The sequence below is a fragment of the Streptomyces sp. NPDC059989 genome (assembly GCF_042736975.1).
Classification (GTDB): domain Bacteria; phylum Actinomycetota; class Actinomycetes; order Streptomycetales; family Streptomycetaceae; genus Streptomyces.
On sequence record NZ_JBHWUO010000004.1, the window covers coordinates 55072 to 110822 of the forward strand.

The 55751-nt window shown below is 74.4% G+C and carries 47 protein-coding genes and 1 pseudogene (2 of these 48 only partly in view); 24 read left to right on the forward strand and 24 right to left on the reverse strand.

Going from position 1 to position 55751, the window contains the following annotated elements; translation table 11 throughout:
• The 5 genes from ACFWBN_RS05020 to ACFWBN_RS05040 form a co-directional block, all read left to right on the forward strand.
• Positions 1–470, forward strand: the 3' portion of a protein-coding gene (locus ACFWBN_RS05020; protein ID WP_385170697.1) for a DUF4132 domain-containing protein. The gene continues 397 nt to the left of window position 1, outside the view; 470 of the gene's 867 nt are visible here — the last part of the coding sequence; its start codon lies beyond the left edge, outside the window; the stop codon is at positions 468–470.
• A complete protein-coding gene (locus ACFWBN_RS05025) occupies positions 467–5419 on the forward strand; it encodes a DNA-binding protein (protein ID WP_385170700.1) in 4953 nt (1650 codons plus the stop codon). The genes ACFWBN_RS05020 and ACFWBN_RS05025 overlap by 4 nt, the downstream gene beginning before the upstream one ends.
• Positions 5420–5509: 90 nt before the next feature.
• Positions 5510–6796: an AAA family ATPase gene (locus tag ACFWBN_RS05030; protein WP_385170703.1), complete on the forward strand. Its 1287-nt coding sequence runs from the start codon at positions 5510–5512 to the stop codon at positions 6794–6796.
• Entirely contained in the window at positions 6793–10998 is a 4206-nt protein-coding gene (locus ACFWBN_RS05035; protein WP_385170705.1) for a DUF5682 family protein, read from the forward strand. The genes ACFWBN_RS05030 and ACFWBN_RS05035 overlap by 4 nt, the downstream gene beginning before the upstream one ends.
• The gene (locus ACFWBN_RS05040) at positions 10995–12806 is read left to right on the forward strand and encodes a hypothetical protein (protein ID WP_385170708.1); all 1812 of its coding nucleotides are present in this window, start codon (positions 10995–10997) and stop codon (positions 12804–12806) included. Before ACFWBN_RS05035 ends, ACFWBN_RS05040 begins: the two co-directional genes overlap by 4 nt.
• Here the strand turns inward: ACFWBN_RS05040 and ACFWBN_RS05045 are convergent.
• Complete coding sequence (locus ACFWBN_RS05045; protein ID WP_385170710.1) at positions 12725–13276, reverse strand: HAD domain-containing protein; 552 nt, start codon at positions 13274–13276, stop codon at positions 12725–12727. The genes ACFWBN_RS05040 and ACFWBN_RS05045 overlap by 82 nt on opposite strands.
• Positions 13277–13348: 72 nt before the next feature.
• Here ACFWBN_RS05045 and ACFWBN_RS05050 point away from each other — a divergent pair, with 72 nt between their 5' ends.
• Positions 13349–14113 (forward strand): hypothetical protein, encoded by a 765-nt coding sequence (locus tag ACFWBN_RS05050; protein ID WP_385170713.1) that lies wholly within the window; start codon positions 13349–13351, stop codon positions 14111–14113.
• Here the strand turns inward: ACFWBN_RS05050 and ACFWBN_RS05055 are convergent.
• A complete protein-coding gene (locus tag ACFWBN_RS05055) occupies positions 14097–15698 on the reverse strand; it encodes a carboxylesterase/lipase family protein (protein ID WP_385171229.1) in 1602 nt (533 codons plus the stop codon). The genes ACFWBN_RS05050 and ACFWBN_RS05055 overlap by 17 nt on opposite strands.
• Positions 15699–15873: 175 nt before the next feature.
• Between ACFWBN_RS05055 and ACFWBN_RS05060 the strand changes: the two genes are divergently transcribed.
• Positions 15874–16815 (forward strand): hypothetical protein, encoded by a 942-nt coding sequence (locus ACFWBN_RS05060; RefSeq protein WP_385170716.1) that lies wholly within the window; start codon positions 15874–15876, stop codon positions 16813–16815.
• Between the two features lie 80 nt (positions 16816–16895).
• Here the strand turns inward: ACFWBN_RS05060 and ACFWBN_RS05065 are convergent, their stop codons facing one another.
• The 3 genes from ACFWBN_RS05065 to ACFWBN_RS05075 all read right to left on the reverse strand — a co-directional run bounded on the left by ACFWBN_RS05065 (position 16896) and on the right by ACFWBN_RS05075 (position 19624).
• Complete coding sequence (locus tag ACFWBN_RS05065) at positions 16896–17927, reverse strand: NAD(P)/FAD-dependent oxidoreductase (protein WP_385170719.1); 1032 nt, start codon at positions 17925–17927, stop codon at positions 16896–16898.
• Entirely contained in the window at positions 17924–18478 is a 555-nt protein-coding gene (locus tag ACFWBN_RS05070; RefSeq protein ID WP_385171232.1) for an isoprenylcysteine carboxyl methyltransferase family protein, read from the reverse strand. Before ACFWBN_RS05070 ends, ACFWBN_RS05065 begins: the two co-directional genes overlap by 4 nt.
• Positions 18479–18562: 84 nt before the next feature.
• Positions 18563–19624 carry a type III polyketide synthase gene (locus ACFWBN_RS05075; RefSeq protein WP_385170722.1) on the reverse strand — a complete coding sequence of 354 codons (1062 nt, stop codon included), beginning with the start codon at positions 19622–19624 and terminating at the stop codon, positions 18563–18565.
• A 217-nt stretch (positions 19625–19841) separates the two neighbouring features.
• Between ACFWBN_RS05075 and ACFWBN_RS05080 the strand changes: the two genes are divergently transcribed.
• Entirely contained in the window at positions 19842–20597 is a 756-nt protein-coding gene (locus ACFWBN_RS05080) for a UbiA family prenyltransferase (RefSeq protein ID WP_385170725.1), read from the forward strand.
• A gap of 60 nt (positions 20598–20657) precedes the next feature.
• Here the strand turns inward: ACFWBN_RS05080 and ACFWBN_RS05085 are convergent, their stop codons facing one another.
• Positions 20658–21692: a PHP domain-containing protein gene (locus tag ACFWBN_RS05085; RefSeq protein WP_385170728.1), complete on the reverse strand. Its 1035-nt coding sequence runs from the start codon at positions 21690–21692 to the stop codon at positions 20658–20660.
• A gap of 66 nt (positions 21693–21758) precedes the next feature.
• Positions 21759–22238, reverse strand: coding sequence for a MarR family winged helix-turn-helix transcriptional regulator (locus ACFWBN_RS05090; RefSeq protein WP_385170730.1), 480 nt, complete (start codon positions 22236–22238; stop codon positions 21759–21761).
• Between the two features lie 128 nt (positions 22239–22366).
• Between ACFWBN_RS05090 and ACFWBN_RS05095 the strand changes: the two genes are divergently transcribed.
• The gene (locus ACFWBN_RS05095) at positions 22367–22777 is read left to right on the forward strand and encodes an organic hydroperoxide resistance protein (RefSeq protein ID WP_385170733.1); all 411 of its coding nucleotides are present in this window, start codon (positions 22367–22369) and stop codon (positions 22775–22777) included.
• Between the two features lie 97 nt (positions 22778–22874).
• A complete protein-coding gene (locus ACFWBN_RS05100; protein WP_385170738.1) occupies positions 22875–24533 on the forward strand; it encodes an FAD-dependent monooxygenase in 1659 nt (552 codons plus the stop codon).
• Here ACFWBN_RS05100 and ACFWBN_RS05105 read toward each other — a convergent pair.
• Positions 24524–25054, reverse strand: coding sequence for a GNAT family N-acetyltransferase (locus tag ACFWBN_RS05105; protein WP_385170741.1), 531 nt, complete (start codon positions 25052–25054; stop codon positions 24524–24526). The two genes, ACFWBN_RS05100 and ACFWBN_RS05105, sit on opposite strands and share 10 nt — an antisense overlap.
• Positions 25051–25194 carry a DUF6204 family protein gene (locus ACFWBN_RS05110; protein ID WP_385170744.1) on the reverse strand — a complete coding sequence of 48 codons (144 nt, stop codon included), beginning with the start codon at positions 25192–25194 and terminating at the stop codon, positions 25051–25053. The genes ACFWBN_RS05105 and ACFWBN_RS05110 overlap by 4 nt, the downstream gene beginning before the upstream one ends.
• A gap of 151 nt (positions 25195–25345) precedes the next feature.
• Here ACFWBN_RS05110 and ACFWBN_RS05115 point away from each other — a divergent pair, with 151 nt between their 5' ends.
• The 3 genes from ACFWBN_RS05115 (at position 25346) to ACFWBN_RS05125 (ending at position 28928) form a co-directional block, all read left to right on the forward strand.
• The gene (locus ACFWBN_RS05115; protein ID WP_385170746.1) at positions 25346–26629 is read left to right on the forward strand and encodes a VWA domain-containing protein; all 1284 of its coding nucleotides are present in this window, start codon (positions 25346–25348) and stop codon (positions 26627–26629) included.
• Entirely contained in the window at positions 26629–27429 is an 801-nt protein-coding gene (locus ACFWBN_RS05120) for a hypothetical protein (protein ID WP_385170749.1), read from the forward strand. The genes ACFWBN_RS05115 and ACFWBN_RS05120 overlap by 1 nt, the downstream gene beginning before the upstream one ends.
• Positions 27430–27743: 314 nt before the next feature.
• On the forward strand, positions 27744–28928 hold the full coding sequence (locus tag ACFWBN_RS05125; protein ID WP_385170752.1) for a S8 family serine peptidase: 1185 nt from the start codon (positions 27744–27746) through the stop codon (positions 28926–28928).
• 56 nt (positions 28929–28984) lie between these two features.
• Here the strand turns inward: ACFWBN_RS05125 and ACFWBN_RS05130 are convergent, their stop codons facing one another.
• Positions 28985–31732, reverse strand: a complete 2748-nt coding sequence (locus tag ACFWBN_RS05130; RefSeq protein ID WP_385170755.1) for a serine hydrolase — start codon at positions 31730–31732, stop codon at positions 28985–28987.
• Between the two features lie 276 nt (positions 31733–32008).
• On the opposite strand from ACFWBN_RS05130, the gene ACFWBN_RS05135 reads away from it, so the two are divergent.
• A complete protein-coding gene (locus ACFWBN_RS05135; RefSeq protein WP_385170758.1) occupies positions 32009–32314 on the forward strand; it encodes a cupin domain-containing protein in 306 nt (101 codons plus the stop codon).
• A gap of 114 nt (positions 32315–32428) precedes the next feature.
• Positions 32429–33148 (forward strand): lysophospholipid acyltransferase family protein, encoded by a 720-nt coding sequence (locus ACFWBN_RS05140; protein ID WP_385170761.1) that lies wholly within the window; start codon positions 32429–32431, stop codon positions 33146–33148.
• Here ACFWBN_RS05140 and ACFWBN_RS05145 read toward each other — a convergent pair.
• The 6 genes from ACFWBN_RS05145 to ACFWBN_RS05170 all read right to left on the reverse strand — a co-directional run bounded on the left by ACFWBN_RS05145 (position 33085) and on the right by ACFWBN_RS05170 (position 38998).
• Positions 33085–34656 carry an oleate hydratase gene (locus ACFWBN_RS05145; protein WP_385170764.1) on the reverse strand — a complete coding sequence of 524 codons (1572 nt, stop codon included), beginning with the start codon at positions 34654–34656 and terminating at the stop codon, positions 33085–33087. The two genes, ACFWBN_RS05140 and ACFWBN_RS05145, sit on opposite strands and share 64 nt — an antisense overlap.
• 145 nt (positions 34657–34801) lie before the next feature.
• The gene (locus ACFWBN_RS05150) at positions 34802–35527 is read right to left on the reverse strand and encodes a hypothetical protein (protein ID WP_385170766.1); all 726 of its coding nucleotides are present in this window, start codon (positions 35525–35527) and stop codon (positions 34802–34804) included.
• Positions 35528–35700: 173 nt separating this feature from the next.
• Positions 35701–36531, reverse strand: a complete 831-nt coding sequence (locus ACFWBN_RS05155; protein ID WP_385170769.1) for a PhzF family phenazine biosynthesis protein — start codon at positions 36529–36531, stop codon at positions 35701–35703.
• Between the two features lie 102 nt (positions 36532–36633).
• Complete coding sequence (locus tag ACFWBN_RS05160) at positions 36634–37065, reverse strand: GNAT family N-acetyltransferase (RefSeq protein ID WP_385170771.1); 432 nt, start codon at positions 37063–37065, stop codon at positions 36634–36636.
• Positions 37062–38339, reverse strand: coding sequence for a sensor histidine kinase (locus tag ACFWBN_RS05165; RefSeq protein WP_385170774.1), 1278 nt, complete (start codon positions 38337–38339; stop codon positions 37062–37064). Before ACFWBN_RS05165 ends, ACFWBN_RS05160 begins: the two co-directional genes overlap by 4 nt.
• Positions 38336–38998, reverse strand: coding sequence for a response regulator transcription factor (locus tag ACFWBN_RS05170; RefSeq protein WP_385170777.1), 663 nt, complete (start codon positions 38996–38998; stop codon positions 38336–38338). Before ACFWBN_RS05170 ends, ACFWBN_RS05165 begins: the two co-directional genes overlap by 4 nt.
• 198 nt (positions 38999–39196) lie before the next feature.
• Here ACFWBN_RS05170 and ACFWBN_RS05175 point away from each other — a divergent pair, with 198 nt between their 5' ends.
• The 6 genes from ACFWBN_RS05175 (at position 39197) to ACFWBN_RS05200 (ending at position 44190) form a co-directional block, all read left to right on the forward strand.
• The gene (locus tag ACFWBN_RS05175) at positions 39197–40645 is read left to right on the forward strand and encodes an ABC transporter permease (RefSeq protein WP_385170779.1); all 1449 of its coding nucleotides are present in this window, start codon (positions 39197–39199) and stop codon (positions 40643–40645) included.
• Positions 40646–40647: 2 nt separating this feature from the next.
• Positions 40648–41319 carry an ABC transporter ATP-binding protein gene (locus ACFWBN_RS05180; protein WP_385170782.1) on the forward strand — a complete coding sequence of 224 codons (672 nt, stop codon included), beginning with the start codon at positions 40648–40650 and terminating at the stop codon, positions 41317–41319.
• Between the two features lie 77 nt (positions 41320–41396).
• Positions 41397–41585: a hypothetical protein gene (locus tag ACFWBN_RS05185; protein WP_385170784.1), complete on the forward strand. Its 189-nt coding sequence runs from the start codon at positions 41397–41399 to the stop codon at positions 41583–41585.
• Positions 41586–41742: 157 nt separating this feature from the next.
• On the forward strand, positions 41743–42897 hold the full coding sequence (locus tag ACFWBN_RS05190; RefSeq protein ID WP_385170786.1) for a serine hydrolase domain-containing protein: 1155 nt from the start codon (positions 41743–41745) through the stop codon (positions 42895–42897).
• Positions 42898–42952: 55 nt separating this feature from the next.
• Positions 42953–43687 (forward strand): class I SAM-dependent methyltransferase, encoded by a 735-nt coding sequence (locus ACFWBN_RS05195; RefSeq protein WP_385170789.1) that lies wholly within the window; start codon positions 42953–42955, stop codon positions 43685–43687.
• 92 nt (positions 43688–43779) lie between these two features.
• A complete protein-coding gene (locus ACFWBN_RS05200; RefSeq protein ID WP_385171234.1) occupies positions 43780–44190 on the forward strand; it encodes a rodlin in 411 nt (136 codons plus the stop codon).
• A gap of 204 nt (positions 44191–44394) precedes the next feature.
• On the opposite strand, the gene cynS is transcribed toward ACFWBN_RS05200, so the two are convergent.
• Together cynS and ACFWBN_RS05210 are read right to left on the reverse strand one after the other, a co-directional pair.
• Positions 44395–44865 (reverse strand): cyanase, encoded by a 471-nt coding sequence (gene cynS, locus ACFWBN_RS05205; RefSeq protein ID WP_385170791.1) that lies wholly within the window; start codon positions 44863–44865, stop codon positions 44395–44397.
• Between the two features lie 55 nt (positions 44866–44920).
• Positions 44921–45514: a carbonic anhydrase gene (locus ACFWBN_RS05210; protein WP_385170794.1), complete on the reverse strand. Its 594-nt coding sequence runs from the start codon at positions 45512–45514 to the stop codon at positions 44921–44923.
• Positions 45515–45638: 124 nt separating this feature from the next.
• Between ACFWBN_RS05210 and cynR the strand changes: the two genes are divergently transcribed.
• Together cynR and ACFWBN_RS05220 are read left to right on the forward strand one after the other, a co-directional pair.
• Positions 45639–46580 (forward strand): transcriptional regulator CynR, encoded by a 942-nt coding sequence (gene cynR / locus ACFWBN_RS05215; protein WP_385170797.1) that lies wholly within the window; start codon positions 45639–45641, stop codon positions 46578–46580.
• Positions 46581–46653: 73 nt separating this feature from the next.
• Positions 46654–46941, forward strand: a complete 288-nt coding sequence (locus ACFWBN_RS05220; protein WP_385170799.1) for a hypothetical protein — start codon at positions 46654–46656, stop codon at positions 46939–46941.
• 70 nt (positions 46942–47011) lie between these two features.
• Here the strand turns inward: ACFWBN_RS05220 and fdhD are convergent, their stop codons facing one another.
• The 5 genes and pseudogenes from fdhD to ACFWBN_RS05245 form a co-directional block, all read right to left on the reverse strand.
• Positions 47012–47860, reverse strand: a complete 849-nt coding sequence (gene fdhD, locus ACFWBN_RS05225; protein ID WP_385170802.1) for a formate dehydrogenase accessory sulfurtransferase FdhD — start codon at positions 47858–47860, stop codon at positions 47012–47014.
• A 3-nt stretch (positions 47861–47863) separates the two neighbouring features.
• Complete coding sequence (locus ACFWBN_RS05230) at positions 47864–48730, reverse strand: 2Fe-2S iron-sulfur cluster-binding protein (RefSeq protein WP_385170805.1); 867 nt, start codon at positions 48728–48730, stop codon at positions 47864–47866.
• Positions 48727–50662: pseudogene (locus ACFWBN_RS05235) on the reverse strand (NADH-ubiquinone oxidoreductase-F iron-sulfur binding region domain-containing protein). The gene ACFWBN_RS05230 and the pseudogene ACFWBN_RS05235 overlap by 4 nt, the downstream one beginning before the upstream one ends.
• Positions 50662–52593 carry a molybdopterin oxidoreductase family protein gene (locus ACFWBN_RS05240; RefSeq protein ID WP_385170808.1) on the reverse strand — a complete coding sequence of 644 codons (1932 nt, stop codon included), beginning with the start codon at positions 52591–52593 and terminating at the stop codon, positions 50662–50664. The pseudogene ACFWBN_RS05235 and the gene ACFWBN_RS05240 overlap by 1 nt, the downstream one beginning before the upstream one ends.
• Complete coding sequence (locus ACFWBN_RS05245; RefSeq protein ID WP_385170811.1) at positions 52590–53573, reverse strand: 2-dehydropantoate 2-reductase; 984 nt, start codon at positions 53571–53573, stop codon at positions 52590–52592. Before ACFWBN_RS05245 ends, ACFWBN_RS05240 begins: the two co-directional genes overlap by 4 nt.
• A 118-nt stretch (positions 53574–53691) precedes the next feature.
• Here ACFWBN_RS05245 and ACFWBN_RS05250 point away from each other — a divergent pair, with 118 nt between their 5' ends.
• Positions 53692–54369 (forward strand): GntR family transcriptional regulator, encoded by a 678-nt coding sequence (locus ACFWBN_RS05250; protein WP_385170814.1) that lies wholly within the window; start codon positions 53692–53694, stop codon positions 54367–54369.
• A gap of 59 nt (positions 54370–54428) precedes the next feature.
• Here ACFWBN_RS05250 and ACFWBN_RS05255 read toward each other — a convergent pair whose 3' ends face one another.
• Positions 54429–55751: the 3' portion of an OFA family MFS transporter gene (locus tag ACFWBN_RS05255; protein ID WP_385170817.1), read on the reverse strand. Its footprint extends 60 nt past the window's final position; 1323 of the gene's 1383 nt are visible here — the last part of the coding sequence; its start codon lies off the right edge, out of view — the gene reads right to left on this strand; it ends in the stop codon at positions 54429–54431.

Here is a 55751-nt window from a genome sequence, read left to right on the forward strand (position 1 = left end):
CCCCGCGCACGGTGACCCTGCCCCACCCGGTGCTGCTGCCCGACCTGGACGACGTACGGGACTTCGCGGCCGAACTGGGCATCGTGCAGCGCGTCGAGCAGATCCACCGCGCCACCTGGCACAAGCCCGAAGGGCTCGCCGCCACCGCCACCGAGGTACGCGACTACGCGGGCGGGGTCTTCCCCACCCGCTTCAGCCTCGCGGCCCGGGCGACGGGCCTCGGCTACCGGGTCTCCGGCGGCTACGCCACCTGCAAGGTCCGCGACGGCGGCCGCGGCACCGAGGCGGCGGTGTGGATCGGCGAGCCCTACTACGAGGACGAGACGACCACCGGCGCCCTGAACTGGCACGACGAGGAGGGCCGGGCGGTGCGCCTGGCCGAGGTCGGACCGGTGGCCTGGTCCGAGGGCATGCGGATGGCCGCGGCGCTGTACGCCGGACGCAAGATCGAGGAGGGCAAGGACGCGTGAACACCACCACCACCACTACCACCGGCACGACCACCCCTACCGGAAAGAACGGTGCGCGCGTGAGCGAGGCCGAACTGCTGCTCAAGGCCGGCGCCGTGCTGCCCCACGGCACCGCGGACGCCGGACCCTCCGCCGTCCCGCTCACCGCCCGCTCCTACCGCCACCCCGCCCTCGGTGAGGACCGCGTCGTCGTCCGGCTCGCCGCCGCCGAACTGGGCCCGGCCGAGGACCTCGCCGCCGGCTTCCTCGGACTCGTCCTCGACGAGGGGGAGCCGCCCGTGGTCGGCCTCGGCCAGCGCCAGGCCCTCGGCTTCCCCGAATGGGTCCTCGTGCACCACCCCGAGGACGGCCACCACGCCCTCGCCGTCGTCCCCGAACTCGACCGGATCGCTCGCCAGGCCAAGACCAAGCCCAAGGCCGCACTCGACGCCTGCCTCGAACTGGCCGGCCGGCTCGCCGCCTCCGTCCCGCACTTCCTGCCCGTCTTCCACGAGCAGGCCGCCCGCACCTTCCTCGCCGTCGAGAACACCACCTACGCCGCCCAGCTCTTCGGCCGGGCCCGCACCGCCGAGGCCCAGCACGGACTGGCCGTCGACGAGGACCGCCTCGACGCCGTATTCCTCGAATTCGCCCTGGCCGGCGCCCTGCCGGTGAAGGTGCTCACCGGATACGGGAAGCAGCTGGCCCTGCGCGTCACCCCCGCCGAGGCCTACGCGCGCTTCCGCCGCCTGTGCGTGCGCCGCACCGCCGGCGGGCTGCCGCCCTCCGCGCAGGCCGCCACCGAACTGCGCCGCCTCGCCCGCGCCGCGGGCCTCACGGGCACCGAGCCCGAGCAGGACTACCTCGCCGAACTGCTGCCCCTGCCCGCCACCCTGCGCGCCGCGACCGGCTGGTGGAAGGCCCACCGCGGCGCACTCGTCGCGCTCGCCCGGCGGGTGCCCGACGTACGCGGCACGCTCCTCACGCTGACCCCGCCCGGCGGCGGCGACAGCGTCGAACTCACCAGCCTGTGGCTGGAGCTCCTGGAGGAATCCGGCGCCACCGCCGGACTGGTCTCCGAGGGCCTGCCCGCCGAACAGCGGTGCGCCGACGGCGCCGCCGGCTGGCTCGAACGCTTCCACGCCGCCCGCCACGCCGGCTGGAGCCTGCGCCCCACACCCCCCGGCCTGCTCGACCTCGTCACCCGCTGCGCGCCCCGGCTGCGTGCCGAACTCGCACGTCCCGGCCGCGAAGCGGGCCTGCGCGTGGGCGTCGAGGACGCCGACCTCCTCGACCTGCTGCTCACCCTGGACCTCCCCGTCGCCGACCCCGATCCGGCGGACCGGCGCCACCGGCACGACCAGCTGAACCTGCGCGACTGGGCCCGCGCCGACCAGCGCCGCGACCTGCTCGCGCTCGCCGCCGACGAGCGGTTCCACCCCGCCTTCCACCGCGCGCTGAACGCCCTCGGGGACGCCACCAGCGGCACCGACATCGTCCAGGCGGTCGCCGCCTCGGCCGGCGGCCGGCCGCTGCTGACCGAGTGGATGCGCGGTGTCGCCCGCGCCTCCCGCGCCGCCGGGCTGCCGGGGATCCCCGACGCCATCCGGCGCCTGACCTGGCTGCCCGCCGAAGCCCTCGCCCTGGCCCCCGAGGACGTGGCCGCCGCCACCGCCCTCGACCTCGCCGAAACCCTCGCCCGCACCCTGCGCGGCGGCCTCTTCGAGGAACTGGCCTGGCCCGCCTGGGAGAGCGCCTTCGCCGAACTCAGCCCCGGCCAGGGCCGCCAGGGCCTGACCGTGGTGGAGTCCTGGCCGTACCTGATCGTCGCCAACCAGGTCCAGGTCCGGGTCATCGACGCCGACTCCACCGTCCTCACCCACGACCTGCGCGTGCCGACCGGCTCCGGGCAGCGCCTCGGATTCCACTACGTCGACGGCGAACTGCTCGTCTTCTGGTCCTCCTGGAACACCGGCGAAACCCAGGGCTACTGGCACACCGACCCGGGCACCGTGCTCACCCTGGACACCGACCGCAACCACTGGTCGCTGCGCTCCGAGCACGCCACCCTGCCCCTGCCGGACGGCGGCCGCACCACCGGCGCCGGCGTCCTGCACCGCGGCGACACGAAGCTGCCGGCCGAGCGGGCCATGCTGTCCGACGGCACCTCGTACTGGGTGTGGCAGCAGCGGGACGGGGACGACGAGCGCGGCTGGCGCGAGTACGACCCCGCGAGCTCCACCTACGGCCGGCTCTCCCAGCCCGCCTTCCTCGCCGACGCCCTGCACGGCCACCCGGACAGCGCCGTGCTCCCCGCCCACAGCGCCTGGCTGCGGCCCACGCCCGCCGTGCCGGGCTCGGTGCTCGGATCGCCCGTCGACGGCGTGCTCGGCTGGCGTGCCGTACGCCTGCGCGACCACGGCTGGCACGGGTCCGACACCGCGGGCCGCACGGTCACCGTGCCCGAGGGCGGCGAGATGCCGGTCGCGGCACTCGCCTTCCCCGGCGACGACCGGCCGCGCGCCCTGTCCCATCAGTGGCGCGAGCTGAGCATCAGCGACCCGGACGGCGTGGTCACCGCCCGGTCGCGCAACGAGCACCACCGACAGTCCGCCTTCGCCACCGGCAGCATCGACCTGCCGCCGCTCTCCCACTGGTACGCCCTGCGCCCGCGCGACCCCGAGGGCTCGGGCGCGCTGCGCACCGCCGACCGCGAGACCGTCGCCACCCTGCTCAAGGCGGCCGCCGCCACCGAGAAGGCCGCGGACCTGCCCGGTGTGGTGAGTGCGGCCCTGCCGCAGGTCACCGCACCGAAGCTGATCGGCGGCATCATCGAGGTCCTCCGCTTCACCCTCACCCAGCGGAAGGCCCTGGACGCCGTCGCCGCCCGGCTCAGCCCGGACTCCGGCCCCGCCGAGGAGACCGAACAGGGCCCCACCGACCGGCTCCTCGGCGAAGCCCTCAGCGGCATCCTCGACTCCGGCTACTACCGCTGGGGCATCGACACCGACGCCGCCCACGGCACCCTCCGCGACCTCGCCGCGGCCCGCGCCGACACCGACGCCGTCCACACGCCCGGACGCCTCCACTTCGACGTCCCCGTCCGGCGCGCCACCACCTTCCCGTGGTCACCGCTGCTCGACCAGCCCGCCGCCGTCGCCTACCGCGCCGCCGGCCCGGTTCCCGACGACGAACAGCGGGCGGCCCTGCTCGCCCTCCTGGCCGCCGTGGACGGGCTCGGCCTGGACTCCGCCCAGGGGTCCGCCGCCCACTGGCGCCGGGTCCTGCTCCACCTCGACCGGGCCCACCTGGTCACCCCCGACGGGCGCGAGCGGAGGCTCCCGCACCCGTCCGTGTTCCCTCTCGGCGGCGGAGCCGTGCTCGCCCTCACCGAGCACTCCCGGACCCTGACCGACGGGCACGAGTTCGGTGCCCTCCTCCACGATCCCGCCGGCCGCTTCGCCGTCCCCGCCCCCTACACCGTGCACGGCGACGCCCCGCTCGGCGACCCCGAGCGTCCCGCCGGCTGGCTGGCCGCCTTCCTGGGCGCGGCCGCCGAGCACGGACCGGCACCCTTCCGCCCCGAAGCCGCCGAGGAGTTCGCCCGCCTCACCGGGGTCCCCGACGCCCTCGCCCGGCTCGTCGTCGCCGGATTCCCCCACATCGACGCCTGGGAGCGCAACTTCCTGCCCAAGGACCTGCGCACCGCCCTCGGACTCAAGGCCGCCGACGCGGCCACCGCACGCGACGAGCTCAAGAACCTCGACGCGTCGGTTCGGCGGGCCGTCCTCGCCGCCCTGCTTCCCGCCGACCCGGCGCGGCTGTGGACCGAGGGCCCCGACGCGGCCGCCGCCGCCGAGGTGTGGAACCGGAAGGTGGGCCGCCGTACGCCCGTACCCGACTGGCTGGCCACCGAGGCCGCCCGCGCCGTCCGCGGCCACTGGCCCGCCCACCGCGCCCTGGCCGCCCTGCTCGACCCGGCGGCCTCGCGCACCCTGTCCACCGACGTGGCCTGGACGGTGAACGGCGACCACGTGGAACCCCGCCAACCCGCCGAGGAGCCCTTCAGCTCGTCCGCCCTGTGCGGGATCCTCGCCACGGCGGCCTGGCTGGCCCACCGGCTGCCCGCGGGCGACCCCGTACGCGCGGCCCTGCCGCCCGCGCTCACGGCCGTACGGCAGCGGCTCGCCTCGCCCGAACTGATGCTCAGCACCCTGAACTTCATCAGCCTGTCCGACTTCCGGAAGGCGGCGGGCACCCCCACCGAGACCGGCGAGGGCTACGAGCGGTACGGCGCGGTCGTCCTGCCCACCCACGACGACCGGCCCCGGCCCGCCCTGCGCCCGACGCTGCTGGACTCCACCGGCTCCGACCCGTACCTGCCGCTGCTGCGCGGAGCCGACCAGGGCCCCCTCGGCGTCGAGGAGGCGCTGCGGGCCGCCCACGACCCGCGCTTCGCCGCCCTGCTCGCCGACCCGGGCGCCCCGGCGGCGGGCTCCGCCGACGCGGACGGCACCTGGTGGCCGCAGGACCCGACCCGCTCGGTGCCCGAGCTGGTCGAGGAGGTCTCCGCCGCGCACGGCCTCGGCGCCGACGCGGCCGCCCTCTACCTCGCACTGCTCGCGATGCCCGACCCCACCGACCGCAACACCGCCCGGTGGACCGGCTGGAAGCCGGCCCGCCTCAAGGCGGCCCGCGCCGAACTGGCCGCCACCGATCTCGTGGTGACGGCCGACCGGAGCCGGGCCGGACGCACGCTGTTCCTGCCGGGCGCGTGGGCCGACAGGGCCGCGCCGACGCTGCCGGTGGAGCAGTGGAAGCTCCCGATGTACGGCCGGCTGGGCGTGCTGGTGCCCGGCGAACCGGCCGCGGAGCTCTACCGGCGGGCCTGGCAGCGGGTCCGGGAGGGCGACGTACCGCGCTTCGAGGAGCTCAAGGTGAAGCGCACCCGGGGCCGCGCCCGCCGCTGATGACACCGCCGGCACGGCGGCCGGCACCCGCCGGCCGCCGTGCGGACCCCCATCCGAGGACACCGAGCAACCAGAGGACTTGAGGACCTGATGACCGCCACCGACGAAGCCGCCGCCATCGCCGCTGCCGAGGCCGCTGCCGCCGCCCGGAGCGCCGAAGCCGCCGCTTCCGCCACGCCCACCGCTCCCGCCACGCCTACCGCTTCCGCCACGCCCGCCGCTCCCGCCACGCCCGCCGCGACGGCGGCCCGGCAGGTACTTCCCGCCGAGGAGCGGTACGCCGCCGAACTCGCCTTCCTCGCCGCCCAGGACCCCGGCCCCCGCCCGCCCGGCTGGGCGCTCACCCCGCGCGCCGTCGTCACCTTCGTGTGCGGCAGCGACGGCGCCGAACTCGCCCTGCCGGGGCGCCGCCGGGCCGGACTGCCGGCGAAGCTGGCCATCGCCCCCAAGTTCGTCGGCGAACGCGCCCTCGTGGAGCGGTGCGTGGTCACCCTCGCGGGCGAGCGCGGCCTGCTGCTCACCGGCGAGCCCGGCACGGCCAAGTCGATGCTCTCCGAACTGCTGGCCGCCGCCGTCTGCGGCACCAGCGCGCTGACCGTGCAGGGCACGGCGGGCACGACGGAGGACGCCTTCCGCTACGGCTGGAACTACGCCCTGCTGCTCGCCCAGGGCCCCACCTCGCAGGCGCTGGTCGACTCCCCGGTGCTCTCCGCCATGCGCACCGGGCGGGTGGTGCGGGTCGAGGAGATCACCCGCTGCCTGCCCGAGGTGCAGGACGCGCTGGTGTCGATCCTGTCCGACCGGCGGGTCAGCGTGCCCGAACTGACCGCCACCGAGGACGCGGTGGTCTCCGCGGCCCCCGGCTTCACCGTCATCGCCACCGCGAACCTGCGCGACCGGGGCGTCTCCGAGATGTCCGCCGCCCTCAAGCGGCGCTTCAACTTCGAGACGGTCGCCCCGATCGCGGACGCGGACGCCGAGGCCACGCTGATCCGCCGCCAGGCGGTGGCGGCCGTGGAGCGGGCGGGAGCGGCCTTCGGCGTCGACGACGCCGTGCTCGACGCGCTCGTCACCGTCTTCCGGGACCTGCGCTCGGGGCGCTCCGCCGAGGGCTGGGACGTGGAACGGCCCGGGACGGTCATGTCCACCGCCGAGGCCGTGCAGGTGGCGGCCTCGCTGGGGGTCTCGGCCGCGTACCTGCCCGGCGGGGACGTGCTGGACCTGCTGCCGGGCCACCTGCTGGGCGTGGTCCGCAAGGACGACCCCGCCGACCACGGCCGCCTGCTCGGCTACTGGGACGGCCCGGTCCGCCGCCGGGCCGAGGACGGCTCGGCGATGTGGCGCCGCCTGTGGGACCTGCGCGGGAGCCTGCGGTGACGCCGACGACCGATCCGCGCGCCGCCGTCGACGCGCTCGCCGCGTCGCGCACGCCGTACCTGCTGGGCGTGCGCCACCACAGCCCCGCGCTGGCCGCGGTGGTCCCGGCGCTGCTTGACGCCTCCGGCGCGGAGGTGGTCTGCGTGGAGCTGCCGGCCGACTTCCAGCCGTGGGTCGAGCACTTGGCCGACCCCGAAACGGTCGCCCCGGTCGCCTTGGCCGGCTCGGGTACGGACGGCCGCCTGGCGTTCTACCCGTTCGCGGACTTCTCCCCGGAACTGGCCGCGATCCGCTGGGCCCGCCGCTCCGGCGCGGCCGTCGTCTGCTGCGACCTCCCCCTGTCCGACGACGGCTGGACCGACCGGCCCGTGGCCCCGGCCCCCGACTTCGGCCAGGCCCCCGACCAGGGCACGGCTTCCGGCACGGGCGGGACTCCGGTTCCGGCCCCGGGCCCGGTCGTCCCCGCTCAGGCCGCGCCGCTGGGCGAGCGCCCGGCCGGCGGGTCGGTCCCGGCACCGGCTCGCGGTGGGAACGCCGAATCGGGTTCGGGCCCGGAATCCCGCGTGCGCCCGGAACCGCGGCCCGGAGGGTCCTTCGCGGACGCCCTCACCGCCGCCGGTACGGGCCGGGACGGCGAGGACCTGTGGGACCGCGCGGTCGAGGTCCTCGCACCGGGCTGCTCCCCGGAAGCGGTACGCCGTGCGGCGCTCGGCGTCGGCTGGGCCCTGCGCGCCGACGCCCCGGCCGTCCCGGCGCGGGACCTGGCCCGTGAGGCCCACATGCGCGAGGTCATCGCGAAAGCCGCCGCCGCGAGCCACCGCGTGGCGGCGGTGATCGGCGCCTTCCACGCCCCGGCGCTGGCCCCCGCGGCCGGCGAGCGGCCTGCTGCCGACACGGCCACGGGCGCCAACCCGGCCGGAGCCGCCGAAGCGCCGAAGGCGCCCGGCCGCGGTGAGCCGGATCCGGTGCGCGCCGCAGGCGAAGGGACGGGGCCGGCCCCGGCGGCGGGTGCCGCCTCCGCCGGTGGCGGCGAGCCGGGTGCGGCCGCTGCCTGCGGCACACCACCGGGGGTCCACGGGCCCGGCGTGGTGCCCGCCGCAGGCGAAGGGACGGGGCCGGGTGCGGTGGCCGCTGCCTGCGGTACACCGCCGGGGGTGCACGGGCCGGGCGTGGTGCTCGCCGCAGGCGGAGGGGCGGGGCCGGGTGCGGTGGCCGCTGCGTGCGGTACACCGGGGGTGCACGGGCCCGGTGTGGTGCTCGCCGCAGGCGGAGGGGCGGGGCCGGGTGCGGTGGCCGCTGCGTGCGGTACACCGGGGGTGCACGGGCCGGGCGTGGTGCTCGCCGCAGGCGAAGGGGCGGGGCCGGGTGCGGTGGCCGCTGCGTGCGGTACACCGGGGGTGCACGGGCCCGGTGTGGTGCCCGCCGCAGGCGGAGGGGCGGGCGAGGTCGTCGCCTCGTTCGTGCCGTACTCCTTCGACCTGCTCGATTCCCGTTCCGGGTACCCCGCCGGGATCCGGGACCCCCTGTGGCAGCAGGCCGTGCTGCACGCCGGTGGTGATCCCGAGCGGCTGCGGGAGGCCGCCTCCGTCGCCGTCACCGGGGTCTGCCGGGAGCTGCGTCGCGCCGGGCACACCGCCGGTACCGGTGAGGCCGCCGAGACGCTGCGGCTCGCCTGTGACCTCGCCGTCCTGCGCGGGCTCCCCGCGCCCGGCCGCGGCGAGCTCCTCGAGGCCGTCACCACCGTCCTCGGCCAGGGCGAACCGCTCGGCCGGGGGCGGGCGCTGGCCCGGGCGCTGGAGGCCGTCCTCGTCGGCACCGCCCGCGGGCGGATCACCCCGCACGCCCCCCGCTCCGGCCTCGGCCCCTCCGTCGAGGCCGAGTTGGCGGGACTGCGGCTGCCCGGCCCCGACGACCCCGCCTCCCGCGAGGTCCGCCTCGACCCGCTGCGCTCCGCCCTCGACGCCCGCCGCGAGGTGCTGCTCCAGCGGCTCCTGGTCTGCGGCGCCTCCTACGGGGAACCCCTCGCGGTGTCCGCCACCGGCGACGCCACCGCCCTCGGCACCAAGTGGCGGCTGTCCTGGACGCCTTCCGTCCCCGCCCGGCTGGATCTCGCCGGGGTCCGCGGCGTCACCGCCGCCCAGGCCGCCGCCGGCACCCTCCGCGACACCGCGCGCCGCGCCGCCGCCGAGGGCGGGCCGACCCCGGCCCAGATCCTCGCCGGGCTGGCCGCGGCCGCACGGTGCGATCTGCCCGAACTGGTCGACGTACGGCTCCACGAGGCGGCCGACACCCTGCCGCGGACCGCGACCCTGCCCGAACTGCTCGACGCACTCGACCTGTTGGAGGCCCTGCGGCGCGGACACCTCCCCGGGGCCTCGTCCACCGCGCGGGCCACCGCCGCCACGCTCACCGGCGACCTGCTCGAAGCGGCCGTACGCTCCCTGCCCGGCCTCGCCGGCAGCGACGACCCCGCCGACGCGGGCGCCCTGGTGGCCCTCGCCGACCGCGCAGCCGCCCGCCACCTCGGCCTGCGCACCGACGGAGCCCTCGCCGAACTCGCCGCCTCCGGCTCCCCGTTGATGCAGGGTGCGGCCCTCGCCGTCCGGGTCCTCCTCGACCTCGACCCCGCCGCCCGCCTCGGCGACCGCGCCGCCGGGTGGCTCGACAGCGCCGCCGCCCCCGACAGCCGGCGCGCCCTGGCCCGCCGCCTCGGCGGACTCCTCACCGCCGCCGGACCGCTCCTCCAGTCCTCCCCGGCCGCCCTCACCCCGCTCCTCGACCGCGTCGAGCACCTCTCCGACGACGACTTCCTCCTCCGCCTCCCCGCGCTGCGCGGCGGCTTCGACACCCTTTCCCCCGCCGCCCGAGACCGGCTGCTCGACACCGTCACCGAGCGGCTCGGCGACCGCATCGACCTCGCGCTCGACGCGCCGCCCGCGCTCCTCGCCCTCTGGGCCGCGGCCGACGCCGCCGGCCTCGCCGCACTCAAGGACCTCCCGCTGCCCGCGGCGGCGGCACCGACTCCGGTGCCGGAGGCCCCCGATGCCCCGCCACGACCGTCCGCCCCCACCGGGCGGCGGCTCGCCCCCGCCGACCGCTGGCGGCTCCTGCTCGGCCGCGAGCGCGACCGGCTCCCCGCCGGCGCCCGCCGCTACGCCCACGCCCTCGACGAGCTGTACGGCACCGGTCGCGGCGAGGGCGCCTCCGACCTCGACGCCGGCCGCGGCCCCGGACAGGGCGGCGGCCAGGAGGCCTCCTTCCCCACCGCCCGCGAGTGGTCCGAGGAGCTGGAGGCCCTCTTCGGCGCCGACGTACGCGAGGAGGTGCTGGCCGGAGCGGCCGAGGCCGGCCGTACCGACGTACTGGCCCAGCTCGACCCGGCGGCCGTACGGCCCTCCGTGGAACTGCTCGGCTCCGTCCTGTCCCTGGCCGGCGGCATGCCGGAAGCCCAACTCGCCCGCCTGCGCCCCCTGGTCAGGCGGCTGGTCGACGAGCTCGCCAAGGAGCTCGCCACCCGGCTGCGCCCCGCCCTCTCCGGCCTCGCCACCCCGCGCCCCACCCGCCGCCCCGGCGGCCGCCTCGACCTGGCCCGCACCCTGCGCGCCAACCTCGCGCACACCCGGCGGCGGCCCGACGGCAGTGTGGTCGTCGTCCCGGAGCGCCCCGTCTTCAGCACCCGGGCGAGCCGCGAGGCCGACTGGCGGCTGATCCTCGTCGTCGACGTCTCCGGCTCCATGGAGGCCTCCGTCATCTGGTCGGCGCTGACCGCGGCCGTGCTGGGCGGCGTACCCACCCTCTCCACGCACTTCCTCGCCTTCTCCACCCAGGTCGTGGACCTCACCGACCGGGTCGACGACCCGCTCTCCCTCCTCCTCGAGGTCCGCGTCGGCGGCGGTACGCACATCGCCGCCGGCCTCGCCCACGCCCGCTCCCTGATCACCGTCCCGAGCCGCACCCTCGTCGTCGTGGTCAGCGACTTCGAGGAGGGCGCCCCGATCGGCGGCCTCCTCGGCGAGGTCCGCGCCCTCGCCGCGTCGGGCGCACACCTGCTGGGCTGCGCCGCGCTCGACGACGCGGGCACGCCCCGCTACTCGGTCCCCGTCGCACAACAACTCGTCGCGGCCGGCATGCCGGTGGCCGCCCTCAGCCCCCTCGCCCTCGCCCGCTGGGTGGGCGACCGTCTCCGTGGAGAGCCCCGTTGAGCCCGCAGCATGCCCCACTGCCGCCCGTGGCCCCCGAGGTGCTCGCCGAAGCCGTCGAGAACCTCACCGCCCGGCTGCGCAAGAAGCTGGACGCCGCCACCGAGAGCTGCGCGGCGCACGCCGTCCGCGCGGAGGACGGTAGCGTCACCATCCGCTTCGGCGAGGACGCCGTCGTCACGCTGAGCCCGGGCCCCCAGGGGGCCGTCACCGGAGCCGAACAGGCCGTGTGCAGCTGCCTGTTGGCGCCGCGCTGCCTCCACCGGGCCGCCGCCCTCGGCGCGGCCCCGCTCGCGGACGCCGCTCCGGCCGCCGCGGGGGGAGAGCCGGCGACGGCCAAGCCCGCGGAGACCGCCGAGCAGGCCGAGCAGCCCGCCCCGGCCGCTCCCACCGAGGCCCAGCTCGGCGCCGCGGCCGCCCTCTGGCAGGCGGCCGCCGAGGCCCTCGCCGCCGGAGTCACCGCCGGCGGGGCCGTGGTCCAGGCCGAGCTGCTGCGCGCCGCGCACACCGCCCGGCTCGCCGGACTGCCGCGCGCCGAGGCCGCCGCCCTACGGGTGGTACGGGGCCTGCGCGCGGCCCGGGACCGGCGGGCCGCCCACCGGCTCGGCGACCTCACCGCGGCATTCCGCGAACTCCTGCACACCGCGGGGCTGCTGGCCGCCGGTTCGGCCGGCCCCGCGCTGACCGGCACCGCCCGCCGCGCCTACGCGCCCGGCGGCAGCCTCCAGGTGTACGGCCTGTGCCGCGAACCCGTGCTCTCCGCCACCGGATACGGGGGAGTGGTCACCCACCTCCTCGCCCCGGACGGCACGCCCTACTCGGTCTCCGACGTGCGCCCCGGCGGCCTGGCCCGGGCCCGCGGGGCGGGTTCGGCCTCAGTGGCCCTCGGCGGCGCCACCCTCGACCATGCCGGACTCGCCCGCGGCGGCCTGCGCATCGTCGGCGCGACCGTCTCCGCGGAGGGCCGCCTCGGTGCCGGACGCGAGGTCAGGGCGACCCCGCTGCGCGGCACGCCGTGGACCGGGGAGCCTGCCGCGGCCCTCTTCGCCCGCCCCGCGGCCGAGGCGGTCGCCGAGTGCTTCGCCCGCCGACAGGCCGACCCGGAGGGCGCCGAGCCCGCCCTGCTCGGCTGCGAGGTCACCGTCGTCGGCGCCGCCGGGGAACACCTCCTGGCCCGCGAGGCACGGCCGGGCGCACCCCTGCTGCGGCTGCGGCCCGCGCACCCCCACCCGGAGCTCGCGCACACCGAGAACCTGCGCCGCCTCGCCTCGTACCCCGGTCTGCGGCTGCGCGTCCTCGGCCGCCCCGACCTGGACCGGGCCGCCACCCTGCGCCCCCTCGCCGTCGGCCCCGTACCGGGTGCGGACTACACCCTGCGGCTGCCCGAGGAGTGGCTGGACCGCGCGGACCTCGGCTACGACCGCCTCCAGGGCGCCCACTTCCCGCCCCGGCAGACCGGCCCCGCCCCGGAGGAGACACCGGCCGCCGACCCGGATCCGCTCGCGGACTCCCCGCTGTGGCGCGTACGCCGCCTCCTGGAGACCGGGGTCGCGGGCGGCCGGCGCGCCGTGGCCGAAGCGGCGCGCGGCACCGAACCCCTCGCCGCGTACGGTCCGCTGCGCCGGGCCGGGCTCACATCGGCCGCGGAGCTCGCCGCCGCCCTGGCCGCCGAGGCCGACCGCCGTCCCCGCGACGCCTTCGGCCGCCTCGCCGACCCCTCGGCGGACGCCTACGCCTGGGCCTGGCTGGCCTCGGCCACCCACCTCGCGGCGGCGGAACGCTCCCTGGTCGCCGCCTCCTGGGCCGGATGACCGCACCACGCGCGCAGCGCGCCGAAGTCCGCCTCGGTGAGCCCCCGGCCGGGATCCACCCGGTGGAGGAGGGCCCGACCGGGGTGCCGGGCGGCCACCCAGGCCCGGTCGGCGCCGCTGATCTCGTCGTCCACCCAGACGAAGTCCCGTCCCGCGGCGTGCGCCAGCAGGGCGGGGGTCTTCCAGTGGATCCCGCCCGCCCCGTCCTCGTCGGAGGGCTCCGGCCAGGCCACCACGGGCAGCTCGGGCAGGCCGAGCCGGGGCGCGATGCACTCGTTCGCCTCGTCCATCCAGGTCGTGGCCCACACCAGCTCGCAGGGCAGCGCCGCCAGCAACGGCCCGAGCGCCGGATCGACCCGGGCGAGCAGCGGATTGGCGTCGTCCCCTTGCGGGTACGGGCCCGCCCCGAACGGGATGAGCGGCCCGTCGACGTCGAGGAAGAGCAGCGGGCGCGCCGCGAATCCGGTCATGACGCCACCGTAGCCCCGTGGAAGGGAACCGGGAGCGAGTCGATCCCCTCTCCATGACCGAGGGGGATGACCATGACGAAGGCAGCGGTTTCCGGGACGGCCGGGCGAGTGGTGGTGGCGGGGCTCCTGTGCGCCCTGCTGGCGGCGTGCGGAGCCACGCGCGCGGGACAGGCGGCGGGGCCGGCCCCGGTGCCCACGCTCAGCCCGACGGACTGCGGACTCGACCACACGACGGACGAGACGACGGACGAGGGGAGCGGGGGCTACGCGGGCCCGCCGACGGACGAGGAGACGGGCGGGTACGCGGGTCCGCCCACCGATGAGGAGACGGGCGGGTACGCCGGGCCCCCGACCGATGAGGAGACGGGTGGTTACGCGGGTCCGCCCACCGACGAGGAGACCGGCGGCTACGCCGGGCCTCCCACCGATCAGGAGACGGGCGGCTACGCGGGCCCGCCCACCGACCAGGAGACCGGCGGCTACGCCGGACCCCCCACCGACGGCGAGATGGGCAACGGCGGCGGCCCCTGCGGTCCGGCGGACTGGTTCGACATGACCCGGGACTTCAAGACCTACGTGGAAGCCCACCTCACCAAGGGCGACGACGGCTCCCTCGACCGGAACGCCGTCAAGGAGACCCGCGTCCGCAAGGTGAGCGCGATCGGCGAGGCGAGGATCACCTTCTCCGGCACCAACCTCAACGACGAGGGCCTCAAGACCGTGGCCCAGCGCCTGGCCCAGCTGTTCACCGCCTGGCGGCACGGGGTCTACGGCGACAAGGGAACCGTGACCATCCGCACCACCGACGGTTCCGTCCTCCTCACCCAGCCGTGGTGACTCCCGGCCACCGCGCGTCCCAGAGCGCGCAGTGGTGTGCGGCCCGCGCGTCCAGCGTGCGGATGCCGTCCGGTCCCGGCGCCAGGGACAGCACCGAGCCCGGTGCCCCGTAGCGCGGCCAGTCGGGGGCGCCCGCCGCACCCGGCACGCCGGTACGGGCGAAGCGGGTCCAGTAGCCGATCATCCGGTCCGCGAGCCCGCGCTGCGGATCCGTCAGGGGTGCCAGCGTGAAGAGGTAGGGCAGTTCGAAGCCGTGCGAGGCGCCGTACGGCAGCCCCGGCACCGGTGGCAGACCCGTGAAGTTGGGCGCGTCGCCGTCGCTGAACAGGTAGTCGTACGTCGGCACGTGCCGGGCGAGCGCACCGCTGTCCCGCAGCGTCGGGCAGGTGAACGAGGCATCGGACAGCACGGCGGCCCACGCCGCCGCCGGCGTCGGGTACCGGGACACCGGATAGGCCGCCTCGACGGCCCGGGCGGTATCGGCGCCGAAGGACCGCTCCAGCCGGGCCCGGTAGGCGGCCCCGTCGCCGATCGGCTCCTGCGCCAGGGTCTGCCCGACGAAGATCCGCATCTCGTCCCGGGTGGTGCCCTGCATCACCGGCACCCGGTGGAACCGCCCGGCCTCCAGCGCCCGCCGGGGTTCCAGCGGCAGCAGGGCATTGCCGTAGGAGACCGCTGAGAAGGTCTGCGTCAGCTCCGGGGTGGCCAGCGTCCCCGCGTCCAGCCGGCGCAGACAGTCCAGTACCCCGGCGGTGTCCCCGCAGCCGAGCCGGGCCGCCGCCGCGACGCCCTCCGCGACCGTGCGCGACTCCGGCGCGAAGGGCTCGTAGGCGCCGCGGCCGGGCAGCAGCGACCGCGGCGGCATCGTGGTCGAGCACGATCCGCTCTGCACGATCGCCCGCCGGAAGAGGCCCGCCGAGGCCGGTGAGGTGAGGTGGGCGCAGACGCTGAGGGCGCCCGCCGACTCGCCGAACACGGTGACGTCGTGCGGATCCGCGCCGAAGCGGCCGGCGTTGGCCCGCACCCAGCGCAGCGCCGCCTGCTGGTCGGCGAGTGCGAAGTCGGGGGCCCCGCCGAGCTCCGGATGGCCGAACAGGCCGAAGACGCCCAGCCGGTAGTTGACGGTCACGACCACGGCGTCGCCCTCGACGGCCAGCCGCTCGGGCCGGTACTGATCGCCCCAGCCGTTGACGAAGCCGCCGCCGTGGAACCAGACCATCACCGGCCGCGCCCCGCTCCGGCCGACGCCGCCCGAGGGCGCGGTGACGTTGAGGTGGAGGCAGTCCTCCGAGCCGCTCGGCCCGCCCGGCCCGATCGCGGGCAGCTGCACGCAGTGCGCGCCGGGGGCGCCCGCCTCGCGCACGCCCTTCCAGCGCGGGGCCGGTTCCGGGAGCCGCCAGCGCCGTGCGCCGACCGGGGGAGCGGCGTACGGGACGCCCTCGAAGGTGCTGTAGGCGCCGTGCGCCCGGCCGCGCACCCGACCCGCGTCGGTGTCCACGACGGGCCGGGTCGGCCCGGCCGCCCCGGCCACGAGCAGCAGTACGACGGGCAGCGGCAGCACGCACCGGCGCCGGAACTCGCGCATGTCGGGCACGGGTGACGCCCTTTCGCCGTGGAGCCCCGGGCGGCCCCCCGTTTGCCCGCCCCGAATGGCGCAGTGGACGGGACTGGCACTAAATGTAACAAAGCGTGCGCTTCCCATGACGCACGATGACCGGCTCGCGATGTGTAGACCCGCGTGTCGGCGAACGGAGCTTTTCATGAATGACCCCATCACCCTCGCGGCGACGAAACACTCGGACCGCCAAGAGATCCCCGACACCCCCGCACCGGGCGCACTCGGCGCTCCGCGCACCCGTCCCGTACACACCCTGCTGGAAGAGGCGGCCACCTGCCGCCCGCTCGAAGAGGTCACCGCCCTGGTGAGCCTCCTCACGGAGTCCGGCCAGCTGCCCAACCCCGGACACGAGGCGCTGCGCGCGGCAGCCGTGACCCGGCCCGTGCACGAAGTGCAGCGGATGGTCGCCCTTTTGGGCGAGGCCCCGCACCAGGTGGTCGAGGCGGACATCACCCTGCGCGCCGCCGCCGTCGGACGGCCCATCGAGGACGTGGCCCTGCTGGTGACCATCCTGGGCACCGAGGAGCGGCGTCAGGGCCGGCCGGAGGAGCGGACGGCGCGGCAGACGGCGGAAGAGGAGCCCGAGATGTCCGAGGAGCCGTACGAGCCCCCGTACATGGAGCTGTACGACGCCCCGTACGAGGAGCCGCGCGGGCGCACCGGCCGCGGGCGCGGCGAGCCCGAGGCGGAACCGGCCGGCACGCCGCTGCTGCGGCACGTCCTGCGCTGGTCGGTGGTACTGGCCCTGCTCGTCAGCGGCGCCCTGCACCTGCCCAGGGACCTGACGGTCGTGCCGACCGCGGCGCCCGCCGACGTCCTGCCGCTCCTCGCCACCGTGCTGTGCCTCGGGTTGGGCGCGCTGCTGGCGGTCCGGGACACCACGATGGTGTGGCGGGCCGGGGCGGCCACGGCCGTCGGAGTCGTCGCCCTGCACGTGCTCGGCGGCACGGTGGACTTCGACCCCCTGGCCGGGGCGGTGGGCGGGTCGCAGGCCTGGGCCGGCGTCCTCGCGGTGCTGTGCGCCGCGGTCGGTGCCGTTCTCGCGGGCCTGGCGCTGAGGAGCCGTCAGGAGGACTCGGCCTGAGCGAGCGGTGAAGCGAGCGGCACCCCGCGCCACGGGCGCGGGGTGCCGCTCCATGTTCCGGTCCTTCCCATCTGTTCGGGTCATGTTCCGGCGAGGAGGTTCACCGCCCCCGTGAACACCCGGGGGAGCCCGGCCGCCGCCGGCACGATCCGCCGGGCGAGCCGGGGCCGGTGACGCGCCCACAAGAGGGACGCGGTGAGCGTGCGGTAACTGCGTGACAGCTCGCGCCAGGCCCGCTCGTACGCCTCCGGCCGGCCCGCCCGCACGCAGCGCACCAGTTCGCCCGCCGCCGTCACGGCCAGGGTCAGGCCCTCCCCGGTCAGCGCGTCCACGTACCCCGCCGCGTCCCCGACGAACAGCACCCGTCCCGCCACCCGTACGCGAGCCCCTTGGCGCAGCGGCCCGGCCCCGCGCACCGGCGCGCCGCGGGGAGGGGGCAGCCGGGCCGCCAACAGCGGGAAGCGGGCCAGCTGTACGTCGAAGGGGGCGCGATCCGCGGTCAGGACGGCCACGCCGATCCGGTCGGGCCCGAGCGGGGTGACGTAGGCCTCGCAGTGGGCCGACCAGTGGACCTCCACCAGGTCGCTCCACGGCTCGACGGCGTAGTGGCGGCGCAGGCCGTAGCGCGCCGGCCGGCCGGGCGGGGGCGGCACGGCGAGGCCGAGGCCGCGCCGGACGGGGGAGTGCAGGCCGTCCGCGGCGACGAGGTAACGCGCCGTGAGACCGGCGGCGTTGACGCGCCCGTCGTCCTGGCGGACCTCCTCGACGCGCCGCCGGACCACCCGTACGCCCAGCTGGGCGGCGCGTCCGGCGAGCGCGGCCTGGAGCTCCGTCCGCCGGGCGCCGAGCCCGGGGCCGGAGCGGAACAACCCCTCCGCGTGCCGCCCGCCCACCGCGTCGAGGTAGCGGATGCCGTGGAAGGGCTGCCCGGCCACGGGTACGCCCAGCTCCCGCAGGCGGCGTACCGCACCCGGCATCAGACCCTCCCCGCAGGCCTTGTCGATCGGGGTGGGCCGCGGCTCCACGACCACGACCTCCAGGCCTGCCAGGGCGCCGTGGATGGCGGTGGCCAGCCCGGCCGGACCGCCGCCCGCGATCAGCAGGTCGATCACGACCGGGAGCCCGCCGAGGGCCTGGAGGCAGGGGCGCGCAGGCGCCCGCCGTCCGTCAGCGCGGACTCCTCGCAGCCGATCCGGACGCGCAGCAGCACCAGGTTGAGCACGGTGAAGCCGAGCGCGGTCAGCCAGGCGGTGTGCACCAGCGGCAGCGCGAAGCCCTCCACGACGACCGCCACGTAGTTGGGGTGGCGCAGCAGCCGGTACGGACCCGTCTCCACCAGCGGCAGTCCGGGCACGATGAGCACCCGGGTGTTCCAGCGCGTTCCGAGGCTGGCGATGCACCACCAGCGCAGGGCCTGGGCCGCCACGGTCAGGGCGAGGGCCGACCAGCCGAGCGCGGGCAGGAACGGCCTGTGGGCGGCCAAGGGTTCCACCACGCAGCCCACCAGCAGCACGGTGTGCAGGAAGACCATGGCCGGATAGTGGCCGCGGCCGTACTCGCGGCCGCCCTGGGCCAGGGTCCACGCCCTGTGGCGGCGGGCGGTGATCAGCTCGGCGAGCCGCTCGATCGCGACGAGGCCGATCAGCAGCAGGTACAGGGTCATGGACGTGGGCATGGCCTCGAACGCGGACATGGGCACGGGCACGGAGAGGGACATGGGCATGGGCATGCGATCACCAGTCGTCGGTCACCAGCGGAGCAGGACGAGTTCGGAGGCGAAGCCCGGCCCGAAGGCGAGCATCAGCCCGACCGACCCGGGCGGCGGCGGACCCGCGGTCTGGATGCCGCCCAGGATGTGCAGGACCGAGGCCGAGGAGAGGTTGCCGACGGCCGCCAGCGAGCGCCGGCTCGCCGCGAAGGCCGGCTCGGGCAGCCCCAGCGCCTCGGCGAGCGCGTCGAGGATCCTGGGGCCGCCCGGATGGCAGATCCACGCGTCGACGTCCGCGGGCTTCAGGTCGTGCGCGGCGAGGAAGGTCTCGACCTCCTCGGCCACGTGCAGCCGGACCAGGTCCGGGAGTTCGCGGCCCAGGACCATGCGCATGCCCCAGTGGCCGATGTCCCAGCCGAGCAGGTGCGCGGTGCCCGGGTAGAGGCGGCTGCGCGCGGCCACCACCTCCGGTCCGGCTCCGGCGGCGTGCAGGGGGTGGTCGCGGCCCACCGCCAGCAGGGCGCCCGCCCCGTCGCCGAAGAGGGCCCCGGCCACCAGGTTGGCCATGGAGCTGTCGGCGGCCTGGAGGGTGAGCGAGCAGAGCTCCGTCGACAGGAGGAGCGCCGCGTGGCCCGGCCGGCCCGTCAGGTAGTCGTGGACGTGGCCGACACCGGCGGCGCCGGCCGCGCACCCGAGGCCGAAGAGCGGCACCCGCTTCACGTCCGGGCGCAGGCCGGCGCGGTCGGCGAGGAGGGCCTCCAGCGAGGGGGTCGCGAGCCCGGTCACCGTCGTCGACATGACGAGGTCGAGCTCGCCGGCCGGCAGGCCGCCGTCGGCCAGGGCGAGTTCGAGGGCCCGGGCGCCGAGCTCCAGGGCCACCTCGACGAAGAGCGCGTTCGTCGCGCCGAAGTCGTTCGCGGGTCCGTACCGCTCCAGCGGGAGCGCGAGATGCCGAGAGCGCACCCCGGTGGAGGCGTGGACCCGGCGCAGCAGGGCCCGGTCGGAGCCGGGCGGCAGGAGGCGGGCCAGCGCTGCCGTGATCTCGGACTGCCGGTGGAGATGGGGCGGGAACACGCTGCGCACTGCCAGAACACGTGTCATTCGTTCACCATAGGAAATAACTGACACATCGTTATGAATCAGGCGCATCGGGCGCGGCGTCGCCTAGCGTGTCGCCGTGCCCGCACGAACCGCAGAGACCGGACGAACCGCAGAGACCGGACGACCGCCCCGATCCGGCGCCGCCCCGGCGGCCGGACCCCGAGGCGGTACGGCCGCAGGCCTGGCCGCGGCATGCCACCCGGTACCGGCGGCGGCCGTGACCCTCTTCGCCGTGGCGCTCGCGACCGCCGCCGGGCGGAGCCTCGCGGGAGGCGCCGTCGCCGTGGGCGCGGTGGCCGCCGGGCAGCTCTCGGTGGGCTGGTGCAACGACCGGGCCGACCTGCGGCGCGACCTGGCCGCCGGCCGCCGGGACAAACCCCTGGTCGCCCGTACGGTGTCACCCGCCGCCGTGTCCCGGGCGGCGGCCCTGGCCCTGCTGGCCTGCGTCCCGCTCTCGCTGGCCGGCGGGCTCCTCGCCGGCGCCGTGCACCTGACCGGCGTGGCGGCCGCCTGGGCGTACAACCTGCGCCTGAAGGGCACGGCCGCCTCCTGGCTCCCGTACGCCCTGGCCTTCGGCCTGCTGCCCGCCTTCTTCACCCTCGGCCTGCCGGGCGCGCCCTGGCCTCCGATGTGGCTGACGGCCGCCGCGGCCCTGCTCGGCGCCGGCGCGCACTTCGCGAACGTGCTGCCCGACGTCGGCGACGACCTGGCCACGGGGGTCGTGGGGCTCCCGCAGCGGCTCGGCCCCCGGTGCGCGGCCGCGGTGGCGGGGCTCCTGGTCCTCGGCTCGGCCGCCGTCCTGGTCGTGGGACCGCCGGGGCCGGTGACACCGTACGGCCGGCTCCTGCTGACCGCGACGGCGGCGGCGGTGCTCCTCGCCGCCCGCCGCCCCGCCGGCCGGCTCCCGTTCCTGGCGGTGCTGGCGGTCGCCGGAGCCGACGTCCTGCTGCTGGTGGTCCAACTGCGCGGCTAGTGCTGTGGCCGGAAAGGTTTGCCGGGCGCCGCGACCCGGTGAACCTTTCCGGTCACAGCACTAGGGGACGCGGCGAGTACCGGTCCAGGTCAGGAGCTCGTCCGCCGACCAGGTGTTGACGATGCGTTCGGGCGGGACGCCGCACTCCACGGCCCGTTCGCAGCCCAGCATCTGCCAGTCCAGCTGGCCCGGGGCGTGGGCGTCCGTGTCGATCGAGAACAGCGTGCCGGCCGCCACGGCGAGGCGCAGCAGCCGCCGGGGCGGGTCCAGCCGTTCCGGCCGGCTGTTGATCTCCACGGCGGTACCGGCCTGCGCGCACGCCGCGAAGACGGCCTCGGCGTCGAATTCCGAGGCGGGCCGGGTCCGTCCGGTCACCAGCCGCCCCGTGCAGTGCCCCAGCACGTCCATCAGGGGATTGCCCACGGCCGCCAGCATCCGCCGCGTCATCGCGCGGGACTCCATCCGCAGCTTCGAATGGACGGATCCGACGACGAGGTCGAGCTGCTCCAGCAGCTCCGGCTCCTGGTCCAGCGACCCGTCGTCCAGGATGTCGCACTCGATGCCGGTGAGGAGCCGGAAGGGGGCCCAGGTCTCGTTGAGCTCGGCCACCACCCGCAGCTGTTCGCGCAGCCGCTCCGGGGAGAGCCCGCGGGCGACCGTCAGCCGCGGCGAGTGGTCGGTGAGCACGGCGTACTCGTGTCCCAGCGCGGCCGCCGCCCGTCCCATCACGTCGATCGGGCTGCCGCCGTCGGACCAGTCCGAGTGCACGTGGCAGTCGCCGCGCAGGGCCGCCCGCAGCGCGGTGGCGGCGGGCGTGGCCGGCGGGCCCTCGGGGAGGGCGGCGGCCTCGTCCTCCAGCGTCTGCAGATAGGCCGGTACCGCCCCGGCCAGCGCCTCCCGGACCACCTGGGCGGTCTTGGGGCCGATGCCCTTGACGGCCTCCAGGGAGCCGGCCCCGGCCCGTTCGGCCGTCTCGCGCTCACCCATCCGTACGAGGGCGGCCGCCGCCGTCCGGAAGGCCCGCACCCGGTAGGTGGGCGCCTGCGCGCGCTCCAGCAGGAAGGCGATCCGGTCCAGCGCCGCAACCGGGTCCATCGCGTACCTCCTGGTCCCAGTGTGGCGAGGGGGCCGGGCGGCGTCCTGTCGGCGGCGCGGGTCCGGTCAGGCGGCGTCCTCCGGGACGGCGGCGTCGAGGGCGGCGGTGAGGCGGTTCAGGCGGGTCTGGAGGTCCACGATCTCGGCCAGGTCGAAACCGGTCGCGGTGGCGATCCGCCGCGGTACCTCCACCGCGCGGGCGCGCAGCGCGGCACCCTCCTCGGTGAGGTGGGCGTGCACGGACCGCTCGTCCTCGACGCTGCGCTCGCGGCGCACCAGGCCGGCCGCCTCCAGCCGCTTGAGCAGCGGGGACAGCGTTCCGGAGTCCAGCCGCAGGTGCTGCCCGATCTCCTTGACCGGCAGCTCGCCGTGCTCCCACAGCACCAGCATCACCAGGTACTGCGGGTAGGTGAGCCCGAGGTCCTTGAGGACGACGCGGTAGAGGCCGCCGAAGGCGCGGCTCGCGGCGTTCAGCGCGAAGCAGATCTGGCCGTCCAGGCGCAGGAAGTCCTGGTCGGGGCGGGTGGCGGTGGGCTGCTCGGTCATGAGGGCCAGTGTACGCGGGGTCGTCTTGCGAGGCATTTAGTTGTGCACAATTTAATTGCGTGCTCTACTGGTGGAGCGCGGTCGACCACCGGCCGCCGCACCGGTTCATTTCTGCGAGAGGACCTCCCATGGACGCGCTGTACACCGCTGTCGCCACCGCCAACGGCCGCGAGGGCCGCACCGTCAGCTCCGACGGCCAGCTCGACCTCGCCCTCGCCATGCCCCCGGCGCTCGGCGGCAACGGCCAGGGCACCAACCCCGAGCAGCTCTTCGCCGCCGGCTACGCGGCCTGCTTCGCCAGCGCGCTCGGCCTCGTCGGCCGCCAGGCCAAGGCCGACACCAGCGAGGTCTCGGTCACGGCGGAGGTCTCCATCGGCAAGGACGGCGCCGGCTTCGGCCTGGGCGTGGTCCTGCGCGTCGAGCTCCCCGAGTCCCTGGCGGGCGAGACCGGCACCCTGCTGGTGAAGCAGGCGCACGAGGTCTGCCCGTACTCCCGTGCCACGCGCGGCAACATCGCCGTGGACCTCGTCATCGAGTAGCAGCCGTCGTGATCGGCCGGGGATGCCGGACGCGGGGCGGGCGGCCACCATGGAGTGACAGTTGACTCGTACGGGGGCCGCACGCCGGGAGGCGCCCATGGCGCACGCCTACGCAACGGACGTACTGGTCGTCGGCGCCGGCCCGGTCGGGCTGACCGCGGCCGCGGAGCTGCGCAGGCGCGGCGTCTCCTGCCGGATCGTCGACCGCCTGCCCGCCCGGCTTCCGTTCGCGAAGGCCGTGGGCATCCAGCCGCGCACCCTGGAGGTGTGGGACCGGATGGGGCTGGTCCGCGCCGCTCTGGACGCGGCCGTCCCGATGCGCGGGCAACTGACGTACGTCAACGGGGCCGAACAGCCCCGCATCGACCTCGTCCTGCCGCCCGAGGTCCCGTACGGGTTCGCGGCCCTGCCGCAGTACGAGACCGAGCGCATCCTCGCCGAGTTCCTGGCCCGCTTCGGGACCGAGGTCGAACGCGGCACCGAGCTGGTGACCTTCGCCCAGGACGCCGAAGGCGTGACCGGCAGGGTCCGCACCCCTTCCGGAGCGGAGGAGGAGGTACGGACCCGGTTCCTCGTCGGCTGCGACGGCGCGCACAGCATCGTCCGCAAGGGGCTCGGGCTCGGCTTCGAGGGCGGGGCCTTCCCCGAGGAGTACATGCTCGCCGACGTGCGGGTCGACTGGGACCTCCCGCACGGGTACGGCGTGCGCTCCATGCACCGCGACGCCTCCGGCGCCGTCGACGACATCCTGGTGTGCATCCCGCTGCCCGGACCGGGCCGCTACCGGATGTCGATGATGGTGCCGCCCGAACTCTCCACCGCCCGGCAGGCCCAGGAGGACCCCGACGGCATCGAGCACGGGCTGCAGACCAGCCGGGCCCCCGAACTGCCCGACATCCAGACCGTCCTGGACCGGCTGTCGCCGCGCCCGACCACCGTCTCCGACATCCGCTGGGCCTCCGTGTTCCGCATCAGCCACCGCATCGTCGACCGGTACGGGGACGGCCGGGTCTTCGTCGCCGGGGACGCGGCCCACATCCACCCGCCGACCGGCGCCCAGGGCATGAACACCGGCATCCAGGACGCCTGGAACCTGGCCTGGAAGCTCGCACTGGCCGTCGAGGGGGTCGCCCACCCCGCCCTGCTCGACAGCTACGACGCCGAACGCAGGCCCATCGGCGAGGAGGTCGTGAGCCGCACCGTGCGCCACGCCGCCCAGGGAGTCCAGGCCGACCCGGACGACCCGGAGACCGTGATGATGCGCGAGGCCCAACTGCTCCTCGGCTACCGGGACGGCCCGATCACCGGCCCGCCCGGCGAGGGCCCCGGACCCCGGCCGGGCGACCGGGCACCCGACTGCGCCGGCCTCACCGGGCAGATCACCGCCTACCCGCTGCGCCTGTACGACCTCCTGCGCGACCGCGGACACGTGCTGCTGCTCTACGGGGACGGCCGGGGCTTCGTCGAACTCGCGCGGACGGCCCGGGAGTGCTCCGGAGGCCGGATGGACACCTGGGCGCTCCTCGCCGCCGACGCCCCGTCAGCCCCCGACGGACTGCCGGCCTACCGCGACAGCGCCTCCGAGTTCGCCCGCCACTACGCGGCCCGGCAGCCCACGGCCTTCGTCATCCGCCCGGACGGATACCTCGGCGCGCGCCTCTCCCCGCCCACCCCGCAGGCGCTCCGCGCGCACCTCGCGACCACCTTCGCGGTGCCGGCCGCGCCCGCCGCCCCCGCCGCGCCCGATCAGGGGTAGTCCCACTCCGCATCGACGTAGCCCAGCTTCCGGTTCATCGCGATCACCGTCGCGTTGGCCGGGTGGTGGACGGTCCGGATCCGGCCGACTCCGCACAGCGCCGCGAAGCCGATCCCGAGCGTCTTCATGGCGAGGGACACGCCCCGGCCGCGGTACTCCGCCCGGACACCCGTCATCTCGTTGAAGACGAAGCCCGCATTCCGGTGGTCCGAGGTCGCGGCCATCCCGATCCAGGCGTCGCCGTCCCGCGCGAGGACGATCCCGCGCGGATCGTACGAGTCCACCTCCAGCCGCAGCCGCGTGTACGCGTCGAAGGTGTGGAAAGGGCCCCGGCCGGGGATGTCCGCCGAGCACTCCTTGTTCAGCTCGTAGAGCGCACTGCGCTCGGCCGGACCGTCCCCCAACTCGGCCATCGTGGTGAAGGAGATCCCGCTCTCGCGGCACCGCTCCACGTACCCCTGGAAGCGGTCCGCGTCGAAGACGTCGACGTCGAGTTCGAGCCTGACCCACTGCACCGTCATGAGCGGCCGCCGGCCCGGGCGGCCTGTTCCAGGCGCTGCCGCTCGCCCGGCGGAGCCGGCGACGGGTCCTCGGCCCGCCGGTCGGGCGTGAGCCCGTCGAAGGAGCCGCGGACGATGATGCGAAAAGTACGGGAACCCATCCCCGCACCCTAGAAGGCACCCTTCGTTCCCGCACCGGAATACTCAGGGGCCAGACCCCCCGCGTGCCGGGAGGACGGCGCGGCGGCCGTCCGAAAGCCGGTGCCCCGAGCCCGTTTTGGATTGGCGGACGATCCTCAATACGATCCGGCGATGATCACAAGAAAACGGCTGGCGGCCGGGGCGTGCGGCCTGCTCGTCGCCCTGGCCGTCGGGCTCTTCCCGGCGAGCGCCACCGCCGCCGACGGACCGACGGCGAAGGAACCCCCCAAGGTCGATCTCGTCCTCGACGTCAGCGGCTCCATGCGGGCCACCGACATCGACGGCCAGTCCCGGATGGCCGCCGCGAAGCAGGCCTTCAACGAGGTCATCGACGCGGTCCCCGACGAGGTCCGGCTCGGCATACGGACCCTCGGGGCCACCTACCCCGGCGAGGACAAGGCGCTCGGCTGCAAGGACACCAAGCAGCTGTACCCGGTCGGGCCGTTGAACCGGACCGAGGCGAAGACCGCCGTCGCCACCCTCGCCCCCACCGGCTGGACGCCGATCGGGCCCGCCCTGCTCGCCGCGGCCCAGGACCTCGACGGCGGCGACGCCACCAAGCGGATCGTGCTCATCACCGACGGCGAGGACACCTGCGCCCCGCTCGACCCCTGCGAGGTGGCGCGCGACATCGCCGCCAAGGGCATCCACCTGGTCATCGACACCCTCGGCCTGGTCCCCGACGCCAAGACCCGGGCCCAGCTCACCTGCATCGCCGAGGCCACCGGCGGTACGTACACCTCGGTGCAGCACAAGGACCAGCTCTCCAGCAGAGTCCGCCAATTGGTCGACCGGGCCGCCGATCCCGTCGTCAACCCGGTGGCCACCGAGGGCGCGAAGCAGTGCGCGAGCGCCCCGCAGCTGAAGCCCGGCCTCTACAGCGACCGCGAGACCTTCGGCGAACACCGCTGGTACCGGGTGGACGTCCTCCCCGGCCAGGAGCTGCGCGCCTCGGTGAGCATCGCCGCCGACCGCGCCGTCAACAACGACTACGGCGTCCTGCTGCGCGCCACGACCACCCACGGCCGCGAGATCGTACGCGGCTCGGAGGCCGGTGACGGACGTACCGACGTCGTCTCCACCGGCCTGCGCTACCCGAAGGCCGAGGTCGACGGCGAGGACGGGGACGGGGACGCGAAGCCGGCGGCGGAGACCGTCTGCATCCAGGTCAGCAACTCCTTCTCCGCCCCCGCGTCCGTCAAGACCACCCCGGGCATGCCCGTCGAGCTGACCATCGAGCTGGTGGACGGCCCCGACGGAGCCTCCGACGCCGCCGCCTTCGGCCTCGGACGCGGCTGGTGGCTGCTGGCGGCCCTGGCGCTCGTCGGGCTGCTGGCCGGTCTGGTGTGGGGCTGGATCTCGCGCTGGCGCATCTCCGTCTGGAGGACCAACTGATGCGTACCGTACGCACCCTGACCGCCGCCCTGCTCACCGCGGCCGCCGCCCTCGCGGTGGCGGGCACGGCCGCGGCGGCCACCCCGGCGGCGAGCCCCACCCCCAGCCCGAGCGCGAGCTCCGGCAAGGGTGAGCCCGCCCCGACCGAGGCGGGCACCGGCTTCCGCACCGCCACGGCGTTCCGCCCGGGCCAGCAGGCCACGGCCGGCGCGTCCACCGGCGACTACCTCTACTGGGTGCTCCCCATCGACGCCCAGCAGCGCGTCACGGTCAGCGCCAAGGTGACACTGCCCGAATCCGCCTCCCGGCACGGCGCGGCCACCTGGCGGCTCGACGTGTACGACGGACTGCGCCGCAGGCAGCCCTGCACCTACGGCACGCAGAACCAGGCCGCGGCCAAGGAAGCCGCCTCGGTCGAACTGTCCTGCACCCTGCGCACGGTCCGCGCCGCGGCCGAGCCGTGGGCCAACGATCCGCTGCCGGGCAGCTACTACGTCCGCCTGACGGTCGCCGACCTCCCGGAGGAGGACCTCGGCCTGCCGGTACGGGCAGCCGTCGAGGCCGCGGTGAAGGAGACCGGCGGCGCGTACGCCGTCGACGGCGCCCTCTCCGCACCGCTGGTCCCCGCCACCGTCACCGGATCCCTGCGCGAGCCGGAGGACGGCTGGTCCGGCGGCTGGTGGTCGGACCGCTGGCTCTGGACCGCGGCCGGCGGGGTGCTCGGCGGGCTCGCCGGCATCTTCGGCTACTCGCTGACGCGCGGCGCGGGCCGTCCGTCCCGGGTACCGCCCGGCGCCTGATCCGGCAGGCGGGCACGGCCCCGGGCGGAGACCCGACCTTCCGTGCCCGCCCGGGCCCAGGGCCTTTGGCCCGTACGGGTGGTTGTGCAAGGAGTTGGTGAGGATACGGGGCAGGCGTTGCCGCGCAGGGGGTTAATCCTTTCTGCGGTTGGTACGACAGGCCGTGCGCGGCGCCGCCGGGCGTTGGGCCATGTGAGGGCGGCCCCTCAAGCCGCGCCCGGGACGGACCCGATGGAGAGGATGGCCGCGCCCCGGAGTGCTTGCGAGGGGGCGGCCGTTTCGTGACGCCTGCCCACCTCCCAGGGAGTTCCTCCATGCGCATGCTCGCGCGCCTGACCACCGCCGCCCTGATCGCGATGACCCCCGCACTCGCCGGCGCGGCGTTCGCGGACGCCCCGGAGCCGACCCCGGTCCCGCTGTACGTCGCGCCCAACGCCGTTCCCGGCAAGTACATCGTGACCCTCGACAAGGGCGTGGACGCGGCCAAGCTGGCGCAGCGGCTGAAGCTCAAGCCGACCTTCGTCTACGAGTCGGCGATGAACGGGTTCGCGGTGCCGCTGACCCCGCTCCAGCTGGACATCGTCCGGGTGAGCCTCGGGGTGAAGTCGGTGGAGTCCGACGCGCAGGTCTTCGCGCCGCCGATGAAGCCCGCCACCCCGACCACGGTCAAGGCGCCCTCCTCGACCTGGGGCCTCGACCGCATCGACCAGTCTGCGCTGCCGCTCGACGGCAACTTCACCACCCAGGGCAACGGCGCGGGCGTGACCGCATACATCCTCGACACCGGGATCGACTACAAGCACACCGAGTTCGGTGGCCGAGCCGTGCCCGGCTTCGACGCCATCAACGACGGACGGAACGGGCAGGACTGCCAGGGTCACGGCACGCACGTCGCGGGCACGGTCGGCGGAAAGACGTACGGCATCGCGCGCAAGGCCAAGCTGGTCAGCGTCCGTGTGCTCGGCTGTGACGGCAGGGGAGAGTTCTCGGGGATCATCGCCGGGCTGGACTGGGTGGCCAAGAACGCCAAGCAGCCGGCCGTCCTGAACGCCTCCCTGGGCGGGGACAAGTCCGACGCCGTGAACAACGCCGCGAACGCCGTGGCCGACGCGGGTGTCCTGCCGGTCATCGCAGCGGGCAACTCCGCAGTCGACGCCTGCGGCATCTCCCCGGCCTCCGCGACCCGCGCGGTGTCCGTGGCGGCGAGCACGCGCTGGGACGAGGAGACCGACTTCTCCAACTACGGCACGTGCGTGTCCCTCTACGCCCCCGGCCAGCAGATCGACTCGGCCAAGCTCGGGGGCGGCGCCGTCGCCCTGGACGGGACGTCCATGGCCGCCCCGCACGTGGCCGGGGTCGCCGCCCTCTACAAGGCGGAACACCCGAACGCAGCCCCGGGTGAGGTCGCCGCGTTCCTCGATGACGAGTCCACCAAGGACGTCCTGACCAGCGTCAGCAAGGGCACCCCCAACCAGCTGCTGTCCACTGGCGGCCTCTGACCGATGCGCCGCGCCGGGCCGGGGTTCCCGGCCCGGCACGACCCCTCGGGCCCGTGCTAGCCGAGGCGGGTGAGCCTGGTTCCGAACGAGGGCTCGGCCAGCTCGCCCCGCACCGCCACCGGCACGCTCTTCGCCCCGTCCCCGTCACCCACCGTCAGTACGCCGACCTCGGACCCGGCCTTGGCGGTGTGCGGCACGCCCTTGGCTCCGGCGGCGACCGCGAGCGAGATCCGCAGCCGCTGGCCCGGTACGCCGATCACGTTCAGGTCCTTCGTCGCCACGAGCGGGGTCCGGCCGCCGAGCCCGTCGTCGACGTAGCCGACGGTCTCGCCCTTGCGGACGACGGGGGCGGCCGCCAGTGCCTCCCGTACCGCCTCGATGATCTTCTTGCTGTTCGACTTCACGAGCGCGAGGCTGTTCGTCGCGTCCGGGTCCGGGCCGTCCACGCGCTGGTCCATCAGCGTGCCGAGGATCAGCGGGGTCTCGTCGCCGACCGACTTGTACGCCGCCCACATCAGGGCGCCGCCGGCGGGCGTGCTGGAGCCGGTCTTGATGCCCCGGATGCTCAGGCCGTTGGCCGTGAGGAGGGTGTCGTTGTTGTTGTAGATCGGCTCCGGCAGCCCCTTGATGGTGGCGTTGGGCATGGCGACGACGGTGCGGAACGCCTCGTCCTTCATGACCGCCTCGGCGAGCTTGAGCTGGTCGGCGGCGGTGCTCACCGTACCGGCGTCGAGGCCGCTGGGGTCGGTGTAGGTGGTGTCCTTCATGCCGAGTTCCCTGGCCGCGGCATTCATCTTCTCGACGAACGCCGTTTCGTTGTCGCTCCCGGTGTCCCAACGGGCCAGCAGCCGGGCGACGTTGTTGCCCGACGGGATCATCAGCATCTTGAGCATATCCTGCTGGCTGAACTTCGTCCCGGCGGTGAGCCCCGTGATCCGGGACTCGTGCTCGGAGGTGCCGTCCGCCACGGCCTTCGCGTCGACCGTGATGTCGGGGCCGGGCTCGTTCTTGCGCAGCGGGTGGCCCTTGAGGACCACGTAGGCCGTCATCACCTTGGCGACGCTGGCCGTGGGGACCGGCTTCTGCTCGCCGAACGTGCCGATGTCGCCGGAGCCGGGGACGCGGACGGCCCCCTGGCCCTTGGCGGGCCAGGGGATGGCGAACGTTCCGTCGAGGGTGTGGACGGGTTCGGCCGCGACGAGCTTCGGGGCCGGCAGCGGGCGCAGCAACTGGGCGCCGGTGACAACACCGGCGAGGACGAGCAGGATCGGCGTCCACACCTTGACGCGGCGCAGCGCGGTCCGGCGGGGGGTCTCGGGCGGGGGAGCGGTGTTGGTGAGCTCGGCGAGCAGGTCGAGCGGTGCCGCTGCCGTGGGCTCGGCGGGTGTGGCGGGCCCGGCCGGCCGGGTCGGCCCGGCGGGGGCCGGTACGGGAGCCTTGGTTGCGGGGGTTGCGGGGGTTGCGGGGGTTGCGGGGGTTGCGGGGGTTGCGGGGGTTGCGGGGGTTGCGGGGGTTGCGGGGGTTGGGGGGGGTGGGGGAGTTGCGGGGGTTGCGGGGATCGCGCGGGTTACGGAGGTTGCCGGGGCCGTGCGGGGCTCGGGGGCGTCCAGGTCCTTCAGCGCTACGAACTGGCTCGTCCGCTCGGCATCGCTCTCGTCGGCCCGCGCCCAGGAGGGCACCTTCCGCCCATCGGCGGCCGCGCCGACCGACGGTGCCGCGTCACCGAGTCCCTCGCCGGGCTCGGCGTCACCCTCCGGTGCGCTGTCGGGGGCTTCCTCGACCTCGTCGGACGTCTCCGCCGCCGTGTCCGCCGATTCGACCGCCGCCTGCGAGCCGCTCGCAGGAGCCTCGTCCGCCGCGGCGGGCCCCTCCTGAGCGGTGTCCGCAGCCGCTTCCGCCTCCACCGGGGCAGCAGAGTCGTCCGCGTCCCCGAGAACCGGAGCGTCGTCCGCGTCCCCCGGCTCGGCCGCCGCAGGCGTCCCGGCTTGCTCGCCGTCAGCCGCCCCGGCTGCCGGCTCGCCTTCACCCACCGGCTCAGCCGCGGCCGGCACCCCGGTCCCGTCCGTGTCCGCTGACTTGGTGTCCTCAACACCCCCGGCGTCGGTGGCACCCTCGGCCCCGGCCTGGGCACTCGCATCGGCCTCGGCCTCAGCACCCGCCTCGGCACGGGTACCGGGCTCGGTCCCGGCCTCGGGCTCGGTCCCGGCCCCGGCATCCGCCTCGGCTCCGGCATCCGCCTCGGCCCGGGCATCCGCCTCGGCCCGGGCATCCGCCTCGGCACCGGCATCGGGCTCGGCACCGGCCTCGGCTTCGGCATCCGCCTCGGCACCCGCCTCGGGCTTGGCACCCGCCTCGGGCTCGGCTTCGGCACCCGCCTGGGCACCGGCCTCGGCACCAGCACCGGCCTCGGCACCGGCCTCGGGCCCGGTCCCGGCCTCGGCATCGGCCTCGGCACGGGTACCGGGCTTGGCACCGGCCTCGGCCTCGGCCTCGGCCTCGGCTTCGGCATCCGCCTCGGCACGGGTACCGGGCTTGGCACCGGCCTCGGGCTCGGCTTCGGCACCCGCCTGGGCCCCGGCCTCGGGACCAGCACCGGCCCCGGCCTCGGGGGCCGCCTCGGTGCTGGCATCGGGCTTGGGATCCGCCTGGGTAGCGGCAGCGGCAGCGGCAGCGGGGTCGGTGGCGGGAGCCGGCTCGGCACGGGGGTCGGGTTGTGTCGCGTTGCGCTGAGCGGGAGCGGACACCGTTTCGGGTTCCGTCTCCGGGGTGTCCGAGGAACCGCCCGCCGCCGATACTGCCTTCATCCCAGCCCCGCCTTGCCGCTCGCACCCGGCGGCCGCCCGCCACCGTCATGCGGTGGCGGACGGCCGCCGGCCTTGCCGAATCCGTCCGGTGGCGCCCACCGACGGGCCCCACCGGATTCCTAGATGCCCGCCGTGCCCCGTCCGTTCCCCCGGCCGCATCCTGTGACCGTTCGGTCATACTCCGGTTGCCCGGAGGGACTACGAGGCGTACGCGGCGGACTGACCCGGCATCATGGGTCGCCGATGCGGAGAACGGCACGGCACGAGGAGGCGACCATGGCGGAACCGACCGCGGCCCGGGCGACGCTGCAGTACGAGGACGACCGGGTCCGGGTCACCCGCTGGGACTTCGCGCCGGGGGCGGCCACGGGCCACCACGTGCACGCGTACGACTACGTCGTGGTCCCGGTGGCGGACGGGGAGATCACCGCGCTCGGCGCGGACGGATCGCAGACCCGGTCGCCGCTGCGCACCGGCGAGTCGTACGCCCGTCAGGCGGGCGGCGCGCACGACGTCGTCAACTCCGGCGACGCCCCACTGGCCTTCGTCGAGGTCGAGTTGAAGCAGCCGCCGACACCTTGAGCACGGCCCCACCCGGGCGGTGAGTACGGCTACTCATGACCGGGCCCGCGGGCCGGTCGAGCATGGACAGCACCACCGCCGCGGCACCACCGCGCCACCCGAACGGGGTCGTCCATGCTCAGCCGAATCGCCGCCGCCGTCGTCCCCGCCTGTGGGCGGCTGACGGTCACCGCCGACCCCGTGGCACGGCCCGCCGCGGGCAGCATCTTCGTCGCCAACCACACGTCCCTCGCCGACCCGGCCGTCGTGGTCGCCGCGCTGCGCCGGTACGGGGTCGAGCCCGTCATCCTGGCCACCAGCGGCCTGTGGCGCGTGCCGCTGCTCGGGCCCGCCCTGCGCCGCGAGGGCCACATCGCCGTCCACCGGGGCACCCACCGCGCCGCCGACTCCCTCGACGCGGCGGCCGTCGCCCTCGCCTCAGGCCGCAGCGTGCTGCTCTACGGCGAGGGCCGGCTGCCGGGCCGCCGTGACGCGGGGGAGTCCGCGCCCGGCCCCTTCCGCAGCGGCCCGGCCCGGCTCGCCGCCGCGACGGGAGCCCCCGTCGTCCCCGTGGGCCAGGCCGGCGCCCGCCGCCTGTGCTCCGGCAGCCGCGCCAAGCAGCTCGCCGGAGCCGCCACCGCCCCGCTGCGCAGGCCCGGCCTCCACGTGCACATCGGCGTCCCGCTCCGGCTCCCCGACCGGGTGCCGGAGGCGACGGACCGGGCCCGCGAGGCCGTCACCGCCGCCTGGCGGACCGCGGCCCTCGCGCTCGGCGAGCCGGTGCCGGCCGGTCAGCGCCGGTGCAGCGTCTGCAACGCCTCGACCAGCACCTTGGGGTTGTGCTGCCCCTTGTAGACGGGCGGCGGCTGCCGGTCGAGCCCGAGCAGGCCGGCCACCGCCGTCCACGCCGTGCGCACGGAGTACTCGACGGTGAAGACCACGTCGTCGGGGACTTCCGCGTACTGGCCGATGAACGCGAGGTTGGTCGAGCCCTCGGGGACCACCCGCGGCCGGTCCCCGCCCGAACGGACCAGGAACTGGCTGGTGATGTAGGGCATCAGGGACGGGATCACGACCGACCCGTCGAGGATCTGCTGTCGCTGCTGCTCGAAGCGCAGATGCCGGAGCACCTCGTCCAGGATCTCCCGGCCGGTGCACTGTGACATGGGCTTCTTGACGAAGTCCCCGTCGCGCCCCGGGAACAGGGCGTACCCCCACCACACGAAGGTGTCCTCGGGCTGACCGCGGAAGTGCGGCTGGTGGTTGAGGACGATCGTCAGCAGCCAGCGGGAGTCCTTGAAGGTGATCAGGCCTCCCTTGCCGGCCTCGCTGCCGCTGAACTCCTGCATCAGCTTGAAGAAGGTCGGGTCCTTGGTCGTGACCGTGAAGGACTCCCACGTGGAGTCCTCGACGGAGGAGTCGAAGACCGAAGGGTCGCCGAGACCGGGCCGTTTGGCGGCGAGGGTCTCCCACAGCCGCCAGGAGCCGGACTCCCGGGAGGTGTCGGGGGCGGGTGGCGCCGCGTCCGTGGTGCCGAGCGTCGAGTCCGCGGTCATCGACCCGTTGGTCACCATCACGAGGTCGCCCGGGCCCACCTCGGTCCGGCCGCTCCGCCCGTCGCGCTGCCATTCGACGGCCTCGACGGTCAGGGCATCGCCCGCGGCCAGCCGCAGGTCGGTGACCCGGGTGCCCAGTTGCACGGTCACGCCCTGGTCGGTCAGCCACTTCAGCAGGGGCCGCACGATGGAGTCGAACTGGTTGAACCTCGTGCGGTAGATGCCCGACATGGTGTCGAAGGTCTTGAAGAGGTGGACGAACCGGTTGAGGTAGCGGCGGAACTCGATGGCGCTGTGCCACGGCTCGAAGGCGAAGGTCGTGCACCACATCCACCAGAAGTGGGTGGTGAAGAACTCCTCGCTGAAGCAGTCGGTGATGCGCTTGCCGTCGAGCTGGTGCTCCGGCGTCGCGACGCACCGGACGAGCTCCAGGCGGTCCCGCTCGGAGAAGGTCATCGTGTGGGCGCGGACCACCGTGCCCTCCGCGTCGACCAGGCGGGCGTGGTCGTCCCAGGCGAACTCCTCGTGGAAGGCGAAGGTGTCCTCGGTGACCGACTTCGATGGGTCGTCCAGGGACGGGATCGAGCCCAGCAGGTCGTACGTGCAGTCGAAGTGGATCTCGAACATGCGGCCGCCGCGCATGGTGTAGCCGTCCTCCGGCGACCCCGCCGCGTCCAGGCTGCCGCCTTCGCGGTCCTGTTCCTCCAGGATCACGATGTCGCGCCCGTCGAAGCCGCCCTCACGGATCAGGAACGCTGCCGCGGACAGCGAGGCGATCCCGCTCCCCACCAGATAGGCCTTGGCCATCCCGGTACCTTTCTCGACCGCCAGGGGAGTCCTGGACGGCTCAGACAGTACCGATTCATCCCGTTCTGCAGGTGTATGGCGCGGCCGGGGAGGGCGAGGCCTCGGTCAGGATCAGCGGTCCCGGCCGACCCGCCGGCCGGTCGCTTCAGCGCGTGCTGTGCGGGAGGACCACGTGGGACGCGACCTCGCGGTCGGCGTCGGTGTCGATGAAGGACACCATCAGCGGGGTGCTGCCCGTCGGCCCGCCCGCGGTCGCGCGCAGCCGGTAGCGCTCGACGCGGACGCTCTCGCGGGCGAGCGGACCGCCGCCGGCGTACATCGACTCCGGCATGTGGTCGTTGGCGATGCGCAGGGCCGCCGCGCGCCAGCTGCCCGAGGCCTGGTCGAAGTGCTCCAGTACGAACCCCGGTCCGCTGCCCGGCTTGTCGCCCGGTTCGCCGACGAGGATCTCCATCTGGAAGGCGACCAGCAGATGCCCGTACGCGGCGGAGTTCCCGTTCCGCAGGGTGACCGTGAACTCCTGCGCCGCCCCGCCCCGTACGAGGGAGAGCCCGCCGCCCCGGGTGTCGACCGCGACCGTCAGCCGGGTCGGGGCGGGAGGCGGGGTAGCCGCCCGGGTCGTGGGCGGGGCCGACGGCGCGGAGGGCTCGCCGGACGGCGTACCGGACGCGGAAGCGGAGGGGGAGGCGGACCCGGAGGCCGAGGCGGACGGCGAAGAGGACGCCGTCGCCGAGGCAGACGGGGATGCCGAAACGGAGGCGGCCGCCGGGCCCGTGCCGCTCTTGTCGCCGCATCCGGTCAGGCCCGCCAGCAGGACGGCGGCCGCGGCAGCGGCCGACAGCACCCGGTGGGGTGCGGCAGGTACGGGCATGAGAACGGTTCCCCCAAGGTCGGTCGGCTGAGGCAGGAACCTAGCAATCCCCAGCTCCGCCGACGAGTCCGTTCGGGCCTCGAGGCGGCGACGGTTCGGTCACGGCCGCGCCCGCCGCGCCTCGGCCATACGCCTCGGCCATACGCCTCGGCCGTTCGACCCGATCGTCCGGGTCAGACGTTCAGGGTGGCCTCCAGGACCGTGACCGCGTCCCCGGTCAGGTGGACCCGGTCACCCTGGAGCGAAGCCCGGACCAGGCCCGTCCGCGCGGAGGCCTGCAGACCGGTCAGGCTGCCGCGGCGGCCCTGCCGCGCCGACCAGTACGGGGCCAGAGCGGTGTGGGCGCTGCCCGTGACCGGGTCCTCGGGAATGCCCTCGGCGGGGGAGAAGAAGCGGGAGACGAAGTCGTACTCCGCATCCGCCGAGGCCGCCGCCGCGGTGACGACGATCCCGCGCAGTTCCTCGCGCCGCGTCAGTTCCGCGAGGGCCGCCAGGTCGGGCCGTACCGCGCGGACGGCGGCCTCGTCCGGCAGCACCGTCAGCAGATCGCCCAGCGCGCCCGTACGCAGCGTGGCCACGGGCCGCACTCCCAGGGTCTCGGCGAGCCCCTCCGGAACGGGGACCTCAGTGGCGGGGGCCGCCGGGAAGTCCAGGGTGATGCTCCCGTCCTCCCCGGCGCGAGCGGCGAGGGGGCCGCTGAACCGGCTGTGGAACCGCACCGGGCCGTTCAGCAGCCCTTCCCGGCGCATCGTGTGGACCGTGGCCAATGTGGCATGGCCGCACAGATTGGTCTCGACGAGCGGGGTGAACCAGCGGATCTCCCAGTCGGCCTCGCCCCCGGCCGGAAGCGGCAGGGCGAAGGCCGTCTCCGAGTGGTTCACCTCGGCGGCGATCCGCTGAAGCCACAGGTCGTCCGGCCACTCCCCGGCCGGGAGCAGACAGACTCCGGCAGGGTTCCCGGAGAAGGGGCGGGTGGTGAAGGCGTCTACGATCTGGATGCGCATGCCGTGAACGTAGCCGGGCCAATCATGCTCCGGGGAAGGCCAATTCCCGGCAAGTGGCCTGCCGACCGGTGCCGGAGGTGGCTCAGGTCCTCAGGTCAGGGCTCAGGTCAGGGGCTTCTCGAAGTTGAACGCGGTCACGGCCATGCGCTCGCGGAAGTAGAAGCGGTGGGCATCGGTCCGCTGGGTGCCGGAGTCCAGGGTCAGCGCGGTGCAGCCGGCGGCCCTGGCGTGCTCCTCCAGGTGGGCGAGCAGCGCGTGGCCGACTCCGCCGGAACGGGCGGCGGCGGAGGTGACCAGGTCGTCCACGTAGAGCTTGCGCACCAGGTAGGTGTTGGCGACGACGCGCCAGCCGGCCGCGCCCACGCACGCACCCTGCGCGTCGTACGCGGCGGTGAAGCGCAGTCCCTGGCTCTGCCCCTCCGCCAGGACGGAGAGGAACAGCTCCTCCGTGAGGTGGGGGCGGAGCTCGGTCAGTACGGGGAGCAGGTCCTGCGTCAGCCGCGAGTCGCCGGGCTCAAGGTCGATGATCTTCATGAGGTCAGCGTAATGGTGCCGCGCGCACCGGGCGTGGGGGCCCCGGTGGCCGGGAACCGGGCCCGCACCGTGAGGCCGCCCTCCGGACGGGCCCGCGCCGTCACCGCGCCGTGGTGGGCCACCGTGATGGAGCGGACGATCGCGAGCCCCAGTCCGTGGCCCGAACCGACCCGCGGCCGCGCCCGGTAGAAGGGCTCGAAGAGCCGGTCGACCGCGCTCGCCTCCACCGGCGGGCCGGTGTTCTCGACCTCCAGAACGAGCTCGTCATCCCGGCGCAGGACCGCCAACCGCACCCGGCCGCCGGGGAGGTTGTGGCCGATCGCGTTGTCGAGCAGGTTCGCCACCAGTTGGCGCAGCAGCGCCGCGTTCCCGGGCAGCGGGGCGCCCGCCCGCGCGTCGGTCCGTACGGTCACCCCGCGCTCCGCGGCCGCGGGCGCCCGCTCCCGCGCCACCTGCCGGACCAGCGAGGCCAGATCCACCGGATCGGGGTCGAAGTCGGCGTGTTCGGCGCCCGCGAGGTCCAGCAGGGCCTTGACCACGCCGATGTTGCGTTCGTTGGTCTCGCGCAGCATCGGCGCCAGCTCGGCCAGCTCCTCCCCGCTGCTGTCCTCGGCGGCGATCTGGAGGATGGCCCGGGTGGTCGCCAGCGGGGTGAGCAGCTCGTGCGAGGCGTTCGCCGCGAACCGCCGGTGCGCGGCGAAGGACTCCTCCAGGCGCGCCAGCATGTCGTCGAAGGTGTCGGCCAGCTGCCGCAGTTCGTCGTCGGGGCCGCCGGCGTCGATGCGGTAGGAGAGGTTGCCGTCGCGGGCCTTCACGGCCGCCCGGCTCACCTCGCGCAGCGGGGCGAGCAGCCGGCGCGAGACCATCCACCCGGCGCCCAGCCCCACCGCCGTGATGACCAGCACCCCGGCCGTGGAGACGCCCAGCACGGCCGCCCACACGTCCTGCTTCGTACGGACCATCTTGGTGGTGGCGACGCCCTCGAACTGCGTGCCCTTGGCCGCCTGGACCACCTGCGGCGCGGGCACCCAGCCGCCGGGCGCCGGCGCCGTGGTGCCCGCAGGGTCCCGCTGTACGGGCAGGTCGTAGGTGGGTACGTAGCGGATGCCCACGTAGATGATCGTCACCATCAGTGCCGCGCACACGACGAGCGCCCCCGCGAAGCCGGCGAACAGCCGTCCCCGGATGCCCAGCCGGCGCAGCCGCGGCCACCGCAGCCCCGGCCGTGTCCGCCCGGGCCCGAGCGCCGGCCGTGTACCGCGCCGCCGGCTCACGCTTCGCCGAGGTAGTAGCCGGCGCCCACCGCCGTCCGGACGAGCTGCGGCTCGCCCAGCTTCCTGCGCAGCGTGTGCACCACCAGCCGTACGGCGTTGGTGAAGGGGTCGGTGTGCGCGTCCCACGCCTTCTCCAGCAGGTGCTCGGAGCTCACCACCCCGCCCTCGGCCCGCATCAGCAGCTCCAGCACGGCGAGTTCCTTCGGCGTCAGCCGGACGTCCGTGCCCGCCCGCGCGACCCGCCGCCGGTGCGTGTCGAAGGTGACGTCCGCGAAGGCCAGTACGGGCGCGTACGCGATCGGGCTGCGCCGGTACAGCGCCCGCAGCCGGGCCACCAGCTCGGGGAAGTCGAAGGGCTTGGCCAGGTAGTCGTCGGCGCCGAGCGACAGCCCGGCCACCTTGTCGCCCAGCCGGCCCGCCGCCGTGAGCATGAGGATCCGGCAGCCGGGATCGAGGGTCTGCAGGCGCCGGCACACCTCGTCCCCGTGCACCTCGGGCAGGTCCCGGTCCAGGACCATCGCGTCGTAGTCGTTGACGGCCAGGTGGTCCAGGGCGGCCTGCCCGTCGTGCACGACGTCGACGGTCATGGCCTCGCGGCGCAGCCCGATCTCCAGGACCCGGGCCATGTACGCCTCGTCCTCCACCACCAGTACGCGCACGTGCCCGCCCCTCCGTCCGTCCGTCTTCGTCCTCGACTCCGTCGCCGACCTGGATATCAGAGCACGGATATGAGCGGTGTTTGATTCCGGCCCGATCGCTTCCGCCGACCGAAATGCGGCTCAAATCCCCGGGAATCTAGCGTGGTTCTCCGCTGCCGCGAAACGAATTCCGGCAGTTGTCGGAAGGATGAGAAATCAATGAATTTCATTAAACGGGCGTGGTGGCGGCTGGCGTCCCAGCTCGGCAAGACGGTGATGCTGACCGGGCTCTTCTTCGTGATCTGCACCCTCGTACTGTCCGGATTCCTCATCCAGGCGGCAGCGGCGCGCGCCGCCGAGAGCGCCAAACAGAGCGTGGGCGCGGTCGCCACCATGCAGCTCGATCTCAATGCCCTGCTCAATTCGGGTAAGGGGACCAAGAACGACGGAGCGAGCCCCGGACTCATCGGCCCCGGCGGTGACCTCCACCGCAATCTCGTCGACCGGATATGCACGTCCTCCGTCGTCGCGCAGTGCAACTACAGCACCGACTCCGGCGCCGCGCCCACCGACCGGATGAAGCTCTACGAGCCGGTCCCGCTGCCCGCCGGACAGAAGGACGACGGCCTCGACTTCTTCAAGGCCGGAGGCATCCGCGACCTCGACGCCCTGCCCTCCTTCCGCAACGGCGACGACAAGCTGGTCTCCGGCAAGGGCATCAAGCCGGACAGCGCGGGCGACATGGTCGTCATCGAGGAACGCCTCGCCACCGCGAACCACCTCCAAGTCGGCGACCGGATCAGCCTCCAGGTCGGCAACGCGCCCGCTCCCGGCCAGGAACCGGACGAGCGGCAGTTCGAGTTCGTCGTCGGCGGCATCTACCGCAGCGCCACCCCCGACTCCGGCCGGTACGTCCCCGCGATGATGGACCCCGCCAACCAGATCTACGTGACCCCCGAGGGCGGCAGCCGGCTGCTGGGCAAGGACACCGGAGCCGACGGCGGCGTCGTCAAGTCGGCGACCTTCACCCTGCGCAGCCCCGCCGACCTCGACCGGCTCAAGGCCGACGCCAAGGCGGCCGGGGCCGACCTGAGCGTCTTCCCGCTGACCGTCAACGACAAGGCGTACAGGACGCTGGTCGGCCCGATCACCAAGACGGCCTCCTTCGCCACCGCCACCGTCTGGCTCGTCGCCATCGCGGGCACCGCGATCCTCGCGCTGATCGTGGCCTCGAACCTGCGCGAGCGCCGCAAGGAGCTCGGCATCCTGATGTCGATCGGCGAGAAGAAGCCGAAACTGCTCGGCCAGCACCTCGTGGAGGTCGCCGCCTGTGCCGTGGTCGCCATCGGCCTCGCGGCGGCGGGCAGCCAGTTCCTCGCCCAGGCCATCGGCGACGAACTGCTCGCGGGCGAGGTCTCCTCGGCCAGGGACCAGGCCGCCTCCGACCGGCAGGGACCGGACCTCGCCAACTCGCTGGGCGGACCGAAGTCCGCCGCCGGCGACGGGGAGGAGGCCGAGCCCATCGACCGGATGGACATCCGCGTCGGCCCGGCCGACATCGGCAGGATCGGCGCGACCGGTCTCGGCATCGCCGCACTCGCCACCCTCATCCCCGGAATCCGCGTCCTGCGCCTCACCCCCCGCGACATCCTCTCGAAGGGCAACTGACCATGGCGGCGATCCTCGAACTGGCCGGCGTGAGCCACACCTACCGCTCCGGAACCAGCCGGCGCACGGTCCTCAAAGGCATCGACCACCGCTTCGAAGCGGGCCGGATGTACGCGGTGATCGGCCCCTCGGGCAGCGGCAAGACCACCCTGCTGTCGCTGGCCAGCGGCCTCGACACGCCCACCGCCGGCACCGTGCGCTTCGACGGCCGCGACGTACGGGAGATCGGCCTCGGCACGTACCGCAACCGGCACGCCGCGACCGTCTTCCAGTCCCTGAACCTGCTGACGTACATGACGGCGGTTCAGAACATCACCTCCGCGATGGAGATCACCCGGGTCAAGGGCGGCCGGCACAAACGGCGCGCCGTCGAACTCCTGGATCTCCTCGGCATCGACCGGGCCGACCAGCACCGCCGCACCCTCCAGCTCTCCGGCGGCCAGCAGCAGCGCGTCGCCATCGCCCGCGCGCTCGCCTGCGAGGTGGACGTCCTCTTCGCCGACGAGCCCACCGGTGCCCTCGACCACGAGACCGCCGCCGACATCATCGAGGTGTTCCGCACACTGGCGCACGACGAGGGCAAGTGCGTCATCGTCGTCACCCACTCCCAGCAGGTCGCCGCGGCCTCCGACGAGATCCTCCGGCTCAAGCGGGGCAAACTCGCCCCCCAGTAGGCGGAGCCCGCGCGTCCCGCCGTCCGGATGACGGACAGCGGTCACGGTTGTCAGACCGCCCACTTACTCTTGATCACGTGAGTCCGACCCCTGAAACCCCTGACAGCCAGGCCCCCGAACGTCCCCTCGCCGAGATCAACGCCGACATCCGCGGCCTCTTCGCCCGCGCCGAAGGACGCCTGTCGGACGCGGAGCGCGTCCGGCACGCGGCGCTCCTGGAGGAGTGGGCCGCGGCGATAAAGGCCTCGGTGGTCCCCGCCGCGTAGCGGCCGCGCCCCCGTCGCGCCGTGGCGAGTCGAACCGCGCCGTTCCGCACCGCGCCGTGTCGGACCGATGAATCCGCCGGCCGGCCGCAGTCTTCCTTACGAGCCCCCGCGCCAGGCCCCCTCCTCCCGGCGCGCCGCACGCACGAGAAGGTGGACCATGAGCGACCTGCACAGCCTCCTGAAGGCCCATGTCGACGACGGCTCGCTGCCCGGCGCGGTGGGCCTCGTGGCCCGCGGCGAGGACGTCGAGGTAGCGGCAGCCGGCTCTCTCGACACCGCCGGCACCGCCCCCATGGCACGCGACTCCCTCTTCCGGGTGGCCTCCCTCACCAAGCCGGTGACCGCCGCGGCCACGATGACGCTCATCGAGGACGGCCTGCTCTCCCCCGACTCCCCGGTGGCGCGCTGGCTGCCCGAACTCGCCGCGCCGGTGGTCGTGCGCACCCCGTCCTCCCCGGTCGACGACGTGGTTCCGGCCGACCGCCCGATCACCGTCGGCGACCTCCTCACCTTCCGCGCCGGATACGGCTTCCCCGCCGACTTCTCACTGCCCGCCGTGGCCCTGCTGTTCACCGAGCTGAAGCAGGGCCCGCCCCACCCCGAGCAGGTCGCGGGGCCCGACGAGTGGATGGGGACCCTGGCCCGCATCCCGCTCCTGCACCAGCCGGGCCGTGCCTGGCTGTACCACACCTGCTCCGACATCCTCGGCGTCCTCATCGCCCGCGCCGCCGGACGGCCCCTCCCGGACCTGCTGGCCGAGCGCGTCTTCGAGCCGCTCGGGATGCGGGACACCGCGTTCGCCGTACCGCCGGGGCAGCTCCACCGCTTCACCAGCGCCTACCGGGCCGCCCGGGACGGCGGCGGAACCCTGGAACTCGTCGACGCGCCCGACGGCCAGTGGAGCACCCTGCCGCCGTTCCCCTCCGGAGGGGGCGGTCTGGTCTCCACCGCCGACGACCTGCTCGCCTTCGGCCGGATGCTGCTCGCGGAAGGCGGGTACGGGGGCGGGCGGCTGCTCGCGCCGGAGTCCGTACGGCAGATGACCACCGACCACCTCACCGCGGCGCAGCGCGAGGAGGGCGCGCTCTTCCTGGAGGGCCAGGGCTGGGGATTCGGCGGCTCGGTCGACATCGCCCGCACCGACCCCTGGAACGTGCCGGGCCGCTACGGCTGGATGGGCGGCACCGGCACCGCCGCCCACGTGGTCCCCTCCACCGGCGCGGTCACCGTCCTCCTCACCCAGCGCGAACTGGCCGGCCCCACCGCGCCCGCCCTCATGCGGGAGTTCTGGACCTACGCCTCCACGCCCTGACCGAAACACCCTGCGCCCACTCCCGCGAGACCCGGGCCCCCGGCATCATGGCGGCATGACGACCGACTCCCGCGCTCGTTCGTTCAGTTCCGCGGCCGCGCGCTACGCCGCCCACCGGCCCTCCTACCCCGCTTCGCTCTTCGTGGCCCTGGCGGAACTGGCCGGCTTCCCGCTGGCCGGGGCGCGGACGGCCGACGTGGGGGCGGGCACCGGAATCGCCACCGCCCTGCTGGAGGCGCACGGGGCCCGCGTGGTCGCGGTGGAGCCGGGGGAGGGCATGGCCGCGGAGTTCCGGCGGCGCAATCCGCGGACGCCGCTGGTGCGCGGGGACGGCAACCGACTGCCCCTCGCCTCCGGCGGCACCGACCTTCTGACGTACGCGCAGTCCTGGCACTGGACCGACCCCGACCGCGCCGTTCCCGAGGCCCTGCGGGTGCTGCGCCCCGGCGGGGCGCTGGCGGTCTGGTCGAACGATCCGGACGTCTCCGTCGGCTGGATCGCCGATCAACAGGCCCGCATCGAACGGCGCTTCGGCCCGGGCTGGTACATCAACGAGCGGGCCCGCCCGCAGGACGGGCTTCGCTTCACCACCCGGCTCCTGCCGTGGTCGCGCCGCGTCCCGGTCGACACGCACCTGGCGAAACTGTCCACGCACTCCCTGTTCCTCATCGGCGAACCCGGCACGGACGCCTTCCTCGCCGAGGAACGCGCCCTCCTCATGGACCGGTTCCCGGACGGGCTGGTGGACGAGCACTACGTGGTGGATCTGAGCCTGGCGGTGCGAGCGTAGGGCTGATCGGGTGAAGCAGCGGAACCCGGCGGGGATCCGGCCGTTGATCAAGGCGCTTACCACCGTGCACTCGTGCAACAGAAGGACCAATGATGATCAAGAAGATGATGGCCACCGCCGCCGCCACCGCCTCCATCCTCGGCGCGGGTGCCGCCGTGGCCTCCCCGGCCATGGCCATCGGCAACGACGAAGGCATCACCACCATCAACGGCAACGGTTCCCAGCAGATCTACGGCAACCAGAAGACGCACGGTGACCTGAGCCCGCAGCTCGGCCTGGTCCAGGGCACGCTGAACAAGCCCTGCATCGGTCTGCCGGCGAAGGTCAACGCCCAGTCGCTCCTTGCCTTCGTCAACATCGGTGTCCAGGACATCAACGTCCTGTCCAACCCGCAGAACCAGCAGTGCACCGAGAACTCCACCCAGGCCAAGGGTGACGAGCCGCTCTCGCACATCCTCAGCAACATCCCGGTCCTGTCGGGCAACCTTTCGGCCGGCAGCTGAGACTGCTCCCTCTGCGAGCCGGGGCCTCCGACGCCTGCGCGAGTGCCCACGGGGCCCCGGCTTGTTCCCCCCGGATCCACGGATCCGTCCCATCCGCAGGCGTGCGACGCCGGCCGCGAGGCCGGCGGTCCGGGCACCGGTCCTCACGTCACAGAGCCTCCCGTCCACTCGGACGGGAGGCTCTGTGACGTGCCGGACGGATCCTCAGAAGGGCTTCGTCGGCAGGTACTTGCCGTCGAGGGTGATGACGGCGCGCTCGCCGCCCTCGGGATCGGCGACCTTGCGGACGTCCAGCCTGAAGTTGATCGCGCTGATGATCCCGTCGCCGAACTGCTCGTGGACCAGGGCCTTCAGGGTGGTCCCGTAGACCTGGAGCATCTCGTGGAAGCGGTAGATCGTCGGATCGGTCGGGATGCCGCCGGGGATCGAGCCGCGCGTCGGGACCGTCCGCAGGAGCATGACCGCGTCCTCGTCCAGGTCGAGCAGCGCGGCGACCGACCGAGCCGCCGCCTCGGGCAGGGCGTGCTGGCCCAGCAGTGCGGCGGTGACGAAGGCGACCGACAGGCCGGTGGAGTCGGCGAGCTGCTGCCAGGAGAGGTCCTTGCGGGTCTTGGCCTCGACGGCGGTGACGGCCAGAGCCTGGCGGGCGGCGGGGTCGAACTGGGCGTGCAGCATGGGAGAGGTGTCCTTCTGTGGGAGGGGGGTCGGGGGTGCGGAGCGGGCGGGGGCCTCAGCCGGCCGGGACGGCCGTCGGGTCGCCGACCTCGGCGACGCCCCCGGTCGGGATGTCGTAGACCCAGCCCCGCAGGGTGAGCCTCCCCTCGGCCCGGGCGCGGGCGACCGAGGGATGCGTGGCCAGGTTCGCCAGCTGGGCGGCGACGTTCTCGCGGATCAGCGCGGCCACCCGGTCGGGGCCCGCGCCCGCCGTACGGGCCACCGAGGCGTCGGCGTGCCGCAGCCAGCCCGCGACCGACGCGGCCCCGCTCAGATCGGCGCCCTCGGCCAGCGCGGTCATCGCCCCGCAGGCGGAGTGGCCGCACACGACGACACCGGTGACGCCGAGGACGGCGACGGCGTACTCGATGCTGGCCGTCACCCCGTCCGGGCCCGGTGCGTAGGCGGGGACGAGATTGCCCGCGGTGCGGACGACGAACAGCTCGCCCGGCTCGCTCTGGGTGATCAGTTCCGGCACCACGCGGGCGTCGGAGCAGCCGATGAACAGCGTCGACGGTCGGTGGAGCTCGGCGAGGCCCGCGAAGAGCCGCGCCTTGGCCGGGAAGACCTCGTGCTGGAAGCGCGCGACGCCGTCCGAAAGGTCCTGCATGGTCACTCCCTCTGGTGGGATGCGCCCCGCGGGGCTTGACGTGTTCCACCATGCATGAGCTGCATCTATTGTGTCCAAGACGCATGATCCATGTCTGCTATCGATGTCATCTATAGTGCAGTCCATGGCCCTGGAACTGCGTCACCTGCGCTATCTGATCGCCGTCGCCGAACACGGCAGCTTCACCCGCGCCGCCGAAGAGCTGAGGATCTCCCAGCCCACCCTCTCCCAGCAGGTCCGGCAGCTCGAACGCGCCGTAGGAGTACAGCTGTTGGACCGCACCGGGCGCGCCGTGCGGCTCACCGACGCCGGGGCCACCTACGTCCACTACGCGCGCGGCGCCCTACGGGACCTCGCGGCCGCCGAACGGGCCGTCACCGACCTGGCGGACCTCTCCCGCGGCCACCTGCGCCTCGCCCTGACCCCCACCTTCACCGCGTACCTCGTCGGCCCGCTCACCGCCGAGCTGTACGCCGCGCACCCCGGCATCACCCTCGACGTCCGGGAGATGCCCCAGGACCGCATCGAAGCGGGCCTGCTCGCCGACGACCACGACCTCGGCTTCGCCTTCGAGGGACCGCACCTGCCCGGAATCTCCGCGACACCCCTGTTCACGGAGACCCTGGGCCTGGTCACCGCCGTCGGGGCCGCCGCCGACGCCGCCTCGACCGCCGCGGAACCCCTGCCCGTACGCGACCTGGCCGGGCGCCGACTGGCCCTGCTCAGCGGGGACTTCGCCACCCGCGGGCACGTCGACGCCTACCTCGCCGCCCACGGGATCCGCCCGCACGTCGCGGTGGAGGCGAACTCCGTCCAGGCCCTCGTCGAGATCGTCCGGCGCACCCCGCTGACCACCGTGCTGCCCGACGCCGTCACCGACGACCATCCGCACCTGCGCCCCGTCCCCCTCGACCCCCCGCTCCCGTCCCGGACGGTCACCCTGCTGCGCCGGGAGAGCGCCTACGAGAGCGCGGCGGCCCGCGCCTTCACCGCACTCACCCGCGGCCTGGTGCGCGCCCGGGGCTACCGCCCGGCCCCAGGGGGTGTCGCAGAGCCGACCTCGTGACTTTTCCCCGCTGTAGCGCTCACAGGGCCTACGGGCTGTTGCACGCGCGGAGTGGGGGTGTCAGCGTCGGGACATGACCACCGACCCACAGCGCTTCGAGATCCTGCTGGTGCCCGAGCACGTCAAGAACCGGCCCGGCGCTCCCCGGCCGGACCACCCCCTGCGGTCGGCCGTGGTCGAGGCGACCGGCAAGACGGGCGCCTCCGGCTACCCCCGCTACATCGGGGAGGGCATGGAGGCCGACATCGACCCGGCCACCCGTACGGTCGAGAAACTGCTCGTCGACGGCTCCGAGCTGGACCCCGGGCTGACGGCCCTGGTGGCCCCCGAGCCCGGGAAGGGAACGGAGCGGCGGCAGTAGGGCCCGCCGGCGCAGGGGGCGCTCCCCGCCGGTCCGGGCCCAGCCGCCGTGCCGCGGGCGGCGGGCCGCCTCACCCCGGGACGGCCGAGACCGCCGGGGCGATGCGCTGCCCGCCCGCGTACACGTTCATGGAGTCGCCGCGCAGGAACCCGACCAGGGTCAGGCCCGACTCGGCGGCCAGGTCGACGGCCAGCGCGGACGGGGCGGAGACGGCCGCCAGGATCGGGATGCCCGCCATCACCGCCTTCTGCGCCAGCTCGAAGGAGGCCCGCCCCGACACCAGCAGGACCGCGTCGGACAGCGGCAGCCGCCCGTCGCGCAGCGCCAGCCCCACGATCTTGTCGACGGCGTTGTGCCGGCCCACGTCCTCGCGTACGTCGATCAGCTCGCCGGCGGGGGAGAAGAGCGCGGCGGCGTGGAGCCCGCCGGTACGGTCGAAGACCCGTTGCGCCGCCCGCAGCCGGTCGGGGAGGCAGGCCATCAGCGCGGGCGTGATCCGCACCGGCGGGCCGTCCGTGAGCGCGAACCGGGACGCCGTACGGACCGCGTCCAGGCTCGCCTTCCCGCACAGACCGCAGGAGGAGGTGGTGTAGACGTTGCGCTCCAGGGTGATGTCGGGGAGCGCGACCCCGTCGGCGAGGGCCACGTTCACCACGTTGTAGGTGTTGGAGCCGTCCGCGGTCGCGCCCGCGCAGTAGCTCACCGACCGCAGCTCGTCGGCGCGCCCCAGGACCCCCTCGCTCACCAGGAATCCGGTGGCGAGCGCGAAGTCGTCCCCCGGCGTGCGCATGGTGATGGCGAGCGGCTTCCCGTTCAGCCGGATCTCCAGGGGCTCCTCCGCGACGAGGGTGTCCGGGCGGCGGTCCTGCCGGCCGCCGCGGATGCGGAGCACGGGGCGACGTTCGGTGACCCTGCCCACGGCTCAGTCCACCCCCTGTCCCTGGACGTGGGTGAAGCCGAAGCGGCCCTTGATGCACAGGTTCCCGTGCGTCACCGGATTGTCGTGCGGGGAGCTGACCTTGACGATCCGGTTCTCCTGGACGTGCAGGGTGAGGTTGCACCCGACACCGCAGTACGCGCACACCGTGGTCGTCTCCGTCTGCGCCGACTCGTCCCAGGTCCCGGCCTCCCGCATGTCGAACTCGCTGCGGAAGGACAGGGCCCCGGTCGGGCACACCTCGATGCAGTTCCCGCAGTACACGCACGCCGACTCGGGCAGCGGGGCCGCGTACTCGGTGGAGATCCGGGCGTCGAAACCGCGGCCGGCGACCGTGATCGCGAAGGAGTTCTGCCACTGGTCCCCGCAGGCGTCCACGCACTTGTAGCAGAGGATGCACTTGCCGTAGTCCCGCACGTACAGGTCGTTGTCCTTCTTCGGCGCCTCGTTGACCCGGGCCGCGTCCGGACCGAAGCGGTCCGGCTTGGCCTCGTACTCCTTGAGCCAGCCGCCCACCCCCGGTGTCGTGGACAAGTCCACGGAGGAGGCCAGGAGTTCGAGGACCAGCTTTCTGCTGTGCCGGGTGCGGGCCGTGTCCGTACGGACCACCATGCCCGGTTCGGCCCGGCGGGAGCAGGCCGGCGCGAGCGTACGGGCTCCCTCGACCTCGACCACGCAGACGCGGCAGGCGTTCTTGGGGGTGAGGGTGTCCCCGTGGCACAGGGTCGGCACGTCCGTACCCCGGGCCCGGCAGGCGTCCAGGAGGGTGGACCCCTCCGGAACCCGCACCGGGGTGTCGTCGAGCGTGAACTCCACCAGCCTGCGCGGCGGCCCCAGCGGAATCGCGGTCATCGGTAGACCCCCAGACGGTCGATGGCGGACTCGACGGCATTCCACGCGGTCTGCCCCAGACCGCAGATCGAGGCGTCCCGCATGGCCGCGCCGACCTCGCGCAGGAGGGCGATGTCCCCGGCCGCGGCGGCCCCGGTGGCGTCCTTGATGCGGTGCAGCGCCTCCTCCTGGCGGACGGTGCCGACCCGGCAGGGCACGCACTGGCCGCAGGACTCGTCGCGGAAGAACTCGGCGATGCGCAGGAGGATGCGGGGGAGTTCGACGGTGTCGTCGAGGACGAGCACCACCCCGGAGCCGAGGGTGGCGCCGGCGGCCCCGGTCCCCTCGAAGGTGAGCGGGATGTCCAGCTCGTCGGCCCGTACGAAGCCCCCGGCCGCCCCGCCGAGCAGTACGGCGCGCAGCGCCCGGCCCTCGGGGACCCCGCCGGCGAGCTCGTACAGCTCGCGGAGCGTGGCGCCGAAGGGGAGCTCGTACACGCCGGGGCGGCGGACGTTGCCGGAGACGCAGAACAGCTTGGTGCCGGCTCCGTAGGCGGCCGGGCCCTGGAGCAGGATCGGCAGGACGTTGACGAGGGTCTCGACGTTGTTCACGGCGGTGGGCTTGCCGAAGAGGCCCTTCTCGACGGGGAAGGGCGGCTTGGTGCGGGGCTCCCCGCGGTACCCCTCGATGGAATTGAAGATCGCGGTCTCCTCGCCGCAGATGTAGGCGCCGGCGCCGCGCCGGATCTCGATGTCGAAGGCGTAGCCGTGGCCGAGTACGTCGGGGCCTAGCAGTCCGCGGGTGCGGGCCTGGCGGACCGCGTGCTCCAGGCGGGCGAGGGCGCGGGGGTACTCGCCGCGGAGGTAGAGGTAGCCCTTCGCGGCGCCGGTCGCGTAGCCCGCGATGGTCATCGCCTCGATGAGGGCGTACGGGTCGCCCTCCATCAGGACCCGGTCCTTGAAGGTGCCGGGCTCGCTCTCGTCGGCGTTGCAGACGAGGTAGTGGGGGTGGTCGGGCTGGGCCGCCGTCGCGGCCCACTTCCGGCCGGTGGGGAACGCCGCCCCGCCGCGGCCGAGCAGTCCGGCGTCCGTGACGTCCCGGATGACTCCGGCGGGGCCGAGTGCGAAGGCCCGCCTGAGGGCCGTGTACCCGCCGGTGGCCCGGTAGGCGTCGAGGTCTCCGGGGTCGACGACCCCGACCCGTCTCAGGAGGCTGAGGCCCGCCCTTCCGGCCTGCGGCACGGCTGCCGAGGGCTCCGCCTCGGGCTCCGCGGTGCGGGGGTCGGCGGCTGCCTCGGACAGGGCGGCGGGGGTGGCGGGAGCGACGACGGCGGCGGCCCGGGGCGGTGGCCCTGCGGGGCTTTCCCCCACCCCGCCCGGCGTTTGAGGGCACGGGCGCGGAGCGCACGTATGGGGTCCGGGGCGGAGCCCCGGTTTCGGGAAGGGGCGGGGTGGGGGACGAGCTCCCCGCAGGGGGGCCCGCACGCAGGACCAGGGCCGCCGGGGCGCGTTCGCACAGGCCGAGGCAAGGGGACGGCTCGTACGCCGTGCCCTCGGCGTCGAGCGCGTCGCACAGCGCGGCGGAGCCGGAGGCCGCGCAGGCCAGGTCCGTGCAGACATGGGCAACCGTCGCCGCCCGCGGCGTCACCGACAGCAGGGAGTAGAAGGTCGCCACTCCGTACGCCTCCGCAGGAGGGACCGTGAGGCGGCGGCACACGTAGTCCAGCGCCCCCGGGCTGATCCACCCCACCCGGTCGTTCACCGCGTGCAGGGCGGGAAGGAGCAGGTCCCGCCGGTCACGGGCGGCCGCCGCCCCGCCCCGGGCCCACCGCAGGTCGTCCGGGGCGCGGAAGTCCCCGCCCTGCCACGGAGTCTCCGGCGGGCCCAGCAGCGCGTCCACCGCGCCCCGTTCCTCCGCCGAGGGGGCCGCGGTCTTCGAGAAGCTCAGGTCCATCAGCTCACCACCGCCAGCTTCTCGATCCGTACCGCCGAGGCCTTGAACTCCGCCGTCCCCGCGATCGGGCAATTCGCCTCGATCGTCAGCTGGTTGGTGTCGACCTCGTCCGGGAAGTGCATCGTCATGAAGGCCAGGCCCGGCCGCAGCGCCGGGTCCACCCACACCGGCGCCGTCACCGAGCCCCGCCGCGAGGAGATCCGCACCTGCTCGCCCACCCGTACCCCGTACGCCTCCGCGTCCTCCGGGGACAGTTCGATGAACTCGCCCCGGCGCAGCGGTGAGGCGTAACTGCCGCTCTGTACCCCGGTGTTGTACGAGTCCAGTCGTCGGCCCGTGGTGAGGCGGAGGGGGTACACGTCGTCGGTGAGGTCCACCGGCGGGTCGTGGCGGACCAGGCCGAAGGGGGCCCGCGGGCCGCGCGCCGTCTCGTCCGCCTCCCACAGCCTGCCGTGCAGGTAGGAGAGCGGCAGTTCGTCCGTGGAGGGGCAGGGCCACTGGAGGCCCTGGTGCTCCTCCAGTCGGTCGTACGTCATGCCGAAGTGGTCGGGGGACAGGGAGCGGAGCTCGTTCCACACGGCTTCCGCTCCGCCGAACTTCCAGTCGTGGCCGAGCAGTCGGGCCAGCGCGCAGATGATGTCGATGTCCTCGCGGGCCTCGCCGGGCGGGGTCAGGGCCGCCCGTACCCGCTGGACCCGGCGTTCGCTGTTGGTCGACGTCCCGTCCGTCTCCGCCCAGGCGGCGGTGGCGGGCAGGACCACGTCCGCCAGTTGGGCCGTCTTGGTGAGGAAGATGTCCTGGACGACCAGGTGGTCCAGGGCCCGCAGGCGCCGCAGGGCCTGCTCGCTGTCGGCTTCGGACTGCGCCGGGTTCTCCCCGATGCAGTAGACGGACTTCAGCGAGCCGTGCTCCATCGCCTCGAACATCTCCGTCAGCGTCATGCCGTAGCGGGGAGGGAGGACGGTGTCCCAGGCCGTCTCGAACCTGCGCCGGGCGGCCGGGTCGAGGAGGTCGTGGAAGCCGGGCAGGCGGTTGGGGATGGCGCCCATGTCCCCGCCGCCCTGGACGTTGTTCTGGCCGCGCAGCGGCTGCACCCCGGAGCCCCAGCGGCCCACGTGCCCGGTCAGCAGCGCCAGGTTGATCAGCGCGCGGACGTTGTCGGTGCCGTTGTGGTGCTCGGTGATGCCCAGGGTCCAGCACAGCTGGGCCCGCTCGGCACTCGCGTAGGCGTGGGCGAGTTCGCGGATCGCCGGGGCCGGGACCCCCGTCACCTTGGACGCGGCGCGCAGGGTCCACGGCTCCACCAGCTCGGCGTACTCGTCGAACCCGCTCGTCGCGCGCTCGATGAAGGCCCGGTTGGCCAGGCCGGCGTGGATGATCTCGCGGGCGATGGCGTGCGCGAGGGGGATGTCGGTGCCGACGTTCGGCCCGAGCCAGCCCTCCGCCCATTCGGCGGTGGAGGTGCGGCGCGGGTCGACGGCGTACATCCGGGCGCCGGCGCGGATGCCCTTCAGGACGTGCTGGAAGAAGATCGGGTGGGCGAAGCGGGCGTTGGAGCCCCACATCACGATCAGGTCGGTGACCTCCACCTCCTCGTAGGAGGAGGTGCCGCCGCCGGAGCCGAAGGCGGCCGTCAGGCCGGCGACGCTCGGCGCGTGGCAGGTGCGGTTGCAGGAGTCCACGTTGTTGGTGCCCATCACCACGCGTGTGAACTTCTGGGCCACGTAGTTCATTTCGTTGGTGGCGCGGGCGCAGGAGAGCATCGCGAAGGCGTCCGGGCCGTGGTCGTCCCGGGCGCTGCGGAATCCCGCCGCCGCCCGCTCCAGCGCCTCCTCCCAGCTCGCCCGGCGCAGTTCGCCGTCGGAACCGCGCACCAGCGGGTGGGTGAGGCGTTCGTACACCACGGGGGTGCGCTTCCTGCGTCCGTTCATCGGGGTCCCTCCCCTGAGGTGGTCGTGGCGAGCAGGTCGGCGAGGGCGTGCACGACCCGCAAGGTCGGTACGTCGGTCCCGGTGAGCGAGGCGAGTTCCACCACGGCGGCGAGCAGCACGTCGAGTTCGAGCGGTTTGCCCTTCTCCAGGTCCTGGAGGGTGGAGGTCTTGTGGTCGCCGACCCGCTCGGCCCCCGCGATCCGGCGTTCCACCGAGATCTTGGGGTGGCAGCCGAGGGAGGCGGCGACGTCGAGGGTCTCCCGCATCATCGACTCGACGAGGGCCAGGGTGCCGGTGTGCCGGCAGATCCGGGCCATGGTGGCCCGCGTCAGCGCGCTGATCGGGTTGAAGGAGATGTTGCCGAGCAGCTTGATCCAGATGTCGCTGCGCAGATCGGGCTCGACGGGGCACTTCAGGCCTCCGGCCCGCATGGCCTCGCTGAACTCCAGGCAGCGGCGCGAGACCGACAGGTCCGGCTCGCCGATGGAGAAGCGGGTGCCCTCCAAGTGCCGTACCACGCCCGGGGCTTCGATCTCGGTGGCCGCGTACACGACGCATCCGATGGCCCTGCGCGGCGGCAGCGTCGCACTGACGGCGCCGCCCGGGTCCACACTGTCGATGCGCCGTCCCCCGTACGGTCCCGGCAGCCCGTGGAAGTACCACCAGGGGATGCCGTTCTGGGCGGCGATCACCGCGGTGTCCCCGTGCAGGAGCGGATGGACCAACGGACCGCTGGTGGCATAGGAGTTGGCCTTGAGCCCGAGGAAGACGTAGTCGACGGGGCCGACCTCGCCGGGGTCGTCGGTCACGGGGGGCCGGGCGGTGAAATCGCCGCGTGGACTGAGGACGCGAACGCCGTCCCGGCGCATGGCGGCCAGGTGGGGCCCGCGGGCGATGAGATGGACCTCGGCGCCCGCGCGGTGGAGTGCGGCGCCCACATACGCGCCGATCGCGCCGGCGCCGACTATTGCGACTTTCACTGGGCTCTCCGTTCGGGGCCACACGATGTGTCGACTGAATATTGTCTACAGTATTCGCCCATGGCGGTCAATGGATCGGTAGACTGCATACGAAAGCCAATTCGCCGAGGGGGTAGGGATGTTGACCAACGGACTGCCGAAGGGGACCGTTCCCAGGCTGGAACGGCCCGGTCCGCTGCGCGAGCGGGTGTACGAGGCCCTGCTCGAACTGATCACGACCCGGGCGCTGCGCCCCGGCCAGCACCTGGTGGAGAGCGAGCTGGCCGGCCATCTGGGCGTCTCCCGGCAGCCCGTACGGGAAGCACTCCAGCGGCTCAACACCGAGGGCTGGGTCGATCTGCGGCCCGCCCAGGGCGCGTTCGTGCACGAGCCGACCGAGGCCGAGGCCGACCAGCTGCTCACCGTACGGACACTGCTGGAGGCCGAGGCGGCCCGCCTCGCCGCGGCCAATGCCACCAAGGCCGGCATCACGGCGCTGGAGAAGCTGTGCGAGAAGGGCGAGGCGGCCGTGGAGGCCGATGACGTGGACCTCGCGGTGGCCACCAACGCGGCCTTCCACGCCAAGGTCATGGAGCTGGCGGGCAACAGCGTGCTCGCCGAGCTGGCCTCACAGGTGGACCGCAGGGTCCGCTGGTACTACACCCCCGTCGCCCGGCTGCGCGGCCGCCAGTCCTGGATCGAACACCGCGAGCTGATAGCCGCCGTCTCGGCCCGGGACGAGGCCGCGGCCACCGCGGTGATGCGCGCCCACACCGAGCACACCCGCACGACCTACCACGAGCAGGCCCAGGAGTAGCGCGCGGGACGGGGGCCGGGCCCCGGGGATCGCCCGGAGCCCGGCCCCCGCCATCGCGCCTACCCCGCGTCGCGGCTGATCGGGAACGGATTGGGCACGATCTCCGCCCTCCCCGGCTGGCGCAGGAACAACGCCAGGAACGCCGAGGCGATCCCCACGCAGCCCGCGATCACGAAGGCGCCCCGGTAGTCCCAGGCGGCCACCACGACCGCGCCCATCCCCGAGCCCACCAGCCCCGAGATCAGCTTCGAGCTGTAGACGATCCCGTAGTTGGAGGCGTTGTTGTTCTCCCCGAAGTAGTCCGCGGTCATCGCGGCGAAGAGGGGGAAGATCGCCCCGCCGCCGAATCCGGAGACCATCGAGCAGAGCAGGAAGAAGGGCATGCTGCCCATCGACCCGGAGACCAGCACCCCGAACTGCGCGCTGCCCAGCACCAGGCAGACGATGATCAGCGTGTTCCGTCTGCCGCAGCGGTCGGAGATCCACCCGATCACCCCGCGGCCCGTGCCGTTCACGATGGCCTTCAGCGACATCGCCGTGGCGACGATGCCGTTCGCGAAGCCCATGTCCTTGCCGAACGGCACCTGGAAGGCGATCCCGAAGATGTTGATCCCCGCCGTGCACAGCAGGCAGAACCACATCGCCCACAGCACGGGCGTCCGTACCGCCTCGCGCGGCGTGTACTGCTTCACCGCCGGCGGGTTTTTCTCCAGGGCCCGCCGGATCTTCGGGTCCTGGGCCGCCTTGAGCGGGTCCACATCGGCCGGCCACCAGTTCTTCGGCGGGTCCTTGAAGAACCAGCCCGCCACCGCCACCATCACGCACAGCCCGATGCCCACGGACACGAGCAGCACCTGGTAGTTGCCCAGATCCAGCACCGAGGTGAAGAGGAAGACGAAGGGCACCGACCCGTAGGCGAAACCGCCGTTGACGAAGCCGGTCTTGCCGCCCTTGCGCTCCGGATACCACTTGCCGACCATGTTCACGCAGGTCGCGTACACCAGCCCGGCGCCCATGCCGCTGAAGGCACTGAACCCGATGTACGCGACGATCACATGGGGTGCGTACGCGAGGGACGCGTAGCCGAGCAGAGTGCCCAGCGCCCCCAGCATCATCGCGTTGCGCGCCGGCAGCCTGCCGCTCTCGCGCAGCTGCCCGGCGGGGAAGGCCACGGCCGCCTGGAAGAACACCCAGACGCCCATCAGCCAGAAGATGTGCCCGCTGCTCCACAGGTGTGCCGCGTGCAGCGTGTCCTCGGCGGACGTGAAGGCGTACTCCGAGGAGCTGATGCCCATCATGCCCACCCACGGCCACAGCACCATGGTCCAGCGCGGCCGCCGCATGATGTCCCGGTCGGTCTCGCCGATCCGGTACACCCGGCC

What these genes read in the sequence shown, in the direction of transcription:
- ACFWBN_RS05030 (WP_385170703.1), top strand. Translation starts at nt 5,510, where the DNA reads ATGACCGCCACCGACGAAGCCGCCGCCATCGCCGCTGCCGAGGCCGCT.
- ACFWBN_RS05045 (WP_385170710.1), bottom strand. Translation starts at nt 13,276, where the DNA reads ATGACCGGATTCGCGGCGCGCCCGCTGCTCTTCCTCGACGTCGACGGG.
- ACFWBN_RS05050 (WP_385170713.1), top strand. Translation starts at nt 13,349, where the DNA reads ATGACGAAGGCAGCGGTTTCCGGGACGGCCGGGCGAGTGGTGGTGGCG.
- ACFWBN_RS05055 (WP_385171229.1), bottom strand. Translation starts at nt 15,698, where the DNA reads ATGCGCGAGTTCCGGCGCCGGTGCGTGCTGCCGCTGCCCGTCGTACTG.
- ACFWBN_RS05060 (WP_385170716.1), top strand. Translation starts at nt 15,874, where the DNA reads ATGAATGACCCCATCACCCTCGCGGCGACGAAACACTCGGACCGCCAA.
- ACFWBN_RS05070 (WP_385171232.1), bottom strand. Translation starts at nt 18,478, where the DNA reads ATGACCCTGTACCTGCTGCTGATCGGCCTCGTCGCGATCGAGCGGCTC.
- ACFWBN_RS05075 (WP_385170722.1), bottom strand. Translation starts at nt 19,624, where the DNA reads ATGACACGTGTTCTGGCAGTGCGCAGCGTGTTCCCGCCCCATCTCCAC.
- ACFWBN_RS05085 (WP_385170728.1), bottom strand. Translation starts at nt 21,692, where the DNA reads ATGGACCCGGTTGCGGCGCTGGACCGGATCGCCTTCCTGCTGGAGCGC.
- ACFWBN_RS05090 (WP_385170730.1), bottom strand. Translation starts at nt 22,238, where the DNA reads ATGACCGAGCAGCCCACCGCCACCCGCCCCGACCAGGACTTCCTGCGC.
- ACFWBN_RS05095 (WP_385170733.1), top strand. Translation starts at nt 22,367, where the DNA reads ATGGACGCGCTGTACACCGCTGTCGCCACCGCCAACGGCCGCGAGGGC.
- ACFWBN_RS05100 (WP_385170738.1), top strand. Translation starts at nt 22,875, where the DNA reads ATGGCGCACGCCTACGCAACGGACGTACTGGTCGTCGGCGCCGGCCCG.
- ACFWBN_RS05105 (WP_385170741.1), bottom strand. Translation starts at nt 25,054, where the DNA reads ATGACGGTGCAGTGGGTCAGGCTCGAACTCGACGTCGACGTCTTCGAC.
- ACFWBN_RS05110 (WP_385170744.1), bottom strand. Translation starts at nt 25,194, where the DNA reads ATGGGTTCCCGTACTTTTCGCATCATCGTCCGCGGCTCCTTCGACGGG.
- ACFWBN_RS05115 (WP_385170746.1), top strand. Translation starts at nt 25,346, where the DNA reads ATGATCACAAGAAAACGGCTGGCGGCCGGGGCGTGCGGCCTGCTCGTC.
- ACFWBN_RS05120 (WP_385170749.1), top strand. Translation starts at nt 26,629, where the DNA reads ATGCGTACCGTACGCACCCTGACCGCCGCCCTGCTCACCGCGGCCGCC.
- ACFWBN_RS05125 (WP_385170752.1), top strand. Translation starts at nt 27,744, where the DNA reads ATGCGCATGCTCGCGCGCCTGACCACCGCCGCCCTGATCGCGATGACC.
- ACFWBN_RS05130 (WP_385170755.1), bottom strand. Translation starts at nt 31,732, where the DNA reads ATGAAGGCAGTATCGGCGGCGGGCGGTTCCTCGGACACCCCGGAGACG.
- ACFWBN_RS05135 (WP_385170758.1), top strand. Translation starts at nt 32,009, where the DNA reads ATGGCGGAACCGACCGCGGCCCGGGCGACGCTGCAGTACGAGGACGAC.
- ACFWBN_RS05140 (WP_385170761.1), top strand. Translation starts at nt 32,429, where the DNA reads ATGCTCAGCCGAATCGCCGCCGCCGTCGTCCCCGCCTGTGGGCGGCTG.
- ACFWBN_RS05145 (WP_385170764.1), bottom strand. Translation starts at nt 34,656, where the DNA reads ATGGCCAAGGCCTATCTGGTGGGGAGCGGGATCGCCTCGCTGTCCGCG.
- ACFWBN_RS05150 (WP_385170766.1), bottom strand. Translation starts at nt 35,527, where the DNA reads ATGCCCGTACCTGCCGCACCCCACCGGGTGCTGTCGGCCGCTGCCGCG.
- ACFWBN_RS05155 (WP_385170769.1), bottom strand. Translation starts at nt 36,531, where the DNA reads ATGCGCATCCAGATCGTAGACGCCTTCACCACCCGCCCCTTCTCCGGG.
- ACFWBN_RS05160 (WP_385170771.1), bottom strand. Translation starts at nt 37,065, where the DNA reads ATGAAGATCATCGACCTTGAGCCCGGCGACTCGCGGCTGACGCAGGAC.
- ACFWBN_RS05175 (WP_385170779.1), top strand. Translation starts at nt 39,197, where the DNA reads ATGAATTTCATTAAACGGGCGTGGTGGCGGCTGGCGTCCCAGCTCGGC.
- ACFWBN_RS05180 (WP_385170782.1), top strand. Translation starts at nt 40,648, where the DNA reads ATGGCGGCGATCCTCGAACTGGCCGGCGTGAGCCACACCTACCGCTCC.
- ACFWBN_RS05190 (WP_385170786.1), top strand. Translation starts at nt 41,743, where the DNA reads ATGAGCGACCTGCACAGCCTCCTGAAGGCCCATGTCGACGACGGCTCG.
- ACFWBN_RS05195 (WP_385170789.1), top strand. Translation starts at nt 42,953, where the DNA reads ATGACGACCGACTCCCGCGCTCGTTCGTTCAGTTCCGCGGCCGCGCGC.
- ACFWBN_RS05200 (WP_385171234.1), top strand. Translation starts at nt 43,780, where the DNA reads ATGATCAAGAAGATGATGGCCACCGCCGCCGCCACCGCCTCCATCCTC.
- cynS (WP_385170791.1), bottom strand. Translation starts at nt 44,865, where the DNA reads ATGCTGCACGCCCAGTTCGACCCCGCCGCCCGCCAGGCTCTGGCCGTC.
- ACFWBN_RS05210 (WP_385170794.1), bottom strand. Translation starts at nt 45,514, where the DNA reads ATGCAGGACCTTTCGGACGGCGTCGCGCGCTTCCAGCACGAGGTCTTC.
- cynR (WP_385170797.1), top strand. Translation starts at nt 45,639, where the DNA reads ATGGCCCTGGAACTGCGTCACCTGCGCTATCTGATCGCCGTCGCCGAA.
- ACFWBN_RS05220 (WP_385170799.1), top strand. Translation starts at nt 46,654, where the DNA reads ATGACCACCGACCCACAGCGCTTCGAGATCCTGCTGGTGCCCGAGCAC.
- ACFWBN_RS05230 (WP_385170805.1), bottom strand. Translation starts at nt 48,730, where the DNA reads ATGACCGCGATTCCGCTGGGGCCGCCGCGCAGGCTGGTGGAGTTCACG.
- ACFWBN_RS05240 (WP_385170808.1), bottom strand. Translation starts at nt 52,593, where the DNA reads ATGAACGGACGCAGGAAGCGCACCCCCGTGGTGTACGAACGCCTCACC.
- ACFWBN_RS05250 (WP_385170814.1), top strand. Translation starts at nt 53,692, where the DNA reads ATGTTGACCAACGGACTGCCGAAGGGGACCGTTCCCAGGCTGGAACGG.